The 43732-nt window shown below is 42.6% G+C and carries 39 protein-coding genes and 3 pseudogenes (1 of these 42 running past the window's edge); 23 read left to right on the forward strand and 19 right to left on the reverse strand.

The genetic code is table 11. The features are described 5' to 3' along the window. A protein-coding gene (locus tag AC5JM2_RS26015; protein WP_495837714.1) for a pyridoxine 5'-phosphate synthase crosses the window boundary here: on the reverse strand, positions 1-36 show its beginning. It extends 687 nt beyond the left edge of the window; the window shows 36 of its 723 coding nt (coding positions 1-36); it begins with the start codon at positions 34-36; its stop codon lies off the left edge, out of view. A 213-nt stretch (positions 37-249) separates the two neighbouring features. Here AC5JM2_RS26015 and AC5JM2_RS26020 point away from each other — a divergent pair, with 213 nt between their 5' ends. From AC5JM2_RS26020 to AC5JM2_RS26090, 15 genes and pseudogenes are all read left to right on the forward strand, one after another. Continuing rightward, positions 250-819, forward strand: coding sequence for an REP-associated tyrosine transposase (locus AC5JM2_RS26020; RefSeq protein ID WP_495837715.1), 570 nt, complete (start codon positions 250-252; stop codon positions 817-819). A 57-nt stretch (positions 820-876) separates the two neighbouring features. Further along, positions 877-1005: a hypothetical protein gene (locus AC5JM2_RS26025; RefSeq protein ID WP_495837716.1), complete on the forward strand. Its 129-nt coding sequence runs from the start codon at positions 877-879 to the stop codon at positions 1003-1005. A 61-nt stretch (positions 1006-1066) separates the two neighbouring features. Beyond that, a complete protein-coding gene (locus AC5JM2_RS26030; protein ID WP_495837717.1) occupies positions 1067-1309 on the forward strand; it encodes a hypothetical protein in 243 nt (80 codons plus the stop codon). A 50-nt stretch (positions 1310-1359) separates the two neighbouring features. Further along, a pseudogene (locus AC5JM2_RS26035) lies at positions 1360-1576 on the forward strand (pentapeptide repeat-containing protein); the annotation flags it as partial. An 11-nt stretch (positions 1577-1587) separates the two neighbouring features. Further along, on the forward strand, positions 1588-2541 hold the full coding sequence (locus tag AC5JM2_RS26040; protein WP_495837751.1) for a pentapeptide repeat-containing protein: 954 nt from the start codon (positions 1588-1590) through the stop codon (positions 2539-2541). 5 nt (positions 2542-2546) lie between these two features. Beyond that, positions 2547-2723: a hypothetical protein gene (locus tag AC5JM2_RS26045; protein ID WP_495837718.1), complete on the forward strand. Its 177-nt coding sequence runs from the start codon at positions 2547-2549 to the stop codon at positions 2721-2723. 818 nt (positions 2724-3541) lie between these two features. Beyond that, positions 3542-4099, forward strand: coding sequence for an elongation factor P (gene efp / locus AC5JM2_RS26050; protein ID WP_210613601.1), 558 nt, complete (start codon positions 3542-3544; stop codon positions 4097-4099). 132 nt (positions 4100-4231) lie between these two features. Then, on the forward strand, positions 4232-4783 hold the full coding sequence (gene accB / locus AC5JM2_RS26055; RefSeq protein WP_495837719.1) for an acetyl-CoA carboxylase biotin carboxyl carrier protein: 552 nt from the start codon (positions 4232-4234) through the stop codon (positions 4781-4783). Positions 4784-4847: 64 nt separating this feature from the next. After that, positions 4848-5192: an ArsR/SmtB family transcription factor gene (locus AC5JM2_RS26060; protein WP_495837752.1), complete on the forward strand. Its 345-nt coding sequence runs from the start codon at positions 4848-4850 to the stop codon at positions 5190-5192. Between the two features lie 291 nt (positions 5193-5483). Beyond that, positions 5484-5960, forward strand: a complete 477-nt coding sequence (locus tag AC5JM2_RS26065) for an NUDIX domain-containing protein (RefSeq protein WP_495837720.1) — start codon at positions 5484-5486, stop codon at positions 5958-5960. Continuing rightward, positions 5960-6679 (forward strand): bifunctional dihydropteridine reductase/dihydrofolate reductase TmpR, encoded by a 720-nt coding sequence (tmpR, locus tag AC5JM2_RS26070; protein WP_495837721.1) that lies wholly within the window; start codon positions 5960-5962, stop codon positions 6677-6679. Before AC5JM2_RS26065 ends, tmpR begins: the two co-directional genes overlap by 1 nt. Before the next feature lie 39 nt (positions 6680-6718). Continuing rightward, positions 6719-6868 (forward strand): annotated as a pseudogene (locus tag AC5JM2_RS26075) (transposase); the annotation flags it as partial. Between the two features lie 96 nt (positions 6869-6964). Next, on the forward strand, positions 6965-7858 hold the full coding sequence (locus tag AC5JM2_RS26080; RefSeq protein ID WP_495837722.1) for a dihydropteroate synthase: 894 nt from the start codon (positions 6965-6967) through the stop codon (positions 7856-7858). Positions 7859-7912: 54 nt separating this feature from the next. Beyond that, positions 7913-9076, forward strand: coding sequence for a class I SAM-dependent methyltransferase (locus tag AC5JM2_RS26085; protein ID WP_495837723.1), 1164 nt, complete (start codon positions 7913-7915; stop codon positions 9074-9076). Between the two features lie 559 nt (positions 9077-9635). Then, positions 9636-10298: an HAD family hydrolase gene (locus AC5JM2_RS26090; protein ID WP_495837724.1), complete on the forward strand. Its 663-nt coding sequence runs from the start codon at positions 9636-9638 to the stop codon at positions 10296-10298. A 144-nt stretch (positions 10299-10442) separates the two neighbouring features. Here AC5JM2_RS26090 and folK read toward each other — a convergent pair whose 3' ends face one another. From folK to AC5JM2_RS26115, 5 genes are all read right to left on the reverse strand, one after another. Continuing rightward, entirely contained in the window at positions 10443-10928 is a 486-nt protein-coding gene (gene folK, locus AC5JM2_RS26095) for a 2-amino-4-hydroxy-6-hydroxymethyldihydropteridine diphosphokinase (protein ID WP_495837725.1), read from the reverse strand. 192 nt (positions 10929-11120) lie between these two features. Beyond that, the gene (locus tag AC5JM2_RS26100) at positions 11121-12164 is read right to left on the reverse strand and encodes a D-alanine--D-alanine ligase family protein (RefSeq protein ID WP_495837726.1); all 1044 of its coding nucleotides are present in this window, start codon (positions 12162-12164) and stop codon (positions 11121-11123) included. 644 nt (positions 12165-12808) lie between these two features. Further along, positions 12809-13462 (reverse strand): GerMN domain-containing protein, encoded by a 654-nt coding sequence (locus AC5JM2_RS26105; protein ID WP_495837727.1) that lies wholly within the window; start codon positions 13460-13462, stop codon positions 12809-12811. A 65-nt stretch (positions 13463-13527) separates the two neighbouring features. Then, entirely contained in the window at positions 13528-14343 is an 816-nt protein-coding gene (locus AC5JM2_RS26110) for an LmeA family phospholipid-binding protein (protein ID WP_495837728.1), read from the reverse strand. Between the two features lie 72 nt (positions 14344-14415). After that, positions 14416-16227, reverse strand: a complete 1812-nt coding sequence (locus AC5JM2_RS26115) for a proline--tRNA ligase (protein ID WP_495837729.1) — start codon at positions 16225-16227, stop codon at positions 14416-14418. A gap of 83 nt (positions 16228-16310) precedes the next feature. Here AC5JM2_RS26115 and AC5JM2_RS26120 point away from each other — a divergent pair, with 83 nt between their 5' ends. Both AC5JM2_RS26120 and AC5JM2_RS26125 read left to right on the forward strand, forming a co-directional pair. Further along, a complete protein-coding gene (locus tag AC5JM2_RS26120) occupies positions 16311-17693 on the forward strand; it encodes a 1-acyl-sn-glycerol-3-phosphate acyltransferase (RefSeq protein ID WP_495837753.1) in 1383 nt (460 codons plus the stop codon). A 45-nt stretch (positions 17694-17738) separates the two neighbouring features. After that, positions 17739-18194, forward strand: a complete 456-nt coding sequence (locus AC5JM2_RS26125) for a DUF2127 domain-containing protein (RefSeq protein ID WP_495837730.1) — start codon at positions 17739-17741, stop codon at positions 18192-18194. 228 nt (positions 18195-18422) lie between these two features. On the opposite strand, the gene AC5JM2_RS26130 is transcribed toward AC5JM2_RS26125, so the two are convergent. Beyond that, a complete protein-coding gene (locus tag AC5JM2_RS26130; protein ID WP_495837731.1) occupies positions 18423-19967 on the reverse strand; it encodes a DEAD/DEAH box helicase in 1545 nt (514 codons plus the stop codon). Positions 19968-20153: 186 nt separating this feature from the next. After that, positions 20154-21473, reverse strand: a complete 1320-nt coding sequence (gene rimO / locus AC5JM2_RS26135) for a 30S ribosomal protein S12 methylthiotransferase RimO (RefSeq protein WP_495837732.1) — start codon at positions 21471-21473, stop codon at positions 20154-20156. An 843-nt stretch (positions 21474-22316) separates the two neighbouring features. Between rimO and btpA the strand changes: the two genes are divergently transcribed. Next, positions 22317-23165, forward strand: a complete 849-nt coding sequence (gene btpA / locus AC5JM2_RS26140) for a photosystem I biogenesis protein BtpA (protein WP_495837733.1) — start codon at positions 22317-22319, stop codon at positions 23163-23165. A 160-nt stretch (positions 23166-23325) separates the two neighbouring features. Continuing rightward, positions 23326-24291: a vitamin K epoxide reductase family protein gene (locus AC5JM2_RS26145; protein WP_495837734.1), complete on the forward strand. Its 966-nt coding sequence runs from the start codon at positions 23326-23328 to the stop codon at positions 24289-24291. A gap of 597 nt (positions 24292-24888) precedes the next feature. Here the strand turns inward: AC5JM2_RS26145 and nadB are convergent. Both nadB and psbU read right to left on the reverse strand, forming a co-directional pair. After that, positions 24889-26568 (reverse strand): L-aspartate oxidase, encoded by a 1680-nt coding sequence (gene nadB / locus AC5JM2_RS26150; RefSeq protein ID WP_495837735.1) that lies wholly within the window; start codon positions 26566-26568, stop codon positions 24889-24891. 283 nt (positions 26569-26851) lie between these two features. Beyond that, entirely contained in the window at positions 26852-27283 is a 432-nt protein-coding gene (gene psbU, locus AC5JM2_RS26155; RefSeq protein ID WP_495837736.1) for a photosystem II complex extrinsic protein PsbU, read from the reverse strand. Positions 27284-28445: 1162 nt separating this feature from the next. Here psbU and AC5JM2_RS26160 point away from each other — a divergent pair. Further along, positions 28446-29312: an MBL fold metallo-hydrolase gene (locus tag AC5JM2_RS26160; protein ID WP_495837737.1), complete on the forward strand. Its 867-nt coding sequence runs from the start codon at positions 28446-28448 to the stop codon at positions 29310-29312. A 54-nt stretch (positions 29313-29366) separates the two neighbouring features. On the opposite strand, the gene AC5JM2_RS26165 is transcribed toward AC5JM2_RS26160, so the two are convergent. From AC5JM2_RS26165 to AC5JM2_RS26175, 3 genes are all read right to left on the reverse strand, one after another. Next, entirely contained in the window at positions 29367-31085 is a 1719-nt protein-coding gene (locus AC5JM2_RS26165; protein ID WP_495837738.1) for a Dyp-type peroxidase, read from the reverse strand. A 1112-nt stretch (positions 31086-32197) separates the two neighbouring features. Further along, positions 32198-33889, reverse strand: coding sequence for a potassium channel family protein (locus tag AC5JM2_RS26170; RefSeq protein ID WP_495837739.1), 1692 nt, complete (start codon positions 33887-33889; stop codon positions 32198-32200). Positions 33890-34014: 125 nt separating this feature from the next. Further along, positions 34015-34629 (reverse strand): hypothetical protein, encoded by a 615-nt coding sequence (locus tag AC5JM2_RS26175; RefSeq protein WP_495837740.1) that lies wholly within the window; start codon positions 34627-34629, stop codon positions 34015-34017. Positions 34630-34726: 97 nt separating this feature from the next. On the opposite strand from AC5JM2_RS26175, the gene AC5JM2_RS26180 reads away from it, so the two are divergent. Beyond that, positions 34727-35761 (forward strand): fatty acid desaturase family protein, encoded by a 1035-nt coding sequence (locus AC5JM2_RS26180; RefSeq protein WP_495837741.1) that lies wholly within the window; start codon positions 34727-34729, stop codon positions 35759-35761. 234 nt (positions 35762-35995) lie between these two features. On the opposite strand, the gene AC5JM2_RS26185 is transcribed toward AC5JM2_RS26180, so the two are convergent. From AC5JM2_RS26185 to AC5JM2_RS26205, 5 genes are all read right to left on the reverse strand, one after another. Continuing rightward, a complete protein-coding gene (locus AC5JM2_RS26185; RefSeq protein WP_495837742.1) occupies positions 35996-37177 on the reverse strand; it encodes a low temperature requirement protein A in 1182 nt (393 codons plus the stop codon). A 287-nt stretch (positions 37178-37464) separates the two neighbouring features. Continuing rightward, complete coding sequence (locus tag AC5JM2_RS26190) at positions 37465-40044, reverse strand: sigma 54-interacting transcriptional regulator (protein ID WP_495837743.1); 2580 nt, start codon at positions 40042-40044, stop codon at positions 37465-37467. Positions 40045-40144: 100 nt separating this feature from the next. Next, a complete protein-coding gene (locus AC5JM2_RS26195) occupies positions 40145-40402 on the reverse strand; it encodes a hypothetical protein (RefSeq protein ID WP_495837744.1) in 258 nt (85 codons plus the stop codon). Then, positions 40386-40613 (reverse strand): hypothetical protein, encoded by a 228-nt coding sequence (locus AC5JM2_RS26200; protein ID WP_495837745.1) that lies wholly within the window; start codon positions 40611-40613, stop codon positions 40386-40388. Before AC5JM2_RS26200 ends, AC5JM2_RS26195 begins: the two co-directional genes overlap by 17 nt. 159 nt (positions 40614-40772) lie before the next feature. Further along, a complete protein-coding gene (locus tag AC5JM2_RS26205) occupies positions 40773-41600 on the reverse strand; it encodes an Rpn family recombination-promoting nuclease/putative transposase (protein WP_495837746.1) in 828 nt (275 codons plus the stop codon). A gap of 370 nt (positions 41601-41970) precedes the next feature. Between AC5JM2_RS26205 and AC5JM2_RS26210 the strand changes: the two genes are divergently transcribed. Next, the gene (locus tag AC5JM2_RS26210) at positions 41971-42258 is read left to right on the forward strand and encodes a hypothetical protein (protein ID WP_495837747.1); all 288 of its coding nucleotides are present in this window, start codon (positions 41971-41973) and stop codon (positions 42256-42258) included. 58 nt (positions 42259-42316) lie between these two features. Beyond that, positions 42317-42484: pseudogene (locus AC5JM2_RS26215) on the forward strand (IS982 family transposase); the annotation flags it as partial. On the opposite strand, the gene AC5JM2_RS26220 reads toward AC5JM2_RS26215, so the two are convergent. Next, on the reverse strand, positions 42464-43723 hold the full coding sequence (locus AC5JM2_RS26220; protein WP_495837748.1) for a CHASE2 domain-containing protein: 1260 nt from the start codon (positions 43721-43723) through the stop codon (positions 42464-42466). The pseudogene AC5JM2_RS26215 and the gene AC5JM2_RS26220 sit on opposite strands and share 21 nt — an antisense overlap. Between the last annotated feature and the right edge of the window lie 9 nt (positions 43724-43732).

Genomic DNA, 43732 nt, shown 5'->3' on the forward strand with positions numbered 1-43732 from the left:
GGCGATGTGGTCAATGTTTACACCAAGTGTAGGCAACTTGATTGTCTCCCTATACACAGTCTTCAGGTCTTGATTTTACCAGGGAATATCGGTTGTTTATTTACCTGACTCATGAACCTGGATGTTGCTCTTAACGCTTAACAATTCTTTCTCGCACAGAGGTAGGGTGGGCATTGCCCTTCAAAAAGTATACTTTATAACAATAATCTGATAGGGCAATGCCCACCAAAATTATTAATATTACCCAATATGTCCCAATATCGTCGCTCCTATCTCCCAGGTGGAACTGTTTTCTTAACTCTGGTGACTTACTACCGCACACCTCTATTTTCGGAACTAGAAAATATCTGTCATTTGCGGACTGCTGTCGCCAAGACACGGACTGAAAAACCCTTTGAAATTACTGCAGCAGTCATTTTACCCAACCATATTCATTTCCTTTGGACGTTACCATCAGATGATTTAGATTACTCGCAACGAGTCTCCCGGTTAAAAGTTCTATTTACAAGATTGCTACGGGGTAAAAAGTCATTACCTCAGAATGTTTCAGCTTCGCGACGCAAACACCGAGAGAGTAATGTCTGGCAACGTCGGTTCTGGGAACACACTATTCGTGATGAAATAGATCTGGCAAGGCATTTGGATTACATCCATTACAATCCAGTTAAACATGGGTTAGTATCCTGTCCCCACTTATGGGAGTATTCGAGTTTTCACAGATGGGTAAAAAAAGGCGGATATCAAGCTGATTGGGCTTGTAGCTGTTGTGGTAAAAAGCCCCAAGTTCCAGATTTCGCTGAGATGGTATTTGGTGAATAAGGGTAAGGTGGGCATTGCTCTTAATCTTTTAGAACATATTGCAAGATTTCGTAAGCAATGCCCACCCTACGGGCGATCGCATTTCTCGAAGATAGCTTAGAGGTAGGGTGGGCATTGCCCAAAATATTGAAATCTATCAAGAATACAGTAATGCCCACCTTACAGGCGATCGCATTTATTAAGTGAATAAGAGTAAGGTGGGCATTGCTCTTAATCTTTTAGAACATATTGCAAGATTTCGTAAGCAATGCCCACCCTACGGGCGATCGCATTTCTCGAAGATAGCTTAGAGGTAGGGTGGGCATTGCCCAAAATATTGAAATCTATGAGGAACACACTAATGCCCACCGTCGGGGCGATAGCTTCGCTGCAGCATAGCGGCAGATCGCATTTATTGAAGATACTACAAAATGTTAGAATGTTAGATCGCATTTTTCAGGATAGTACAACACATCTGTTTGACGAAATTTTGACAAAATCCGGAAAATAGCACAGTCACATTGTATAAATTCTAAAACAAAAACCCTTCCTGACTCAGCTATGCCGCCAGACTACTCCGGTCAAAATCTCCGAGGGCGCTCTTTTAAAGGTCAAAACCTGACAGGAGCAAACTTTAGCGGTGCAGATATTAGAGGGGCAAATTTTACCAACGCTATTCTCAAAGATGCTGACTTCACAGGTGCTAAAGCTGGATTACAGCGACGTTGGGTAATTGGATTACTCATAATCTCATGGCTGCTGGCAATAATATCAGGATATTTGACATGTATGATTAGTCTATTGCCAGTATACTTTACTGAAACTGAAATAAAAAATCCTCATAATCTTTTTACTAGCATAATCTGCTTATTTGTAGTTGCAGGATTTTTTCTAATCGGTATTCGTAAGGGTTTTACAAAAGATTTAGGAGTTTCAATATTATTCATCAGCTTAATAGTCGCATCAGTTTTCATAACATTCTTTATTTACAATAATGCCTTAAGCTTAATTTCCTTGAAACCTATAGTTTTAAGCTTTTTCTTTGTTGTACCTATAGTTGTACCTATTGCCATAACTTTCTCTTTTTCCCTAGCTTGTATCACGGCTTCAGTATTTATCTTTGCTGGATACATAGCCTATCGTATAACCTGGTTCTTAGCTTCATTTTTAATATTGTCATCAGCAATGTCTGGAAATTTGGTCATTGGTGTAATTGCATTACTTTCTGAACTGGGTATTTACATTGGTTTGGATAGCGTAACAATTGGATACAGAAAGGATACTTTTATACGCTTTTTTGCTATAGCCTTTGCTGCTACAGGTGGAACTAGCTTCCGAGGTGCTGACCTAACTGACGCTGATTTTACTGGTGCAACCCTTAAAAGTACAGATTTTAGAAAGGCGAAACTGGTACGCACTCGTTTTTACGAATCAAAATATCTCTACTTTGCCAGAGTCGGTAATTCGATATTATCTAACTTATCTGTTTTGTTTTTGCTTCTTACAGGCGATGGTAGGGGAAAATCCTATGCTGGTGCTAACCTGAAAGGTGCAAATCTCATAGGCGCAGACTTGAAAGAAGCCAATCTCAAAGGCGCTGACATAACTGAAGCCACCTTCCAACGGGCTTGTTTAGAATCGGCAAACCTAACTCTTACTCAAGCTGTTGGTACTGATTTTACCAGCGCCCAAATGACTGGTGCTTGCGTAGAAGCGTGGAATATTGAAAGTACGAGGCATTAGAACAAGTGAAAGCTTTAGCAGAAGCTGGGAAAAATCCTCAAGAAGGAGCGATGCAAAAGGGAGCGAAAACGGCTATGAAGATTTTAAAAGGTACAGTTGCTGGCTTACCGAGTGCAGCAACATTGGTTGAGGCGTGTAGCAAACTGTTGCCGCTGATTTCCAAGTTTCTGGGTTTAGGCTAAGTATAAAGCTTTTCATACGAAATTGTGTTCTGTTGTAGTAGCTGGCTCTGGGGAGATTGCTACCCTATGGCTGACGCCACGCCAGAAGGCTATCGGGAAGCCGCCCTCCGGGCGTCTACGCTCCACTTCGTTTCACTCGCAATGACGAGAGGTATTACCTTGATCGCACTTCCCCTTCAGCCCTACAAGCAACACCATTTAGGACTTACGCAAGCGTCACAATATAAGGTCAACTGGCACATATATTTCAAACTGAGGTAAATGCTCGTAAATCTTGATTTATAAACGTTATAGTCAAATTATACCCGTGTGACAGTTGGAATAAAAATGTGCCAGTTGCGTAAGTCCTGACCATTGTTCGTTTCCTAATGCATATGCACAGACTTGTTTATTCGTCAAGATTCAGTGAACAATTTATTGAGATAAGAGAGTTGTTCACTTCAACGCAGGATGATCGAAAATTTAGGCAGTTGGACAACTGGAATTTAATCAATTCCAAAAAAGTTGTCGTCTTTTTGATGAAAAATAATTTTTGATTTTTGTTTTTTGATTTTATGAGTTTGTCTGATTTTCCCAATCTCTGGGTACCTTTGGCGCTTTTAGGGTTAATTATCATTGCTGCTGTCTTTTTCAGCCGCAGCAGCTAATATCATGTTGCTGGCATACTAAAAAAGTGAAGTTCGCAGGGAAAGTCGGGGAGGAAGGATAACTGTTGGTTTTTGACTAAGTACTAATAACTAATGATCAAAGAAATAACTAATCACTCCTATTGGAGGTTAAAATAAATCCCGATTGTCTCCCAAAATTTTAAAAGCTTCATGATCTCCAGCAACGATTTTCGACCCGGTGTTTCGATAGTATTAGATGGGTCCGTCTGGCGCGTGGTGGAATTCCTCCACGTTAAGCCAGGAAAAGGTTCTGCTTTTGTGCGGACGAAATTGAAAAATGTTCAAAGTGGAAGCGTGGTGGAAAAAACGTTCCGCGCTGGTGAAACAGTTCCACAAGCTAACCTGGAAAAAAGCATAATGCAGCATACCTATAAAGAAGGTGATGAATACGTCTTTATGGATATGGAAACATATGAAGAAGGCAGATTGAGTGCCTCACAGATTGGCGATCGCGTAAAATACCTCAAAGAAGGTATGGAAGCCAATGTTATTCGCTGGGGCGACCAAGTCCTGGAAGTTGAGTTGCCTAACTCCGTAGTATTGGAAATTGTCCAAACAGATCCAGGTGTTAAGGGTGACACTGCTACTGGTGGTTCTAAGCCTGCAACTTTGGAAACGGGAGCAATGGTGATGGTTCCTTTGTTTATTTCTCAAGGAGAACGCATCCGTATAGACACCCGTGACGATAAATACCTTGGCAGGGAGTAACTTTCTTCTCACCTCTAGATGTAAATCCCAATTTTCATCTATAACAGGGATTCCCATCCCTGCCTAACTATACAAATTCATTTCAAAAGATAAAGTCTCTCTACGACCTAATTGCATGAGGTAAGGAAAACTGTGCCATTGGACTTTAATGAAATCCGCCAACTGTTGACAACCATTGCACAAACGGACATTGCAGAAGTCACGCTCAAAAGTGACGATTTTGAACTCACAGTTCGTAAGGCTGTAAGCGTTCCTCCAATGTTGTCAACAGCACCTCAAGCGGGGTTAGGGGCGGTTGGTACACCAAACACACCAGTTCCACCGCCTATCCCCTTAGTGATGTCGCCTCCGACCGTAACGGGAACCTTGCCAAATCGCGGTATTGACAGCAACACTGGGGGCGTACAGTCACCACCGATTGGTTCTTCTGTCATAGAACAGAAGTTTGTCGAAATCCCTTCCCCGATGGTAGGAACGTTTTATCGTTCGCCGAGTCCAGGCGAAGCACCATTTGTGCAAGTCGGCGATCGCATTAGGAGCGGTCAAACTGTATGTATCATAGAAGCCATGAAACTCATGAATGAAATTGAAGCCGAAGTATCCGGACAAGTCATAGAAATTCTCGTACAAAACGGTGAACCAGTGGAATATGGTCAACCTTTGATGCGAATTAACCCAGATTAAGTATTAATCTATATATCGATGCCTAGTTGTTAAATTTTTAATGAGTCCTTACGGGTCTGCCCTGATGAAACAAGCGTTGCCTGTACCGCCAGAAGTCGTGCAACAAGTGGCTGAATACTTCAGCCTCTTGAGTGAACCTATGCGCCTACGGCTGTTGCATTTGCTGCGAGATGAAGAAAAATGCGTGCAAGAATTGGTAGAGGCAACACAGACTTCTCAGGCTAATGTATCAAAACATTTGAAGGTCATGTGGCAAGCCGGAATCCTTAGTCGTCGCAGTGAAGGAACCTGTGCCTATTACCGAGTTGAAGATGAAATGATTTTTGAATTGTGTAACAGGGTTTGCGATCGACTAGCCTCCAGGTTAGAACAGCAAGCCCGTAATTTTCGGATCTTAAATACCAAGTAATTCTTGAGAAAAACGGGCTAGCCCCTTAGGGGGCGCTACGCAAACGCCCCGCTACGCTAACAAAATGCAGAACACAGAACACAAAATAACTCCACGGGCGAGTCCGCGCTTATTCAGTATTAAACTGAACATTTTTGGTGCAAAGGTACTAAACAAAGTGAATAGACTGATGTCTTAGTATTTACTTTATATTTGGAACACTTAAAACAGAAAGTGAGATTATAATCACATAATCAGCTTTCTGTCAATGCTTAATTCAGAGATGTTATTCTAGATGGTTAAGGCAAAGTGATGCAAAATCAAACCCCAATCGGACAAATATCTGTGGAGAAGCATTTCCCTTTAACGACTGTAGGGGCACTTGCTGTTAATCCTCATGGACAAGTCTTAATAGTCAAAACGACCAAGTGGCGAGGCACATGGGGTGTACCGGGAGGTAAAGTGGAATGGGGCGAAACGCTAGAAGCTGCAGTGAAAAGAGAGTTTCGAGAAGAAGTTGGTTTAGAGTTGACTGATGTACGCTTTGGGTTGCTACAAGAAGCAGTTCTAGATTCACAATTTGTGCAGGAAGCCCATTTCATTATGGTGAACTACTACGCGTTCTCGAAGGGCGAAACCATCACACCCAACGAAGAAATTGAGGAATGGGCATGGGTTACTCCCCAAAGGGCAACAGAGTATCCTCTTAATACCTACACCCGCGTATTGATTTTGGATTATCTGCAAAAGCAAATCGATAAACTATATCACAATAAAGTTCAACAATAATGCTAAAAAAAGCCCTCGTAACCGGCTCGTCGGGAGGAATTGGACGGGCGATCGCCCTCAAGCTAGCGAGTCAAGGATTTGATATCGCATTTCACTATAACCGGAGTGGAGAAGCCGCAAGTAAAGCTAGTGAGGAAGCAGCGACTCATGGAGTCAAAGCGATCGCCCTCCAAGCAGATGTGACCAATCCCGATCAAGCTAAGTCCTTGGTAGAACGTGCAGCCAAAGAACTTGGTGGCTTGTCAGTTGTTGTTAATAATGTTGGCAATTTCCTCTACAAACTAACTAGCGAAACATCAGTAGAAGAGTGGCAGGAAGTTCTTGACTCCAATCTTAATGCCACTTTCTACATTACTCAAGCAGCACTTCCCCATCTTAAAGCATCTCATTGGGGACGGATAGTCAATTTCGCTTGCGCCAGCGCCCAGAATCTAGTGGCGCGCCAGAAAGATACAGGTTATATCATCGCTAAAACTGGTATAATCATCTATACCAAATCTTTAGCTCAGGAGCTAATTAAAGACAATATTACTGCTAATGTAGTGTCCCCAGGAGTCGTAGAAAATTCCATTGGTTTGGAAGAAACGATCCCCAAGCTACCGACAAAACGACCGGCAACCTTAGAAGAAATAAGTAATGCTGTTTGTTTTTTTATTAGTCCCGAGGCAGATTACATTACAGGACAAATTTTGGAGGTATCGGGAGGTTGGAAATTGTAGTAGGAAATTAGTTAGTTTCCGCGACACAATACTTTCCAGACAGTAAAAACATTCATAATTCAATGGTTTGACGAAATCTTTGCCTATTTTGGCAAGATAACTACAAATGCTGTAGTCGAAGATCTTAAAAATAAGTTGAAGCTGATTAAAAGGTCTGCTTATGTGTTTAGTACTTTTCAAAAGTACTAAACACATAAGCTTATTGACCTAGTCTTTCAACTTCTAGTTTGGCATAACAGGTACTGGAAAACCCAAAATTCTTCTTCATTACTAACAAAGTTAAAAATGCTTACTCTCGAAGATATCTACAACATTTATGCAAAGCATCAAGATTCATTCAATGCCAAAGTTGAAGAGTTTACAATTGGAAACAAGCACTTTAATTTTAATTCTAGACAAGCAATTTTAGGAGTCGTTAATCTTTCCACTGATTCTTGGTATAAGAATAGCATTTGTTACAGTTCGGAACAAGCGGTTCGTCGTGGAGTAGTGTTAACAGATCAAGGAGCCGATATTGTAGACATTGGTACTGAGTCTACAGCATTAACAGCCGCAAGAGTTGAAGATTTTCAACAAAAAAGTCAACTTCTACCTGTTCTTAAAACTCTCAATCAAAAAGGTGTGTTGACTTCAATTGAAACCTACTACACGGAAGTAGCTAGAGAATGTTTACGGGCAGGCGCAAATGTCATCAACTTAACTGGAGGTGAGAACAGTCAAGACATTTATCGGGCGGTTTCTGAGTTCGACGCAGGAATTATTATCTGTTATCTTCAGGGAAAAAATGTTAGAGAGGTTGGTGAGTTTACGTTTACTGAAGATCCAATAGATTTAGTATATGATTATTTTGCCAAAGAGATAGAAACAGCCACTAAACTAGGTGTAAGAAAAATATTTATTGACCCAGGAATGGGTTTTGGATATCAAAATTTTTACTACAAACACAAGTCGCAGCGAATTCGATATCAAATCCAAACTCTTTTAAATTCTTTTAGGCTGAGAAAGTTGGGGTTCCCAGTTTGCAATATAGTTCCTACTGCACTGGAATGTTTTGGAGAAGAATTCAGAAGTTCTCAGGCTTTTACGGCAGTTTTAGCAATATTGGGAAAAAGCGATCTCCTCAGAACTCATGAAGTTGCTAAAGTTAAAGGAGTTTTAGATACTCTCAGTTTATTTTAATGTTTATATCTTTCTTTGATGGTAAGTTATTAGGAGCTTCCCTAACCAGCGAATATGTCAAATTTTATGGCGATTGGAAATCAAGATCGATATAAGAGTGCAGTTAACCACTACTTATCCCCCAAAAGGAAAGATAGCGTCAAAAGCGAATGGGAGGAACTGTTTTCATGCACAGTGATTGGTCAGGCTATCCAAAAACTAGAACAGACATACTCTCCTAAATCATTACGGATTATGGATTTTGGATGTGGAATAGGTGGAGGATTGGTTTTAGTTCAAAATGCTTTGGATTATGTCGGACTTCACGGTAAAGATATCTACTATTTCGGTTTGGATAACAGCTTGGAAATGGTTAAAGTAGCTGAAAAAAAATGGGAAGACACTCCCAATGTCAATTTTCAAGTAACTGATTTTAGGTTCAACATTCCAGACCAACCAACAGAAATTTATTTATCTTGTGGTGTCCCCTATTCCCATCTCACAAAAGAAGAAACCCGACATACTTTAGAAAATATATTTAGGGTGATTAAAAAAAATCAAACCCAATCTCTAGTGGTTATTGATGTTTTAGGACAATACTCAATAGAATGGGTATCACAGTGGAATCACAGTCGTTGGCCTTATCGAATGAGCTTTTTAGCAGAAGGGCAAGAGCAAGAATCCATGATGATGACTTGCTACTACAGTCCTGAACTGAAGCAAATGATCCATGAAGCTGCCGAACAGGAGAATTGTAAAATTTCTGACCTGGAGTTTTTTGATCGATCAATTATGGTCGGACGTCATACATCAACCCGAGAATATAATCCTGTTATCCCCCCCTATCGTGAAGTGATTAACTCCTTGTACAAATCTGAGGACATAACAGATTTTCAAGAATTACTGTTTCGGTGTGAATTGCCTCTTGCACCATCTCCTGTGAAGGAGTTCTTCGAGAAATTTTCTCAAATGTGGAATCAGTTGGTTCTGGAAGCGGCGGAATTTTGTGGGGAACATCTTAATATTCAAGATAACATTTCATTGCCAGAACAAGCGGCAGAATTGAAACAAGAATTATCACGGCTTCAAGAAAGTAACTTTGATCATGGCAATTTTCGTGCCAATTTTGTTGAACCAACTTTAGCCAAGTATTTGTGTCGGTTGGAATCAAGCGCACAACCCGGTCTGGGAGTAGGTCATACTCTGATTGCTATACTTTCTGTAAATGGAAAAGACTGATCAAATGTGAGAATTTTTATCTAAGGTTAATAGACTCGTCCGACATATAAACTCTGCACAACAAAGTAGTAGAAGAGGAAAGAAAAATCCACTACTTAGAAAGAAAAATAAGCATTGTGCTTTGTTATATCCACAAACATTCACTAGGAATAAAACAAATTCAAGCTTATAAAAAAAGATGCTCGCGTGTGTGGCGGCTGCTTTGTACTATCGCTTTTTCTACTAGTAGTTCTATCTTTTTCTACTTTGAACTATCAGTAACGATGTAGATATCTGATTGCTATAGGACTCCTATTTGATTTTTGAAAAAAACTCCGTACACCTTTATTGCTTCTTCCCTGTTAAGCCTTCCCTGTTCTCTGCCCTGACGAGTTAGTATGGCTCCGCCACGCAAGCTAACAGAAATCAAACCGGATTCCTATATATTAACTGAATGTCTGCAAGACTTAGTTTTAAAGCCTTGCATAAACTTTGTTTGCAGTTTTCGGAGGCGTCTAAGTGTCAAACGAACGGTGTGACAATCTTTAGATTCAACAAAGTTATCTTTCTGTGAAAAATTATGAAGATACTGGATCGATATTTTGACGGTGTGATCTTTGACATGGATGACTTAATACTTGATAATGGCTCTTGGTATAAGCATGCATATCAATATGCAGCTAGCCAATTGGGCTATTTTATCAATGATGAATGTTATGCTCAACTGTTAGGAATTCCTCATGCTGAATGCGATAAAATATTGAGTAAAACTTTTGGAGAAAAGTTCTCAGTCGAGATTTTTAATCAACTTTTACAACAGCAATATCAGGAAACGCTAAAGAAAAAAGGCGTAAAGTTTAGAGATGGATTTGAAGCTTTGTTCTCTTATTTGGAAAAACAGGGGGTTTCTATAGGTTTGGCAACCAGTTCAACTTGGGAACACGTAAAAATGCATCTCAGTCAAACCCGTTATTTACAAGGCTTTAATGTAATTTGTACCGCCGATCAAATCCAACGGGGAAAACCCGATCCTGAAATTTATACCTTAGCAAGTCGTTGTATGAATCGTCAGCCAAAGAATATAGTAGTATTTGAAGATTCAAATAACGGTATCAGATCTGCTGTTGCTGCTGGATGTATGGCTATTATGGTGCCTAATCAAGCATTACCAGACGAGGACGTAAAGAAAAATGCCTTCCTTGTTTTATCTAGTTTGGCTGATGCTATTGCGTTAATGCATTAGACATTTATAACAATGAGTTTGAAATCCCAATGAAAGGGTGGTTGATTTTTAATTTTTGGAGAAGTCTAATATTGAGTTTGACGAATCTGTGTTGATGATATCTGCTCCAAAAATATTCCCAAGCAATGTACACAGAAGCTAAATTCAGTTTTGAATAACTCCAGAACAATCAACCTTTTGAACGAGTTGGGAGATCGGCATGCCTGAGACGGGTTCTATCCAATCAGGAGCAATTTCGGCTAATGGTATCAAAACAAAGGCTCTTTCTGTCATCCGTGGATGAGGGATTTGCAGATCGGGTGTCTCTAAAATTAAATCATCAAACAAAAGTACATCCAAATCTAGGGTTCTTGGTCCCCAACGTTCTTGACGTACCCTACCAAACTCTTGTTCAATTCTCAGCAGAGTCTCTAACAATTTCTGGGGACTTAACTGGACTTCTAATAGGGCACAGCCATTGAGATAATCTGGTTGTGATGGTCCTATTGGTTTTGTTCTATACCAACTAGAATGTGATATTACCGTAATATCTGGAATTTGATCCAGTTTTTCTAGGGCAGCTTCTAAGATGGCTTGGGAGTTGCCAAGGTTACTCCCGAGAGCGATCGCGCTAAGTGAAAGCTGTGTCATTGCAAGTTTTTCAAAAGTTTAAGACGATAGCACTTATTTTTAGAGTTTAGACTAGTTTTGCTTATCAAACTGCCAAACTCTTATTTACACAGACTTTCCTGATTTTTAGGTATGTTTGGATTCCCAACTCTAAAATGCTTGCTACTTCGCCTTACACCCCTGTGTTTCTTCAAAGGGGTAATTTGTCAAGTATCATATCTTGCCCAACGCTTGCTTGCCCAAGGCTTGATTGATCATCGTCTGAAATAACTCATCTAAAGAAATTCCCACTTTGTTCGCCGTACAGGCAACCACAGCGTTGTGGTCAAAAATACAAAACAACCCGGCTTCTAAGAACCAAGGTTGTCCCTGTGGGTCGATTCGGAAGTCAAATAAACTATAATGGCGACAGCCCAAAGCCAAATGACACTTCTTAACTTCTTGCTGAACCTTTTGGGTGATCGGGTCATTAATATCTACAATCCAACCAGGGACATAATTCTTAGCAGTTGAAGCCAAGTCGCCCTCGATGGGTATCTTGAATTTGTCAGTATAGCTGCGGATGGGTCTGACTTCGGGGTCTATCATATACTCTTCCATAGGTAAACCGATGAGTTCCCCATCTTTGACAATGGCACCGCATCTGACTTCTCGACCGGCTTCAATGAATGTCTCTACGATCACCTCCGAAGCAAATTCAAATGCTTTCTTGAGGGCAGCGTCATACTCACTAGCTTCTTTGACTAAGGACACCCCTAAAGAGTTGTCGGCATTTGCGGGTTTGATGACTGCTGGAGGTGTAATTGTGGGAACGTCTCCTTTGCGGAGCACTTCTCCAGAAGGAACTTTGACCCCTGCTGCTGCGACAATTGCTTTGGTTTTGGCTTTGTGAGCTGTTAATGCCATGATATCCGGAGTATTTCCTATGTAAGGGATCTTAAGCAAGTCAAATAGTGCGCGGTACTCAATCATTCCAGGCAGACAAAACATTTGTGGCAACATAACGTCAATGTTTTGCGCTGTTATAAACTGTATAGCTTCTAACAGAGAAAGCGGTTTGGCGACAGCAATATCTTCAAGACTCAGAGAGGAAGGAAATCGCCACAGACCATCAGGTGTGATGTATGCAATTAAAAATTCGTAGCGCGATGGATTTGCCGTAGCTACCAGACAGCTATGGGCGTAATTGCGTGACAATTCACGGTAAAAATCACTGGATGGAGATCCTGCTACATGAAGGATACGAAGTACTGACATGATTCATCTTCTTAGGTACTGTTATACAGAATATAATAATTTTGACAACAAGCCCTAAGCAGTAAACATTTCAGGTCAAAGCCCTACGGCAGGGTGTAAGAGTCTAAGGGTGTGAAGGGCGTTTGTGCAGCACCAAAGTCTGCCGGGGGGATACTCCCCCCGGCGGACGCCCCGTAGGCTGAGTGTAGGGGCTTATAGGTGTAAGTTTTTACACTTAAACAGAGTTGTAAAAATAATCATACGTTGGATTTTAATATAGGGTGCTTTATTTCCGCGCCCTGTATACTAGTTCTGGTCAGCAAAATGATATAGCAATCCTAAATCATTTATAAACAATTCCTGTTAAGCGTTCCCTGTTTAAGCGTTCCCTGTTAAGAGCCCTCATGGGAGAATTTACAATCTCATTTAGGACTGCTATATTTATTTTTTAACCCAAAAGCCCGTTTCTATCCTGCCTGAACCGAAAAAACAATAGACAAGATTGCAAAAATAATAATTGCTACTGTTGTGGAGAAAGGAGAAAAGTTAAAAGGGAAAGGTTTTTTCATATTCTTTTCCCCTTTGCCTTTGCCCCTTACAGTTGAAGAATTCTTACGAAAATTCATCCCCTGGTTTCAACTGGGGGATGAAACTGTTTACCTAACTTACAGTGAATAATTTTTATCAAAGCTTTCACGTGTCAATGGCTGTTCTAACTCCAGACCTTCGCCGCCTAAAGTTTCTAAAGGTTTGCCGTTTACTTCAATGTAGACTTTGGCATTCTTATCTACAGCCGTAGCGGTGTAGAGAACTTGCCCCACGCGACCCATCATAGAAGAACTACCACCTCCACTTTCAAATTCTTCTGATAAATTGACATGGACACCATCACTTGCTGCCTTAACACCCAGTAGCTTTGTTCCTTGTGGAATTGTGGTAGTTTCGCTGCTTTCTGTTGGTCCAGCTAATAACTGTTGGAAAGCTCCTTCTAAAACTTCGTTAGGCGACTTCCCAAGAGCTTTGACTTGAACTGTTTGGGGAACCAACTTAAACCCACTACCTGTATCTTGCAGCCAAAAAACTTCAGCCTTTTGCTCATCACCCACCTTGTTTGCTGATACTGGAGGTTGACTTAGTGCTGGAACAGGGATTTGTACAGGGGGATTATTAGGAGGAGCAATACGAGCACTATTATTATTATTATTATCTGCGGGTTTGCTGGCAAAAAAAGCTATACCACCACCCACTGCAATAACCGCTGCTGTTATAGCTGCAATAATACCTGGAGAGAAACGGTTAGATCCTTGCTGTTCTTTCATATTGAAAACCTACCTTTAGGCTGAAATAGTATTTGTATGAGGAGAAGCCTGGTTAACGACGATACTTATAAACTAGGGGTTTCCAAAAACCTAGAAGATGGCTCTACTCGCAAAAATGCGGCAATCTCTAACTCTTCTGGTTTCATATTCAATTTTAGGATTCGCACTTGTAGACCGTCACCTTCCAGATTGCTTAAATCCAATCGTTTATTGAGATTGTTCACAACTGTGTTGACAAATTGAGGTGGAACCTGTTCTCCATTGGCTGCCACAATTGGGTTAACTAACTGGATATTCCTGCCACCAACGATACGAAATCCTGATTCCACCCTAATTAACAAGGGCTTATCCAGACTTCTATCCTGTAATTCTACTTGGGCACTCAAGCGGTTGTCGGCTAAAAATTTTACATTTGGATTGGTAAAATGATAGACATAATTCTTCTGCGCTGTGTTTGAAGAACCGCCTGTGTTAATTTTTAGCTTTTGTAACATCACCAGAAATTGAGGTGATTGTATGAGTTTATTGATATCCTGTTGAGTTAACACCAAACGGACACCAGCTTGTAAAGGTCGTTTGAATAATGGTCGTTTTTTTCCCAGACTGCGCGGTTCTAATTCAATTGCATCAGTTTCCAATTCTAAAGCTGCAATCCGAATGTCTTGCCACTTCTTGAGTTGCAAAGAACGCGCTGCAACACGCACCTTTTCTACCTTGCCTTGCAGCAATTGGTGAGTAGCGGCATTGTCAACTCGCACTTGCAATTGTTCTACTTGAGCCAACTGAGAACGGATAGCATTTTCAGCCGTCTGATCAACCACCAGTCCTACCGGAGTCACTAACCCTAACAAGCCAGATACAAGGAGTATGAAGAATTCCATGTTTTCGTTTGTGATAGTGGTATTCAGTTACCAGTTATCAGTTACCAGTTACCAGTTACCAGTTTTCACTGTTCACTGTTCACTGTTCACCGATTGAATCCACTGCTTTAGTGTAGATACAACGTCAGCGATCGCAATTTCTTGTGATTTACGACTTTTTCGTTCCACAACTTCGACTTTGCCATTGGCGATCGCTCGTCCGGTGACAATTCTGTATGGAATGCCAATCAAATCTGCATCTTTGAATTTTACTCCTGCCCGTTCATTACGGTCATCTAGTAAGGTTTCAACTCCTGCTTGATTGAGTTGGGCGTACAGTTTTTCGGCGATCTCCACTTGTTGGGCGTCGTTGATGTTAGGAATTGTAACAATCGCGTGATAAGGTGCGATCGCCACTGGCCAAATAATTCCATCTTTGTCGTAAGATTGCTCTACAGCAGCTTGAGCCAAGCGTGACACACCTACACCAAAACAACCCATCAGTAGAGGTTTTTCTTCACCCTGTTCGTTGGTATAAGTTGCACCCATTGCGATGGAATACTTAGTGCCCAGTTGAAATATGTGACCTACCTCGGTCCCACGAGCACTTTCTAGGGTTTGCTCTGGGTTGTGCTTTGCGCGATCGCCTGATCTTGCTTTACGCACATCTACTATAATTTTTGGTAACTTAAATTGCTCACCCCAATTTGCCCCGACGACGTGGTAGCCAGATTCATTGGCACCCGTGACAAAGTTTTTTAAATCAGCTGCTGTTTTATCGACCAAACGTAAAAAGCCTGGTGCTATATTCTTCACAGATTTAATATAATCATCCGCAACATCAGGAGCAATGTAACCCAAGGGCAAAGGCTTACTAGCCCATTTCCCTTGAGCTTCTGTATCTGGTACTGCAAGTTTAATCACTGTTTTCGCATCGTACTTCGGAGCTAACTTTGTCAATTCATTTTGTAACTTGACATCATTAACTTCTTGGTCACCTCGGATGCTCACCAGCACTAATACTGATGTTCCATTATCAAAAATTGTTTCGTAAAGAACGTTTTTCACAAGTTGGGTGGAGGAACATTTCAAAAATTCACAGACTTTCTCAATTGTTTCCGTCCCTGGTGTTTCTCGTTTTTCGTAATTGGTAAATGCAGAGGGTTGCGCGTCTGGTGGTAAAGAAACTGCTTTTTCTACGTTCGCCGCGTATTGCCCATCTTTAGTGTAGAGGACTTCATCTTCGCCTGCTTCCGCCAGCACCATAAATTCTTGAGAAGCAGAACCACCTATTGCACCAGAATCGGCTTGGACGTCACGAAAAGCCAAGCCAGACCGCCGCAGTATATTACTGTAGGCGATGTGCATATCCTGATATGTTTTTTCTAGACTTTCTTCATCTACGTTGAAGGAGTAAGCATCCTTCATGATGAATTCTCGTCCGCGCATCAAACCAAAACGGGGGCGAATTTCATCACGGAACTTAGTTTGAATTTGGTAGAGCAGCTGTGGTAGCTGACGATAGGAACGAATCATATCACGAGCAATTGTCGTGATGACTTCCTCGTGAGTTGGTCCTAGGGCTTGTTCCTGCTCGCGACGATCTTTGAGGGCGAACATGATACCCTCAGCTTTGGTGTAGGTGTCCCAGCGTCCAGACTCCTTCCACAACTCAGCCGGTTGAAGTTGGGGTAAGAGACATTCTTGTCCGCCAGCGGCGTTCATTTCTTCCCGGACAATTTGGGAGACTTTTTGCAGTACTCGCCACATGAGCGGAAGATAGGCATAGACACCGCTACCGATGCGACGAATGTATCCTGCACGAAGCAAAAGTTTATGACTGGGAATTTCAGCATCTGCTGGATCATCCCTGAGTGTGAGAAATAACATTTGTGACAGTCGCATCGTTTGTCCCCTTTCCAAATTCGATCATCTCTATTTCAGTTACAGTTTAAAATGAAGGCTTGCAGCTTCAGGAGCAAATTACCTTGCCTGATGTCGTTTATCAAGCACAGCCACCCCTAGAATTTATCCCTCCAGCGCTAGACCCCTGGTTTTTACGAGTTTGCCAGTTGTTCCTACCCAGCTTAATACACTGGAGAACGGCAATTAGTCATATTGAAGCAGACAACCCGGAAGTATTGCTGAATCTTTATCGCCAGTTTCAGGATCGCAAAATCCGTTTTTTAATCGCATTTCGTCATCCCAAGGCAGAAGATCCACTTTGTCTGGTGTACTTGCTTTCCCACATTTTGCCAAAGCTAGCACGACACAAGGGTGTAGTGCTACAGCCTCCGATTCACGCTCATTTTATCTACGACCGGGGAATTCCTCTATGGGCTGGTTCTTACATTGGCTGGGTTGCTTCACGCTTGGGTGGGACGCCTATCGTCCGAGGTAAGGCAGATTGGACGGGGTTACGATCAGCGCGTGATTTGTTTGCCAATGGTCAGTTCCCGATGGCGGCTGCACCAGAAGGAGCCACGAATGGTCTTTCAGAAATTGTCAACCCATTGGAACCCGGCATTGCTCAACTCGGCTTTTGGTGTGCTGAAGATTTGCACAAAGACAATCGACATGAGCAGGTTTTTATTGTACCAGTTGGAATTAAATATAGTTACATCTCTGCTCCTTGGGATGCGATCGCCAAACTTTTAACCGAATTGGAAGTGAACAGCGGTGTACCTGTAGACGCACAAAGCCACTCACAACAGAGCACTTTCGACTCTCTCTATCCACGCTTGTTTCGTTTAGGCGAACATTTATTGTCTTTAATGGAAAAGTTTTACACGCGGTTCTATCATCAAAAACTGCCTCTGCAAGAAGAAGCAAAAGATGTCAATGAACTGTTGGCATCTCGTCTGAACGCTTTGTTAAATATTGTGTTACAAGTTGCCGAACAGTATTTTGACTTACAACCCAAAGGAAATTTTAATGATCGCTGTCGTCGCGTAGAACAGGCTGGCTGGAATTATATTTTTCGTGAAGAATTTAAGGATGTCAAAGCACTCTCACCTTTAGAACGCGGTTTAGGCGATCGCATTGCCGAAGAAGCCAATTTGCGGATGTGGCACATGAGGCTGGTGGAAAATTTCGTTGCTGTCACAGGTAAATACGTACGAGAAAAACCCACACCAGAACGCTTTGCGGAGACAACCTTACTGATATGGAATATGGTGACTAAAATCAGAGGCGGTAGCCCTTCACATTACCGAACACTTGGCAAGCAAGAGGTAAAAATAACAGTAGGTGAGCCGATATCTGTTTCTGAACGTTATCCAAATTATCAGGCAAGTCGTCAAGGTGCAAGGCAAGCGGTTGCTGATTTAACGAAGGACTTACAACTGGCGATGGAGGATTTGATAAGGTAGTGTTCCGCTTGTGGCTAATCCTTCACTGTAGAATATACTCTCCCCATGAGTCAACGTACGCCTGGTTTAATTGCAATCATTTGCTACAAGTTTTTTACAGCTATACTATTCCTTCTCAGTGCGATATCGATTTTTTTGACCTTAAAACATCGTCAAGAGTTACAACAGTTTGCTGATTCACTCGAACTTGCTTCTAAGCAAGGAATTATAGCTTGGGGTGTGAACAAAATCTTAAATTTGAACCCAAAAACTCTTCAGTTTGGTGGGGTTGTGACAGCAGTTTACGCAGTCGTAACAATAATTGAAGCTGTAGGACTATGGTTAAAGAAGGCTTGGGCAAGGTGGCTAGTGATAGGTGTGGTAGGAATCAGCATTCCACCCGAAATTTATGAATTGATTAAAGGATTTTCCTTGCTCAAGTTACTTGCCTTTATCATTAACATTGGAATTTTTATCTATCTTCTACGAGAAGTTCCTAACGATAGAAAGGCTCATCAATAGCAATCTAATTTGTACAGTTATTTTGACGCTGACGCCTAGATATTAAGGGAAAAATGGAGAAATTACAAATGCAAAAACAGCCCAACCAATACAAAGCATGCTCGCACATTGGGCTGATTTTGAGTGATGATGAAATTGCCCAGATTGATAAGTTTATCAACCTTTACCTGAACTAAAAGCCAGTCGTTAAAAGTCAGGAACTCATGACTTATGACTCATCACGAGAACCTAAGAAGCTGTTTCCCTAGCTGCCCCGTAACCTAGCTTTTTTGGAGACACTGAAGTCTCGCGACGTCCTGTCCGCAGTTTGGGCTTGGGACTGCCACGTTTTTCTCCTTCTGTGTTGTTGGTGTCGGATGAAGACCAAGAGGAGCGGGGGCGATCAGAAGACAACTCACCACGACGATTTGAGCGCAGTCTGGGTTTGGGAGTTGGCGGTACGAGATCTTCTTCTGTAATGTCTGGTTCTGATTGCAGCCAAGCAGGACGGGTTTGGTCGTAAGCAATTTGCAACGCTGCTGCAGCGATCGCCTGAGCATCGTATTGTTCAATCAGCTCACTTACCATTGGTAAAAATGAAGCTAAACGCTCACCTGCCAATGCTTCTCGCACTTGAGTTTGCAATTTCTCTATCTGCCGCGCTTCAATTTGTGTCCGTGTAGGAATCGACAGCACTTGCCAAGTCTGCCGATTATGGCGTTCAAACACTTGCTGCTTGCGTCGTTCAAAAGGCTGCACCAGAGAAATGGCTGTACCTTCTTTACCAGCTCGACCAGTACGACCAATCCGGTGAACATAGGTTTCTACGCTATCGGGTAAGTCAAAGTTAATCACGTGAGACAACTGGTCAACGTCTAAACCTCGTGCTGCAATATCCGTTGCAACGACCCACCGTACTTGACGATTGCGGAACCGTATCAATAACCGTTCCCGCGCTTGCTGCGACAAATCACCGTGATATTCATCCACACTATGACCAGCTGCTTGCAGTTGATTGGTGAGTTCTGCTGCTGTACGTCTAGTGCGAACAAATATTAAAGCCGATTCTGGGTCTTCCATTTCGAGAATTGGCTGTAATGCTTTGGCTTTTGTCCAGTGGCGGGGTACAACATAAGCCACCTGATTAATTTTGTTAGGAGCGGCTTTTGGCTGCTCAACAGTTACTGTGACCGGCGAACGTAAGAACTTGTTGACTAATTGACGAATTGAGGGAGGCATTGTTGCCGAGAATAGAGCTGTCTGGCGGTCTTTGGGGGCTTGAGAGAGAATTTTCTCTACATCGTCGATAAAGCCCATGCTTAGCATTTCATCAGCTTCATCCAACACAAACCATTTCACCCGATCCAGCTTCAAACTGCCTCGATCAAGCAAGTCTATCACTCGCCCTGGCGTACCTACTACCATATGAACGCCGCGTTTGAGTTGTAACATTTGACGATCTATCGATTGACCACCGTAGATTGCTAAAACCCGCAAATCTTGGTTTGCAATAAATTGATTGATCGCATCGTGAACTTGAATAGCTAACTCACGAGTTGGTGTTAGAACCAAAGCTTGGACAGCTTTTTGAGTCACATCCACCTGATCTATAATTGGCAGGGAAAATGCTGCTGTTTTTCCTGTTCCAGTTTGTGATTGACCTACGACATCACGACCTGATAACAGGTGTGGAATTGCTTGCGCTTGGATGTTTGTTGGTGCGCTAAAGCCTAGTTTTTCTAATAGCTGAGCAGACTCTTGTGAAATTCCTAAATCTAAAAACGAAAGATTCATTAACTCTCCTATATGTTCATTTGGTTTTTTGATGAGTCATTTGTGATGTCTCAAAAGACAAATAACTCCTAGCGTATGCCTATGACAAGTCTTTTGACGTTTAAAGTCGCGTACACTTTGTGATGAGCGACACTCGCCAGATAGTTGAAAACTTTCCTTGGCAACGGCTGGCTCACAAATGACAACTTAGTTGGTGACAACGTGACCATAAAGGTCGTAAGCATCAGCTTTTTGGATAGCTACTGGTACGATGGTTCCTAACCGTGCTTCTCCATGAACAAATACCTGCCCGTCTACTTCTGGGGAAAACCTGCCAGAACGACCAACTAACTGTCCTGTTACAGGATTTTCTTGTTCAATCAGAACATCAACGACTTTGCCAATTTCAAGTTGATTTTTCTTTAAAGAAATCGGCTGTTGGAGTTCCATGATTACGTTCCGCCGCTCATCCATGACGAATTGAGGCAGCTGATTTGGTAGGTTGTAGGCAGGTGTTCCTTCTTCTTTTGAAAAGGTAAACACACCCACATGGTCAAATTCATGACGCTGGATGAACTGCGACAGATGCTCAAAATGTTCCTGTGTTTCTCCTGGAAAACCGACAATCAACGTCGTTCGCAGCACAGCTTTTGGTAATGTCTCTTTTATGCGTTCGATAATCCCATCGTTCACCCGTCCTTGCCAGGGACGATTCATAGCGCGGAGAATGTCTGGATGGGAATGCTGCAAGGGCAAATCCAGGTAAGGTAAGACGTTAGATGTCTCACCAATTGCTGTTATCACATCTGGGGTAAGTCCGGTTGGATAGGCATAGTGTATACGAATCCACGGCACATTGACTTTCCCCAAAGCACGAAGTAATTCAGCTAATTTCGGCTTGCCATAAATATCAATACCGTAATTGGTGGTAATTTGGGAAATCAAAATGATTTCTTGTACACCTTGACTTGCTAGCTGCTCTGCTTCGGTAACGATTGATTCTATGGTACGCGATCGCTGGTTTCCCCGCAGGTGGGGGATAATGCAAAAAGCACATCGGTAATCACAACCTTCAGCAACCCGCAGGTAAGCCACTCCTTCTGTTGTGGTGCGATAACGGGGTGTGGTCTCATCAGCAATGTAGGTTGGCTGTGAACTAACGAGCTTAACCCGCTTACCTTGTTCTACTTGCTGAATAACATCCACTATTTTGTGATAATCCCCGCTTCCCACCACTGCTACTGCCTCAGGCAACTCTTCCAACAACTGTTCTTGGAAGTGCTGCGCCATACAGCCTGTGATAACTATTTTTTTATCTGCCTCTGCCAGTTCTACTAAAGTTCTAACAGATTCTTCTCTTGCCGCTTCAATAAAACTACATGTATTAACTATAACATATTCTGCTAACTCTTCATTAGAATCTACGCCGTACCCTGCTTCTACTAGCAGTCCGAGCATATGTTCTGTATCTACTCTATTTTTCTCACAGCCTAAGTGAGAAATTGCAATTGTTGGCTTGTCACCCATATTCACAAAAATCTTTAGGTTTTTTCATGTACTTCAATGGTTTAAGGGCTAGTTTTTTGCTTCAAACATCATGAGGTTGGTAAAAACCTCCTAATTTTGCTATGACTTTCTAGTTATATACAGCCTCAGACAGCTATGACCATGATCAAGATAGAGTTCATGCTATGATAGCTCTATTAATCTGTTGGTCAAGAGAAAATAAGCAACAGTTTGATAAGTTTGACACTAGTCGTTAATCTTTGTTTATAAATTGCCTGTTGGTATTTTACATTACCGTTACGTGTGTGTTGTTAATTTACCTCTTGGGAAGCCACTCTCGATTTAGAAATTGGTCAGGTTAATGATTGCAATTGTTCACCTCCCCAGAACCAACTGTGTGTGGCGCTTTTTGAGAAGTCGCTACCCTAAGGAAAATAGCGCGTTAAAACGCCTGCATAACGGTAATGCTATCCCTCCATTCAGCCAATGCCTGAAAGAAGTAATAGGCGAGATGCCTTATCCACGGGAAGCTGCCTCGCGTTTAGTGAGTGGCAAACTCCTCTTGTGTGTCAACATTATCTTAACATATCTTATGGAAAGTTGACTGCCACATTCCATCCTAAGGAGGAGGTAGACGATTCTGGAGCCAAAATCAAATAAAACAGTACTGGCAAGTCGTCGGAAATGCTAGTTGGCTGCAAATAACAAATAGAATTGTTTAACGATTTAGTTGAAACAAATCGTGATAAAAAGCAAACTTAATTAATTAGTAGTGAATTATGAGTCAATAGTCAATAGTCACCAGTGATAATAACAAATGATAAATGACTAAGGACTGATGACTCCGCAAAGCGGGTTAAAGACGTGGACTTATATCAGCTATTTAAAACCCGAACACCAATTATAGGCGTAGTTCACCTACTACCGTTACCTACTTCGCCCCGTTGGGGAGGTAGCCTCAAAGCAGTCGTTGACCGTGCCGAGCAAGAAGCAACAGCCCTGGCAAGTGGAGGGGTTGACGGTATTATTGTAGAAAATTTTTTCGACGCGCCGTTTGCTAAAAACCAGGTCGATCCAGCAGTTGTGAGTTCAATGACTATGTTGGTACAGCGGATACAAAATATGGTAACGCTGCCTGTAGGTATAAATGTTTTACGGAACGACGCTAGAAGTGCAATGGCGATCGCCAGCTGTGTCAGAGCGCAATTTATCCGCGTTAATGTCCTCACAGGTGTCATGGCAACTGACCAGGGTATTATTGAGGGAGAAGCTCATCAACTCCTGCGCTATCGGCGGGAGTTAGGCAGCGATGTCAAAATATTTGCTGATGTGTTGGTCAAGCACGCTCGTCCCTTGAGTGCTGTGAATCTCACCACAGCAGTGCAAGACACCATTGATCGCGGTTTGGCAGATGCGGTAATTATATCTGGCTGGGCAACGGGTCATCCTACAAACCCAGAAGATTTGGAATTGGCGTCTTCTGCTGCTAACGGCACTCCAGTGTTTATTGGTAGTGGAGCAAGTTTAGAAAACATTGCTACACTGATACAGGCGGCAGATGGTGTGATTGTTTCCAGTGCTTTGAAACGCCACGGTCGTCGTGAGCAACCGATAGATCCAAATCGAGTTAGTCAGTTTGTAGAAGCTGCACGTAAAGGTTGGAACTCTAAAGGTGAAACAAAATCAACTTCCGAGCTAAAGCTACACTCGTAACTGAGGAACGGGGAATTGGGAATGGGGAACAAGTAGTCGCTAGTAGTTACTTAAGAAGTAATGAGTAAAAAAAACTAATGACTAGCAACCAACAACTCATACATTCCAATTTCCTATTCCCAAATCCTAGTCTTTTATTCCCAATTCTTTATTGCAGTTTATGAGTCGCCGTCGTTCTATTCCCTGGATTCATAAAAAGTCGCGGATCTTAATTGCCGTGATCGCATCTTGTGGTGCATTAACAACAGCTTATCTGACTGTCGTTAAGTTGACACAAGCATCTGCCGCTTGCCCCACCAAGAGCTGTGATTTAGTACTTTCTAGCCCCTATGCGACAGTTTTGGGGCTACCTCTAGCTTTGTTTGGCTTCCTAGCTTACGCCAGCATGGCAATCTTCGCTTTGGCTCCTTTAGCAGTTGATCCAGCGAAAAATAAAAATAGCCGGACAAAGCTGGAAAATGTGACATGGTTGCTGCTTTTGGCAGGTGCGATCGCCATGTCTATCTTTAGCGGCTACTTAATGTATCTGTTATTTTTCACAATCAAAGCACTTTGTCTGTACTGTCTTGCTTCGGCTGTATTCTCCCTGACTCTGTTAGTGCTAACTATTATTGGTCGCACATGGGATGATATTGGGCAAATTTTCTTTACTGCCATTATTGTTGGCATGGTGACGCTCATTGGGACTTTAGGCGTTTATGCCAATGTAAATAACCCTAATGCTAGAACTAGCTCGAATGGAGTGAGCTTAGAACCAAGCGGAGATCCAACAGCTGGTGTTGGTTGGCCTATTACCACGACTTCTGGTGAAGCAGAAATTGAGTTAGCACGTCACTTAACCAAAATTGGTGCTAAAGAATACGTGGCTTGGTGGTGTCCTCATTGCCACGAACAAAAGCAACTGTTCGGTAAACAGGCGTATCCAGAAATTCAAAAAATTGAGTGTGACCCGCAAGGTAAAGATGCTCGTCCAGATTTGTGCAAAACAGCGGGTATTCAAGGCTTTCCCACTTGGATAATTAAGGGTAAACAATATCCCAACGTACAGCCATTAGAGAAATTAGCTCAAATTTCTGGCTATCAAGGTCCACGCAATTTTAACAATTTTCCTGGTGCTTTTAAATAGTTTCCAGTTAATCTAACCCACCCTGGCTTCGTCGCCTGAGGGTGGGTTATGCCAATTCAAAATTCAAAATGGACTGCGTCCCGCTGCGCTAACAAAATTCGTCTTGAAAAGTTTTGCGCCGGGAAACCCCTATGGCTAACGCCACGCCTTATACCGTTTTACTTTAAAGTTGATACAAATGGGGAGCAGGGAGCACCCGAGCAGGGAGCAAGGGGAAAGAATTAGAAACCAATCATTTGTATCAGGGATTTAGTGAAATGGTATTACGGCTATCGGGGAGAACCTGAGCCCTATGGCTAACGCCACGGCTGCGCCTAACGGGCACGGCCCCGTGCCGAACGGTTCCGCTAGCCCCTAAAAGGGGCGCTGCGCAAACGCTTTAGACCTCTGGGCGTGCGCTTTGCGCATACGCCAGATGCCTGCTGAGGGAAAACGCCAGGTGCTACAACGGGGGGAACCCCCGCAACGCACTGGCTCCCCTCCCGCAGCACTGGTCTCACCGGACACGCAAACTTTTCGCAAAATAAAGAAAGCCGAGACGAAACTTGGGTTTGAGAATGTGTATCTGTCGCATTCTTTTTTCAAATTGGTATTACTTTACTCGCTCAAAACTGGAGATTTCCACCAGTTGTTTTGTTGTATAAGCGTGTGGACTTGCCAGTCAGGGTCTAGTTGAGGATAATCTAGACGGTAATGTCCTCCCCGGCTTTCGGTTCTAAAGGCAGCGCTTTTAAGAATTAAAATACCGATATCTAGTAAATTGCGAGTTTCCGCCCACAAACGTAATTGCCGTTCAACGTCAGGTATCTCTAAACGAGCTGACTCTGTGGGACGTAAAGACAGCAAAAATTGACTCACAGGCAAAGAAATATAATCTTGCTGCCAAGACTCAAGAGTTGCGATCGCGCTTTCCAAACCTGATTGCTCTCGGCTAATACCAGCGCTTTGCCAAAGAAGACGTGGTATTTTATCTCGCAGTACTTCTAAATGTTCTTGCTGGGGTTTCCATTCGGTTACATCGGCGCGAAACTCTTGTATAGCAATATTTTCTGACAGGTTTGACACGCGAGTCACATCTGGAGGAATCTGGAGATCTGCCATTTGTGCGCCAAATACGATACATTCGAGTAGAGAATTACTTGCAAGGCGATTCGCTCCATGTACTCCAGTACTTGTAGTTTCTCCCACTGCGTATAAACCAGGAATATTTGTCCGGTTCATCAAATCGGTGACAATACCACCCATCCAGTAATGAGCAGCAGGGGCAACGGGAATAGGTTGCGAGAAAACATCCACACCCCAATATTGACAAACTTTAATGATATTGGGAAAGCGGTGGCGGATTTTTTCAGCAGGAATGGGACGCATATCTAACCAAACATGAGCAGTGGCTGGATCAGTTGAAGTGCGCTGTAAATGGCTAAAAATTGCACGACTGACCACATCTCTGGGAGCAAGTTCGCCTGCTGGGTGATAATCAAAGGCGAAACGCCGTCCGTCGTTATCGACAAGATGCGCCCCTTCGCCGCGCACAGCTTCACTGATCAAAAAGCGACCTGGTTTTGTTAAAGCAGTGGGGTGGAATTGGACAAATTCTAAATCCCTGAGAATTGCCCCAGCACGCCATGCGATCGCCACACCATCACCTGTGCTAACAGCAGGATTTGTGCTTTGGGCAAACACCTGACCCCCTCCACCTGTTGCCAAAACCACAGCATTTGCTTTTATCCATTTAACATGACCTTGATAAAACAGGCTAATACCTTGACATCTGCGTGTTTCTGGTTCTAGCCATAAACTCAAAGCCAAAGCTTGCTGAATCACTTGAATGTTTTGGCGTCGTAGAACTTGGTTGGCGAGAGTAGTCGTGACTTCTCTACCTGTTGTGTCTGCAGCGTGAAGAACGCGGTTGCGGGAATGAGCAGCTTCTAAGGTTAAAGCCAACTGGCTGCCATGACGGTCAAACGCTACTCCCAAGTTTACAAGGGATTGAATGCAGCTAGGAGCTTGTTTGGCAAGAAATTCCACAGCAGGGCGATCGCACAAACCGACACCCGCTTGGATGGTATCTTCAATGTGTAGATAAGGAGAGTCTTCTGGGGCGACTGCTGCAGCAATGCCACCCTGGGCCCAATCACTAGCTGAGAGAGAAACTGTTTCTTTAGTAATCAAGCCGACTTGCAACTCGGCAGGCATGCATAGTGCTGTGTATAGTCCAGCAGCACCAGCACCGACAACAATAACATCAAATTGGCTTTTAATATCTGTCTGAGGCAAAGCAGGGGGTGTGGGGAGTAGGGGAAGTGGGATGAGGAAGTAGGGGAGGCAGCGTCGTCCCGAAGACAAGGACTGCGCCGTGCTGTCTCACCGTGGGCGGGTTTCCCGACAGCCCGGCGTCTGGCGTTCGGTTGTTGCGACTAGCGTCCCGTTGAGGCGACTGCCGTGGAGTCGGGGAATTTCCCCTTGTCGTCTTATCCTCGTTGTCCCTCTTCTTGAATAAACTTATTTCCACTCCCAAAAAGGAGTGGATCACATAGCAGCTTGAGGATCTACAAATGGATTATCTGTAGATACCGTTGTTGAAGCGCTCGGCTCCTTCTGTGTAGGCAGGTACGACTTCTGAGACGGTAAAGTGGTCTAGGTTACCTTCCAGAATGTGTTTCTGACGTTCGCTTAATCCGGTAATATCCAACACATCCTCTACTTTTTGGTAAGGAGCATTCGTGATAATTTTCATTGCGAGGGTGGGATACAGTCCTGGATATTTTTGAAAAGCTCGCACGTTGGTATTATTCAAATCAATTTTTTTACCATAAACCTCTGCTAGTCTTTCATCTGCAGGGTTGCGGAGGCTTTGAGCAGCCAGAACTGGGACTGAACGAAAAGCAGTTAAGCTCAAATCAGCTGCTTGAGCTGTTTGAGTTGTTCCTAACCATCCCAAGCATCCCAACAACAAACTAAACACTGTTAATAAACGCACTAATGCTTTCACGATTTTTTACCTCTTTTCATCCACTCAAAATGAAATAAAAGCCTTAAGCTAAAAGCAGTCAGTGTGCAGAAAGTTCTGAGTAGGAAGTGCTGTAGACGCCACGGACACTCTCCAAGGGTGGAGAAGAATTGTAGACGGAAGTGTTCTGCGAAGGGCGATTTTCCGTAAAGCCCGTTGGGCTTGCCGTAAACGCTTGCAGGGCAGCTTCTTATAGACTCCGCAGGCAGTTTGCCGCACTCGGTACTTTGTACTCAGAACTGCTTTGGCTGATTGCCGACAGCTTAATCAACACAGCAGTATCAGAAACTAATATACAGCGATTAATATCCACAATTCTTACCGCCGCCTAGCTTTACCAGATTTTTGCTAAAAATTATTTCCAGTCACAAAAGTACTTACTCTTACTTTAACTGAGTTTGTCTTAACTAACTGTAGATGGATACGATATACGTATATGTAAATAGTATACGTAGCTGCTCTAAAGTTGACCAGCATTAGTTACGGAATTACTAAGATTGATCATCTTGTCAATTTTTGTAAAATTTTATTGACGCCAATCACTTTAATCTGAAGAGTCTAAATGATTGGTAAACACTCTTGTGGGGGTGGCAGTATAGGAGTGTGGCGAAATATCTCTCCCTCTTTGTCTGGCTGATTTAATACTTTGTTTCACAACTCAAATAGGATTGTCATATATTAGACTCCCAACAAAAGACATAAATCTTTTCTGGAAACGCAAGCGGACACGTTGAAGATATCTCTATAACACCAATTACGAAATTGAGGAGTGTACCATGAAGAAAGTTTTAAATTTCATTTATCGCTTGATTGGTCTAGAAAGCGACGAATCAAAACTTACTGATTCGTATAAATAGTCTTGGATAAGTGAGTATCAGGGTTTCTTTGGAAAATTGTTGCTTTTTATGACATTTCTATTTCAAAGTTCTAAACTTTCTTTAACTTTTTAAACCTGTCTAAGTTTTACTAATGCTTTAAGTTTAATTTAATCGAAGATTACAAGCCTTGAGATCAGAATAATCATGACTAGCACTCAGAGAACGTCTGGGTGCTTTTTTGACCAGTTCTTCAACGCTTTTGCTAACCTGGAGATATAGCGTTCGTTACCCTTCCTTTGCAAATGGTTGGGTGAAAGAGGTTTTATATGGCTCATTTAAATCTGCGTCGCCCCCAAAATGTCAGTGGGGATTTTTATGTTGATACTTCCTGTATAGATTGTGATACTTGCCGGTGGATGGTTCCAGATGTGTTTACAGAAGTTGATGAACAGTCGGTGGTTTATCACCAACCAGTCAATGAGGCGGAAAGATTAGAAGCGCTTCAAGCTCTGTTGGCTTGTCCTACCAGTTCCATTGGTACAGTAGAAAAGCCCCAAGATGTCAAAGTTGCTCAACTGAGTTTTCCGATTCCTGTAGAGGATAATGTTTACCATTGCGGCTATCACTCAGAAAATTCCTATGGTGCTGCTAGCTACTTCATTGAACGACCGGAAGGTAATATTCTGGTTGATTCTCCCCGGTTTACTCCTCCTTTGGTGAAGCGCTTGGAACAGATGGGGGGAATTCGTTATATGTACCTGACTCACAGAGATGACGTGGCGGATCATCAAAAATTCGCAGAACATTTTCAGTGTCAGCGCATCCTCCACGAAGATGATATTACTTCTGGAACTCGCCATGTGGAAATTCATCTGAGTGGAAAAGAGCTATTTGAGTTGACTTCTGATATGCTCATTATTCCAGTTCCCGGACACAGCAAAGGACACACCGTCTTACTTTATAAGAATAAGTTTTTGTTTACTGGCGACCATTTGGCATGGTCTGATAGTCTCAAGCAACTTATGGCTTTTCGAGATTACTGCTGGTATTCTTGGTCAGAACAAACTAAATCGATGCGTGAACTGGCTAATTACACTTTTGAGTGGGTGCTTCCAGGTCATGGACGTAGGTATCATGCTGATGTGGAAACCATGAAAAAGCAGATGCACAAGTGTGTTGAGTGGATGGAATAGCTTGGGCGGTAGGTGTCGCAACTTAACCGTTTCACCACCGCCCGACTCTATCTTTTAGTTAGACAACACTTTTTCTAGAGCAGTAATTGACGGTGCAAAGAAGTAGCCGCCACCCGTGGGAATCACCCAATCTTCAGGGGCGGTTAACTTCTTACACTGAGAACCACCCTGGTTATCTTCAAGGCGGATAAAGAAAGTTCGTGTGCGATCGCCTCCTTGATCACTTTGACCAATGATCGGATCATGACCAAGAGGTATTTCAGAAATGCCTTCACACTCGTGACCTTTAGCAGCCGTATCGCTGAAGTCGGCATTATTAACCCAAAATTTGGTTACAAATTCAAACTGGTCTACAATCGAGGTCTGATAAGCCAAGAAGTGCAGACCGCGATCAACAAAGTTCGGATCTTGCTGTGGATTGTCTGGGGTTGAAGGAGATACAGGACCATAAGGAATACCCCTACGCAGCAAGCGACGCGTTTGGGTCGTCACTTCGCTGGTATCAATAATTTCTTCCTCAGTTGTCCCGTTTCCCCCTGGTGTTTTGTCGTTGCGTGGATAGGTTTTGCGGGTATGGGCGATAAACGGACAGCGAATACCAGTAGCATCCTTGGAAGGGGGAACAACGTCGTTCTTAAATCCGTTCTCATCTGGTGGATCCTCGCCGTTGAATTCAAAATCATTGTTGGCGAGCTCATCATCACCTAAACTTGGATTGTCTTTTTCAGGTGTGCGGACGGTAGGAGCGCCACTTGGCCAACGACCAACCAGCTTTGCGCTGACTTTTCTGGGGTTGGTGTCTAAGTCTTCAGCAGTATCCTTGAGAAACTCATGAAACTTGAACACATCTTGACGTAGCCGACGGAAAACAAGGTAAGAGCCATCATTTGCCCAGCTTGGTCCTGCTGATACCACCTCACCTTTACTGTCATCCAGTTTTTTGGCCTTCTCATCCTGACCCTCGTAGCCGAAAACGAACTCTCCTGACCAGAGAAGATCCTGTCCTGGTTTGCCCTGATTCGGATTCTCTGGGTTTTCCCGAGGAGTGAGAAGGTCTTTGGGATCATCAGAAACCCTACCACGAATACCAGGTTGTGATAGTCCATCTAAGTTGCCGAAGTGCTCATGTCCTGAAAGGGGCGGAGGTAAAGTAGCACCCTCTTCAATAAAAGTGATTTTGGCACCGCTCCCTTTTGGGAATGTCACAATACTTTCTACAATCCGGGCAACTTCTGCCTGCAAGTCCGTATGCTCATCGCTTGCAACAATGAAAACCACGTCAACTTTGCCGTTGTCTGGTCCACCCACAACCCAGCCTATGGGTTTGCCGTCCTTATCCACTGGGTCGTTCAGTTGAGAGGCGCGTGCTGCTAGACCAGCTTTAAATGCTTTATCTGTGAAAGCATCAGCATCCTTGGTTAGTTTTTTTAGTCCCTCAAAGGAGAAGGCTACATTAACCCAGGTTGCTTTAACACTACCTTCGCGACCCCGCCGTTTTCGAGTTGCTTTGAATATCCGGTTAAAAGCAATCACTTCTGATGCAGTGGCAATAAACTGAATCTGTGTCTTGAGCCATTGCTTGAAGGAACCTGCATTTTCAATTTCTAGGAAGAGGAGAGTCTGGAAGTCTTTATTGAAGCCACCCAAAATGTTGCCTTGAATATTGTTCACACAAAGAACAGGTTCATCGGGCGTAGGTGGGCGCATTTTACTTAAGAGTTGACCCGCCAAAGGAGGAGGAGTAGGTGCTTCACGAATGATTTGTTGAGTCATAATACAAATCCTCTTTTTAAGTTAAGCAAGCTATTTAGAACTTAGGTATCGAGCTTATATGCATAAAATGCTACCTAAGTGGCTAAATGTAATTTCAGCTTTTTAAGCTTTCTATTTGTAATAGATGCAAGCAAAATTAACTTATGCACCTTTGTGAGAAAGAAGTCAGTCGGCACAATAAAACTAAACTGTGTTAAGAAAAGTAAACAATACTCAAACCTTTTGTCTCCGTGTTTCCCTGGCTTATCCCAACGATAATTATTTACGCCGACCTATTTATGCTTTTATCTTCCAATCTCTTTCTTTTAAGAAAAAGATAAATATATAGCAATCCTAAATGAGTTGTGAAATTATTCGTTGAGGCGGGGAACAGCGAATAGGGAACAGGGAAGAAGAATGTACAAATATGCTTTGTTTTTTCACAAATGAAATAGGATTGCTATAGCAATCCTATTTCATTTGTGAAAATATCGAACCGCCAAGACGCCTTAGACGCGCAGCGGCGTGCCGCAGGCTATAACGCCAAGAAAAGAAAGAAGAGAGAATTTTAAAATGATTTAGGATTGGTATACATATAAACTAAACCTAATCAGAATTTATAATGGAGTTAAATAGCTCCAATGACCAGACATTTTATGTTTAATTAAATTCAGCTACTTTTACTAAGAAAACTTACGCATTGACATAAAGCAACTAAAAGCTCGTTAGCTCGGTAGAGAACGCTACGCAAACACTAACACCGATCTGAGTTGCTTTTTCTGGCAGACTTTACAAAAATTTGATTCTGTAAGTCAGACTTATTTGCATCCCTTCGTTCTTTTATTAAGTGCAAGCAAAATAAACTTATGCACTAGTGAGATAAAAATGAAAAAATCTTGAGCAATCTGACTATTAGACATTTCCAAAAATCGATTTTTAGTGCAAGCTTCGTAAAAGTTTCATAGTCATTTTTGGAGATGTCTATAGCAATCCTAAATGAGTTGTAAACTTATAGGTTAAGAGAGGGAACAGGGAACAGGGAACAGATTTTTCACAAATGATTTAGGGCTGCTATATTACACAAAACTACTTCGTCTGTAGTTTCAGGCGTTTATGTTTCCAGTTCGCTAAAGTTAACTTGCGATCACTTGCGGCGGTGCACTACGCCACAACTGATACAATCGTGTGCCGTGTGTTGTTATATACAAAATATCTCCACCACTCAGGTTTGTTTCCAGTAAATCCCAGCCGTGAAGAGTTTGAGAATTAGTCTCTAAGTATAAAGGAACAAACTCAGCAGACATGGCTACATCTTTCACCTGCTGACCACAAAAAGGGTGTAGGGGTGTAATCAAAGTTGCAAAAGCAACCCAAAGACTATCTGCTGTAATGCCGTTGCCGAGTATTTTTCCACCCAATGCAGCAGCTGCAAACGCTGGGGCTGCGAGTTCAGCAGGACTCAAAACTGCCTCGAAGTCAAACACCTGTTGTGCCATATGAGCAAAATCGGGTTCTGCGTAATGGACTATCACTGGTACTTGGGGTGTCATACCTTTTGCCTTAAGGGCAACTTCTAAGTTAGTCGCATCGTTACCTGTGACAGCAAGGACTGCAGCGGCAGAATCTAAATTAGCGACTTTGAGTGTGGCTGAAAAGCTAGCATCAGCATAAACAACGGGAATACCTGCTCCACGAGCAGTGTTGACATACTTGTTGTTAGAATCGCGTTCAATGACGACGACCTCATGTCCGCTTTTTGAGAGTTGCTCAACAACTTTTATACCAATTCCACTTAAGCCACAGACAATGTAGTGATTACGGCGAGGAACTCGTGCGGCATCCCAAAATTGTTTAAAGCGACTACCCAAAACAAAATCATTGAGCAGTGCGTATAATAGACCGATGACAGCAGCCCCAATCAGCATCATTAGAACGGTAAATAGTTTAATGCTGTCAGGAGCATTTTCTACGACTTTGTCATTACCACCTGCTCCCGTAATCATGCCTACAGCAAAGTAGAGAGCATCAACAATAGAAATATTCGTATTGGTAGAAGTGTAGGTGAGGGTGGCAATTACAATAGTGATCAGCAAGACAATAGTCATCACGATCACTGATGCCGCGTGTTTCTTGAACTGCCGTAAACTGGTCAGGACTTTTAGAAGTTTTGTAAACCGTGATTTGTGGGTGGAACGGATACACGGTTGAGTACCAATGATCAGGCGATCGCCCACCTTTAACTCTTGTCCAGACAACACTGCACTAACCAAATCCATCTCACCCTTGACTGGCATATAGTAAATCATTATCCGCGAGCGATCATTCCACAAATCACTCAGCTTGCGACCAAGCCACGGATGATTTTTATCTATATATTCTTCGTAAATAGGCCAAGTTTGTTTGAAAAGTTTGATTTGCCCAATTACTTGGTTTCCTAAAGCCGCAAAGGTGAAGACGGGTGCTGCCAAACCTGCAACACTCAGACTTAAGTGGTTAGGGACAGCTTTATCCAGGCGATCGCCCAAATTGGTATTAAAAAACCGGTTGATAATCCGAATTTGCGGATTCAACATCCGCGCTTGCATCATAACTGACAGATTCACTTCATCATCAGGTCCAGCAATCACCAAAGTGTGTGCCTGCTGAATTCCTGCTGCTGTAAGGGTACTAGCTGCTTGCAAGTCGCCGACAATCAGATCTCCTGATGATTCGCCTGCAATAGGTTGATGATGAACGCCAACGACTAACGCCCCCTGTTGTCGCAGCAAACGAAAGATTTTATATCCGGTGCGACTTAAGCCACAAACAATGATTCGAGGTTTCATGTAAAGGCAGCATAACTTACAGGATAAAGCTGCATTCTTATAGATTTCTTCTCATTTTTACTGATTTCTCTCTAATATAACTGTAGCTGAAAACACGATAATTGCAAATTTTAGAACACTTTTATTCAATCTGTTAATCTTTTGACCATTTGTGCATAAAGCAAGACTTGTTTTGGAGACCAAAAAAGCAATCTACCGAAATTTAAGGCAGCTGTTGTAAAACTTAGAGCTTCAAAATCCTGAATTTTGTTTTCAACTTGGTTTTCCAAATCTGCCAAGCTTGTATTCTCTGTGTTTTTCACCGTACCAGTATAAGCTTTCCACCCTTCATTTATAGCTTCTGCAACGACTGATGAGCAGTTTCTTTTTATCAAATGGTAGGATTTATTTTCCTTTATAAATTTTTGCCAGAATGTTTTAATCGGCTCCTGAGGAAGGTTTAATAATTCAACTGTGCAGTCTGCTTGTCTTTGAGAGTTAGGTTGACCTAAAATTAAACAATCTTCCTCATAACTAGTACTTTTAATATCAGCCAAATGCTGGAATAAGAGTTGATTAATGTTTTGATTTTTATGATTAATAATACTTTGAGTATTCTGCATTGATGACCTATTTATAATTTCTTTGTTAGGCCAAAAGCTTATATAAGTATCTATACCTACCTGCATTGAAGCGTGACCTAAGAACTCCTTGGGAAACCAAATGTAGACAGTGATAATATCTCTCATGGAAACACTCATGCTTAATTGCTCGTCCAACGCCGCTTATTTTCGAGTATTACTACTCATTTTAAGCAAACAAGCCACACCTATGCCAAAATATTGAAGTTCTTTGTTTATGAGTATTTCACCGTCAATTGAACAATATAACCGAGCGAAAGTTTGGTCGCTACTCAAAAATCTGGTTGCACTTACCTATGTTTTTGCGGCATATATTTTTGGTATCGCATTACTATTCGTTCAGCCTTGGTGGGGCAATTTACTAGGTGTGCTCTTGACTGCACACTCTTTGCTCATTGCCTCGGTATTTATTCATGAATTTATTCACAGTAGTGTCTTCAAGTCGCGATCGCTCAATGTTTTCTGGGGGCGAGTGATGATGCACTTGAATGGGGCTTGCTATGCAACTTGGTCACAAATTTACGAACACCATATCAACCATCACGTTCAGATCACAGACTTCATTCCATTCGACTATGCAAGCGTAAAAAACTGGTCGCCTTGGTTGAGAAAGACTATTCAAACACTAGAGTGGCTATATATTCCTGCATTTGAATACCTGATTCGTCTCGATGTAATCACCTCACCGTTCACAAATCCCAAGAACCGTCATTTGCGCGTCCGAACGCTATTCATCTTTACCTATCGCGCTGCGTTATTTGTTCTACTTGCCTTAGTTTCATTGAAAGCCTTTTTGCTCTATACCCTGGCTTATTTCTGTTTTGTTTCGATGATGCGCCTGGTTGACACATTTCATCACACTTTTGAGTATACGGTTCAAGGACAAACCCCTGTAAAGCGCGACCGCATTTACGAACAGAAGAATACTTTTTCCAATGTTGTTTCTGTTCGCTATCCTTGGCTGAATTTGTTTTACTTGAACTTTGGCTATCATAATGCCCATCATTACAATATGCGATGCCCCTGGCATGAATTGCCCCAGTTGCACAACAGTGTTTTTGGCGAAGCTTCTGGAAATTATGGTGAAGCGGCTGGTAATTTCATTTCATTTTGGCAAATGTTTGCAACCTATCATAAGTTTAGAGCCGCTCGTGTAGGCCCAAACCAGGGAGAAGTTTATACCAGGGATGGCGGATTCTCAATGGAGAACTTTATGGGTGCATTAGGTGTCTCTTTTCTAACACCTCCTTGAGTCTTACTGAGTTGCTCATAACCCCAAAATGGGGAAATAAATCCTGAAAAATTTCAAATTGCAATCGGGTATCGTTATCGTCTCTAGTATTTTGATTAAAAATACTACCGTTCTTCCTTTTAGATTGCAGTTTGACCGTAACGACTAGGAGAGCAATTCAGTGAAAAATTAGGCGGAAACAAAAAATTCAAATGTCCTAATTGCGCTCATGAAATAGCAAGAGATTGGATACGACTAAATTTCTAGCTCAACTAAGCGTGTTGTAGGACGACTTTGAGACATATCTTGCACAACTTGTACAGCACAGACTAAAGCGACAAGCCCAATGACTGCAACAGGGAACAAACCTTTGCCAAAAATGGCAATCAAAAGCAAAACAACTGCTGCCCCAACTCTGTACTTGGTGCGGATTTTACAATAGAGGATAACCCCCAGGCGGTGGAGAATACCTAAAGCAAAGTAACAGACTGCAACAGAGCCACAAAGCAGCCATCGAACAGAATCAGGAAGTGCTAGCATTGGCTTGCTGATTAACACAAGTTGTACAGCGACTCCAGAAGCAGCAATACCAGCAACAAGAGGAAGATGGGTGAAAAGCCAGATACCCATAATCATGGCTCTTCCCTCAGTCCGCGCCCTGTTAATTGGTGTACCACCGAGGTTATCAAAATAAACCCACCATAGGCTTAAAGCAATACCTAAAGCGAACACAGCAGAAATCACTGTTAAAAGATCCCATTTCTGTTGAGAAACACCATCCACAACTGCGATAATTGCTTCACCCAACACAATAATGGTGAATAGCCCAAAGCGCTCAGGTAAGTGGGAGGGATGGGGAGGTAACTCGATCTGTTGTTTGCGTTTTATCAAGGGTGTCGCAAACTCAATGATCAGTCCTAGTGTCCAAAAGACGAAACGCCAGGGAATGGATACAAATGCAGACACTAACCAGAAAAGAGCGCCTATTGAAAAACCTATGGCGTAACTATTTGTCAAGGGACGAGCTTGGGGAATATACTGTCCTGCACGGATATACTCAATCACAAGCACAATACGACCAACAACGTATGCAAGAGCAAAACCAGCGGAACTTTCGCCCAAGCCGTTGTGTATATTAACAGCCATTGCAGCCGCTGTGAGCATATGTAAACTGGTGAACAAGCGCCGTCCTATGTCATCACTATCAAAGCGGTTAGCATAAAATGTGGTACCAATCCAAGACCACCAAATAGGTATAAAAAGAGCTATAAAACCCAACACTCCCGATAGTGAAACATGATCGTGAAGATAGTGGGCGACTTGAGAGACAGCAACCACAAACACCAAATCATAAAAAAGTTCCAGCCAAGTAGCGCGTCTTTCTCCTTCTGTGTCTTCACTAATACGTAATCGTGGTGGTTTTATCAAACTTCGCATAAACAGTTCAAAATAAGCCCAAGGATAATGAGAAGCCCTTGGAAAAATCACAGCATTTCCGGATTCTAGCAGCTTAAGAAAATATTTTTGAGGGGCGATTTTTCGGTTACCACAGCCTATTCTTTAGACTAGTGGTGGCAGATTTTTCACTTGTTTGATTAACTAGATATAGCAGTCCTAAATGAGATTGTAAATTGTCCCATGAGGGCAGGGAACAGGGAATAGGGAACGCTTAATAGGGAACGCTTAACAGGGAACAGGAATTGTTTATAAATGATTTAGGATTGCTATACAATCATTGCCCACATACTCGCTGCTAAGCCAATAGCAGCTAAATGTTGCCAAAAAAGCGATCGCATGGGCTGATGAGCAATTTTTTGTGTCAACACCACCGTCAACAAAAGTGAAAAAATGAGGGTGGTTCCTTGCAAAAAGGCAATCACCGCTGGATGAGCCAGCAATATAGGTAATTGTTCTCCATTCAAACCGAAAGTGGCAAAACTTACAGGGAGAATACGCCCTCCTTCGCTTAAACCTAAATGCAGATAATGAGCTAAGTTTCCCCCTAGTACGAGTGGCAAGTAGCCATAAGCGAGTTCTACAAAACGTCGCGGCTTGGGATTTTGGTGAGTCAATTTTAGCTCTTTGTTACTTATATACAAGACTTGCATAACTCCATATGCTAAAAAAGGAACAGCCACCGGGATAATTAGAGCTAGCAACGATAATCCCAAATGAGGTAAAAACTGGGTTAAATCCAGATGTAACCCGAGCCAAGATTGCAATTGGGGTAAGTGATGCAGGAATACTCCCCCCAATAGTAAAAACAACAATGCAACTTCGTAACTGTGTGGTACATGAGTTGTCCACAATTCAATCCCCGGGGGACGTAAATTGAACTCAACAGAACGATGGGGACATGCCTTAAGACAAGTCATACACAGCACACAATCTCGATTATCTTCCAACTGTGCTGGGTGAGAGTACAACGGACACCCTCCAGTTTCCATCCCCTCTCCCTTCTGGGGTCCACCCTTGTAACATTGATACGTGGTACAAGTGGCAGAACAGATGCCTTGCTGTGCCCGGAGTTCCGTCATAGAGAGTTTAGCAAATAAACCATTCATTCCACCGATGGGACACAAATACCGACACCAAAATCGCCGCTCAAAAATGGCAGAGAATATCATTGCTCCTGCTGTAATTAAAAGCAGCAAACAACCAGAAAGATATGCTGTATTTTCTAAATTCCAGAGTTCTTCCCATAGGAAAATGAGAGTAAATAGTCCAAAAAGAAACCATCCGCCCCATTTTTCAGCTTGATGTCTGGGCCAGCGTTTAAGTTTTCCAGGAAAGAACTTTTGGGAAAGCTTTTGTGTAACTTCCCCGTAAATCATAAAGGGACAAACTGAACACCAAACGCGACCTAAAAAGGGAAACGCTAGTAGGAAGAAAGGCCACCACCAAGCCCAAAATAGATTGAGAGCGAAATTGCGATCGCGCGTTTGTGGACCAACAAATAAAACTCCTACAATGAAGGCAAATGCTGTTAAAGTAAAACCATAGTTAATACGATCAGGCCACCAAGAACTACGAAGAAACTTTCGTAAACCAGGATAAGCATTCAACAGATTCACCCGGAATTGCTTTTTCTTCGTATCGACAGACCAAAAAATTTCTTCTGTGAGTTCTTTTGCCTCCCCAGCTTGGACGATCGCTCGTTCTACTAGATCTTGCAGTTCTTTCAAATTGCCAGGGAAATCATAGGACTGCAAACGGCGCAAAGCTTCTGAGGTGACTTTCGGTCGCGCAATACCTCTAGCGCGAGTGTAAAGACTGATGTAGTACTCCACCTGTGCTTTGATATCAGCTTTGCGTACCCGCAGCGGTGGTACCTTGATAATATGACCAATACAGCGTTCAATCGTTGGCTGAGTTTTTTCCGCAACTATCAAAATGCGAGCTTTACTGACGCGAGGTTCAGGGGTTGGTTCTCCCGAACGGCTGACAGGGGTGTATTTGCCCGTTGTTAGCAAACTTGCTAACGCTGGTAATAACTCTGGCGGTGTTTCTTGAATGTTGTTCAGAACTAAACTGCCTTCCCCAAGCCATTCCAGCAGTCCTGGTTTACCTCTAGCACGACCAAACAAATCAGCACCGCTTGTCTGGAGAATACCACAGTTAAGTTTAATAATCGGTTCTCGCCGCTGTTTGGAGCCAAAGTGAATCAAAGCAGCTATAATATCTTTTCCTAATCCTGGTTCCCCGAAAATTAATACTGACTTCCGGTCATCAGCAGCTTTTGCAATTTCCTGTCTCAAACGTACAGCATAACGACTTGTCCCCACAATTCCCCGTGTTGCCTTTGTGACTAAATAAGGTCGTAAAGCTACAGAACGTTCTTGTTCGTAAGTGAGTGCAGATGTGAGTTGAGCCAATTCCTGTGCCATCTGGCGAGAAACAGCCTGAGCAATTTCCGGGTATTGGCTAAGTAATTCCCGAAACTTAGCCGCAGGCACAACCCATAAGTGGCATTCTGTGACTGTTGTAATTGTACGCTGAGCCAATTCATCTAACATGAGTTCTTGCAGATGAATGATTGAGCCGGGGAGGAAACCAATAGCTAAAGCTGGGTTCGTTTTATTGCTGCTATCGCTTTCGAGCTGACCTTCAAGGAGAATGTATAATCCTTCTGGAGGAGTCCCTTCAGTGACTAGAGGGTGGTTTGGTGGGATGACTTGTTGTTCAATAACTTGGGCGATAGCCCAAAGGGCTGACGCTTCGCGTATCGCATTCAAAGGTTCAGGCGATAAGATTCCTAGAGCCGTGCGTTCTTGTAACCATATCACGATTTCTTCTGGTGTCATGGTGGTCTCTCCTACTCAGCACTGCTGTATAGAAGAAATTATCGCGCTTATTGTTACCTGTTTTAAAAGTGCATGGAACGTAGAAATTTGTAACTTATTTTTAATACCCTTGTTCCAATGCTTTATCTAGGCTGTCAATCTGTTGGGCGATTTTGTCATGTTCTGTCTGAGCTTCCTCAATTTGTTTATCTAACCTGAAAAGGATTGCGGCGTCTGTCTCAATGATTCTTGCTGTTCGCAGGCATACTATCTTCTCATTTAGCAAAATCATACAATTTTTGCAGTTCGTCACGTCGGCGCTGTGGATTTTGCCTATAAGCCATCTATCAGTTCCTTCATTTTCAACTAGTACTCTCATTGGAAGATTGCTGTTGTGCTGCTTGCAGCACTTCGTCAACGCTCAACTCTAACTCTCGTGCAACTTGTTCCACAGTGAATCCCACTCTTAACAACAGAGGTACTGTTCTAAACCTTTCCTGACGAGCACCTTCTTGCCTTCCTTCTTGCTTACCTTCCTCAAAAGCTTCTTGATAAAATCTTGTCTGCTTTAATTCATTCAAGCTAAACATAGCCACTATCTCCTGTTGATATGATGTCCGGTAAATTACTTGTAATATGTCATTGCGAACGCAACGAAGTGGAGTGAAGCAATCACAGGGGTTTGAGATTGCCACGCTACGCTACCGCTCCGCTCGCAATGACAAGTGATTATCCGGACTTGATATGATTCATTGATTGAAAGATTGCTGTTGTGCTGCTTGTCGCACTTCCTGTACGCTCAAGCCTAATGCCTGTGCTATCTGTTCTACACTCAACCCTAATGCCAACAAACGGGGTACTGCTTCTACTTGAGCTTCCAAACGTCCCTCTTGCTTACCTTCTTCTACGCCTTCTTGCTTACCTTCCTCAAATGCTTCCTGATAAAATCTTGTCTGCTTTAATTCACTCAATCCAAACATAGCCTCTATCTCCTCTCGACTCATTGTCGGAAACTTGTAAATTAAAATCGTCTCTATCAATTGTAGTAATTGCCGCTGTTGCTGTTGTGAACTTATCTCCTGTTGAGTTCTATCTATCAACTCTCTTGCTTTTTCAATTGCTGTATCTTCATTCTCAATCACTAACTTGACAGTTGCAATGGAAATGGGTAAGGATACAGCTTCACCTAATTCATCAAGGTAGATAGGGCTAACACGCTGACTCGTAAAGAATTCACGATAATGTTTTCTATCTGCTGTATCTATACTTCTGGTAGGATATATCACCGCAGCACGCCAGTCATTTTGTGGTTGATTTTGCCGCAGGTACAAAAAGATTTCTGCAAACAGTCGCGCGTAAATTTCTGAATCTCCTTGAAATTGGACTTCCACGAAATAAATTGGGTTCACACTTTCCTTTGCAGGAAGAAATACACCATCAATCCTAAAGGCTGTTTGCTTAACTTCCACTGATGAAAATTGATAAGCGCGTGCTTCTTCTGGTGGTTCACCAATGAGTTCAAAGAAGATGCTGGGAAATTCTTGAAAGAGGCGATAGAAAATGCTGTCAGTTTTCACGAATTCAGTTTTTTAACATAGAGTATAGAATATCACTGTGATGCAGATTTTAGTATTTTTAAAAGCGATCGCGTAGCGGCTGCTTTCCAGCATCGCCTTCCTCAATGGCACTACACTTACTAAGAGTAATATGCGTGTTGCATTCACGACTTACACCTCACCCTGCCCTATCGGGCATCCCTCTCCTTGCTAAGGAGAGGGAAAGATTTTAGCGCAGCTAAAAGCGAGGGTGAGGTGAAAGCGATCCGGTATGTAGACGGCGCGACGTGAAGTCCTCATTGCTCCTATCGTTCTGGAAGTAGCGCACATCATAGAGGCTACAGTAAATATTGAGTACCCAATTGAAGTCGATCAGTTTCTCAGAGGAGAGTTGGACTACTATATACAATCAAAACACAGTGTGCTGGTTGTGGAAGCAAAGCAGGCAGATTTAACACGGGGATTTACTCAATTAGCGGCTGAGTTGATTGCTCTCGATAGTTGGGTGGAGTCGGAAGATTTGATTCTTTATGGTGCTGTGACAACAGGGGATATCTGGCAATTTGGGAGTTTTCATCGTTCCTCACGGGTAGTCACTCAGCATTTAATGCTGTATCGAGTTCCTACGGATTTAGAAGTGTTGATGCAGATTTTGGTGGGGATTTTGATGGAGGGTTAGGGGGGGTGATTCGCACTTCACTCTGATGTGTAATTTTTATCGACCCGCACCTGCTAATGACCATCTCAAAAACTTGTGCCAGATTGAACATTCTCGCCACCGTAGCGTTTTCAATTTTTTGGTCAACTTGATTGCTGGTTTAGCCGCCTATACCTATCTTCCTCAAAAACCATCCCTCGATATTTATCCAAAAAACTTACCTGCTTTACCTCCTGCCATTTTTTAGTTCAGTCGAACTCACGTTAAACCTGATAAACACCATTACTACCCCAGTACCTACCAAACTCAAAGCAGGAGGTACAAATGGAATCCAGAACTTGATTGGGGTGATAAAGAACATTAAGCAAACAACGTACAAACTGATAAAGACAACTCCTCCAAATACAATTAATTTTCTGGGTTGGTGAATGAACCGCGCCAAGAAACCTCCGACTAGCGACCAGAATAAAATCCAAAGCATCTCATACCAAATAGACCAAACTTTTAGTAAAGGGCGCTTATTTGAAACTGCACTCAAAATCTGACTTACCATCTGTGCTTGCATGACTACTCCTGGCATTGGTTGGTTACCTGCTGAGGAAAAAGGAGTAAACCAAGGAGCTTCATAAGAAACGTCAACCACTCCAATTAAAACTATTTTGTCTTTTAAAGAATATTTTTCAAGCAAGTCAGTCTTCAAAACATCCTCAACGCTAACTCTTTTTGCAATAAATTCAGGAGAGCAATTATTTTTATTTTGTTCAGAACATGAGCGACGGTAGTTAAGTAGTAACTGATAACCATCTAAATCAGTCCATATTGAATATCCGCCTCGATAGGGACCATAAAGTTGCTCAAAAGCAGTGCTACCTAATGGCAAAGGTATATTTCCATCCTTAAATGGTTCCTCATACGGTTTATCTAAGTAACGTCGAGCTAACTCAAGACTTAAGGCAGTGTTTACTGGTTTCTTATCAGAAGACCAACATGGAGAGTTTTCACGAGTTTGCATATTTAGAATTTGGCGACGAACAACTCCCCCACTATCTGATAAGAAATCACTAAATCCTAACCGCTCTCTAGGGATTTCGGGTGGCGGTTGTACACCATCATTATTTTGAGTAAAATCTCCAACGTTACAAACAGCAAATATACGTGGGTCACTTTTCAAAAGATTAGATAATTCCGGTGTTTGAGTTTTAAAATCACGGAGAATGTCTAGACCAATGGTGCGTGGCTGGTTTTTAAGTAGTTTCTTGAGAAGATTTAATAGAGTCTCATCCGTCAGTGAGCCTTGTCGAAATCCCTTCTGGCTATCAATATCTTGTTTAGTGACTTCAATAACTAACAAGCGGTTATCTTGCGGCTCAATTAGTTGAAATTGCATCATTTGGTCGAAGAACCAAAGTTCTGATGCCTGAAGGAGTCCAAATAAGCGCATGGTGCGATTCGTTGCTAGTAGAATCACGGTAAACAGCCCGTACATACACTAGCC

This window comes from Brasilonema angustatum, from assembly GCF_059505445.1.

Bases quoted from the DNA above. Each gene is read 5' to 3' on its own strand.
- AC5JM2_RS26220 (WP_495837748.1), bottom strand. From the start codon at position 43,723: ATGTACGGGCTGTTTACCGTGATTCTACTAGCAACGAATCGCACCATG.
- AC5JM2_RS26145 (WP_495837734.1), top strand. From the start codon at position 23,326: ATGAGTCGCCGTCGTTCTATTCCCTGGATTCATAAAAAGTCGCGGATC.
- AC5JM2_RS26195 (WP_495837744.1), bottom strand. From the start codon at position 40,402: ATGAGAGTACTAGTTGAAAATGAAGGAACTGATAGATGGCTTATAGGC.
- AC5JM2_RS26180 (WP_495837741.1), top strand. From the start codon at position 34,727: ATGAGTATTTCACCGTCAATTGAACAATATAACCGAGCGAAAGTTTGG.
- AC5JM2_RS26165 (WP_495837738.1), bottom strand. From the start codon at position 31,085: ATGACTCAACAAATCATTCGTGAAGCACCTACTCCTCCTCCTTTGGCG.
- AC5JM2_RS26025 (WP_495837716.1), top strand. From the start codon at position 877: ATGCCCACCCTACGGGCGATCGCATTTCTCGAAGATAGCTTAGAGGTA.
- AC5JM2_RS26105 (WP_495837727.1), bottom strand. From the start codon at position 13,462: ATGAAAGAACAGCAAGGATCTAACCGTTTCTCTCCAGGTATTATTGCA.
- AC5JM2_RS26090 (WP_495837724.1), top strand. From the start codon at position 9,636: ATGAAGATACTGGATCGATATTTTGACGGTGTGATCTTTGACATGGAT.
- AC5JM2_RS26185 (WP_495837742.1), bottom strand. From the start codon at position 37,177: ATGCGAAGTTTGATAAAACCACCACGATTACGTATTAGTGAAGACACA.
- AC5JM2_RS26080 (WP_495837722.1), top strand. From the start codon at position 6,965: ATGCTTACTCTCGAAGATATCTACAACATTTATGCAAAGCATCAAGAT.
- AC5JM2_RS26110 (WP_495837728.1), bottom strand. From the start codon at position 14,343: ATGGAATTCTTCATACTCCTTGTATCTGGCTTGTTAGGGTTAGTGACT.
- AC5JM2_RS26115 (WP_495837729.1), bottom strand. From the start codon at position 16,227: ATGCGACTGTCACAAATGTTATTTCTCACACTCAGGGATGATCCAGCA.
- AC5JM2_RS26085 (WP_495837723.1), top strand. From the start codon at position 7,913: ATGTCAAATTTTATGGCGATTGGAAATCAAGATCGATATAAGAGTGCA.
- AC5JM2_RS26125 (WP_495837730.1), top strand. From the start codon at position 17,739: ATGAGTCAACGTACGCCTGGTTTAATTGCAATCATTTGCTACAAGTTT.
- AC5JM2_RS26060 (WP_495837752.1), top strand. From the start codon at position 4,848: ATGAAACAAGCGTTGCCTGTACCGCCAGAAGTCGTGCAACAAGTGGCT.
- AC5JM2_RS26065 (WP_495837720.1), top strand. From the start codon at position 5,484: ATGCAAAATCAAACCCCAATCGGACAAATATCTGTGGAGAAGCATTTC.
- AC5JM2_RS26160 (WP_495837737.1), top strand. From the start codon at position 28,446: ATGGCTCATTTAAATCTGCGTCGCCCCCAAAATGTCAGTGGGGATTTT.
- AC5JM2_RS26200 (WP_495837745.1), bottom strand. From the start codon at position 40,613: ATGTTTAGCTTGAATGAATTAAAGCAGACAAGATTTTATCAAGAAGCT.
- AC5JM2_RS26190 (WP_495837743.1), bottom strand. From the start codon at position 40,044: ATGACACCAGAAGAAATCGTGATATGGTTACAAGAACGCACGGCTCTA.
- AC5JM2_RS26170 (WP_495837739.1), bottom strand. From the start codon at position 33,889: ATGAAACCTCGAATCATTGTTTGTGGCTTAAGTCGCACCGGATATAAA.
- AC5JM2_RS26040 (WP_495837751.1), top strand. From the start codon at position 1,588: ATGATTAGTCTATTGCCAGTATACTTTACTGAAACTGAAATAAAAAAT.
- AC5JM2_RS26175 (WP_495837740.1), bottom strand. From the start codon at position 34,629: ATGAGTGTTTCCATGAGAGATATTATCACTGTCTACATTTGGTTTCCC.
- AC5JM2_RS26130 (WP_495837731.1), bottom strand. From the start codon at position 19,967: ATGAATCTTTCGTTTTTAGATTTAGGAATTTCACAAGAGTCTGCTCAG.
- folK (WP_495837725.1), bottom strand. From the start codon at position 10,928: ATGACACAGCTTTCACTTAGCGCGATCGCTCTCGGGAGTAACCTTGGC.
- efp (WP_210613601.1), top strand. From the start codon at position 3,542: ATGATCTCCAGCAACGATTTTCGACCCGGTGTTTCGATAGTATTAGAT.
- rimO (WP_495837732.1), bottom strand. From the start codon at position 21,473: ATGGGTGACAAGCCAACAATTGCAATTTCTCACTTAGGCTGTGAGAAA.
- tmpR (WP_495837721.1), top strand. From the start codon at position 5,960: ATGCTAAAAAAAGCCCTCGTAACCGGCTCGTCGGGAGGAATTGGACGG.
- AC5JM2_RS26100 (WP_495837726.1), bottom strand. From the start codon at position 12,164: ATGTCAGTACTTCGTATCCTTCATGTAGCAGGATCTCCATCCAGTGAT.
- AC5JM2_RS26020 (WP_495837715.1), top strand. From the start codon at position 250: ATGTCCCAATATCGTCGCTCCTATCTCCCAGGTGGAACTGTTTTCTTA.
- AC5JM2_RS26030 (WP_495837717.1), top strand. From the start codon at position 1,067: ATGCCCACCCTACGGGCGATCGCATTTCTCGAAGATAGCTTAGAGGTA.